The 57,671-nt window shown below is 72.5% G+C and carries 45 protein-coding genes, 1 tRNA gene, 1 rRNA gene and 1 other RNA gene; 36 read left to right on the plus strand and 12 right to left on the minus strand.

Annotation, left to right across the window (positions count from 1 at the left end; genetic code table 11):
- The first annotated feature begins 32 nt into the window (after positions 1–32).
- The 5 genes from rrf to BMY19_RS16920 all read left to right on the plus strand — a co-directional run bounded on the left by rrf (position 33) and on the right by BMY19_RS16920 (position 7,532).
- Positions 33–148, plus strand: a 5S ribosomal RNA gene (gene rrf / locus BMY19_RS16900).
- 112 nt (positions 149–260) lie between these two features.
- Positions 261–337, plus strand: a tRNA-Met gene (locus BMY19_RS16905).
- Positions 338–772: 435 nt separating this feature from the next.
- The gene (locus BMY19_RS16910; protein ID WP_100252373.1) at positions 773–2,731 is read left to right on the plus strand and encodes an autotransporter assembly complex protein TamA; all 1,959 of its coding nucleotides are present in this window, start codon (positions 773–775) and stop codon (positions 2,729–2,731) included.
- On the plus strand, positions 2,732–7,084 hold the full coding sequence (locus BMY19_RS16915; RefSeq protein ID WP_100252374.1) for a translocation/assembly module TamB domain-containing protein: 4,353 nt from the start codon (positions 2,732–2,734) through the stop codon (positions 7,082–7,084).
- Between the two features lie 130 nt (positions 7,085–7,214).
- A complete protein-coding gene (locus tag BMY19_RS16920; RefSeq protein ID WP_020094097.1) occupies positions 7,215–7,532 on the plus strand; it encodes an HPr family phosphocarrier protein in 318 nt (105 codons plus the stop codon).
- A gap of 3 nt (positions 7,533–7,535) precedes the next feature.
- Here the strand turns inward: BMY19_RS16920 and nth are convergent, their stop codons facing one another.
- The 4 genes from nth to BMY19_RS16940 all read right to left on the minus strand — a co-directional run bounded on the left by nth (position 7,536) and on the right by BMY19_RS16940 (position 12,011).
- A complete protein-coding gene (nth, locus tag BMY19_RS16925; protein ID WP_244534939.1) occupies positions 7,536–8,156 on the minus strand; it encodes an endonuclease III domain-containing protein in 621 nt (206 codons plus the stop codon).
- A gap of 172 nt (positions 8,157–8,328) precedes the next feature.
- On the minus strand, positions 8,329–9,216 hold the full coding sequence (locus BMY19_RS16930; RefSeq protein WP_100252376.1) for a GNAT family N-acetyltransferase: 888 nt from the start codon (positions 9,214–9,216) through the stop codon (positions 8,329–8,331).
- Positions 9,217–9,320: 104 nt separating this feature from the next.
- Positions 9,321–10,427, minus strand: a complete 1,107-nt coding sequence (locus tag BMY19_RS16935; protein WP_100252377.1) for a CobW family GTP-binding protein — start codon at positions 10,425–10,427, stop codon at positions 9,321–9,323.
- Positions 10,428–10,493: 66 nt separating this feature from the next.
- The gene (locus tag BMY19_RS16940) at positions 10,494–12,011 is read right to left on the minus strand and encodes a D-alanyl-D-alanine carboxypeptidase family protein (protein ID WP_091979202.1); all 1,518 of its coding nucleotides are present in this window, start codon (positions 12,009–12,011) and stop codon (positions 10,494–10,496) included.
- Between the two features lie 270 nt (positions 12,012–12,281).
- Between BMY19_RS16940 and queE the strand changes: the two genes are divergently transcribed.
- Positions 12,282–12,914, plus strand: coding sequence for a 7-carboxy-7-deazaguanine synthase (gene queE, locus BMY19_RS16945; RefSeq protein ID WP_020094102.1), 633 nt, complete (start codon positions 12,282–12,284; stop codon positions 12,912–12,914).
- A gap of 282 nt (positions 12,915–13,196) precedes the next feature.
- Here queE and BMY19_RS16950 read toward each other — a convergent pair whose 3' ends face one another.
- Positions 13,197–14,108, minus strand: coding sequence for a DUF6925 family protein (locus BMY19_RS16950; RefSeq protein ID WP_100252378.1), 912 nt, complete (start codon positions 14,106–14,108; stop codon positions 13,197–13,199).
- 175 nt (positions 14,109–14,283) lie between these two features.
- Between BMY19_RS16950 and rfbC the strand changes: the two genes are divergently transcribed.
- The 4 genes from rfbC to rfbA all read left to right on the plus strand — a co-directional run bounded on the left by rfbC (position 14,284) and on the right by rfbA (position 17,779).
- Complete coding sequence (gene rfbC, locus BMY19_RS16955) at positions 14,284–14,835, plus strand: dTDP-4-dehydrorhamnose 3,5-epimerase (RefSeq protein ID WP_100252379.1); 552 nt, start codon at positions 14,284–14,286, stop codon at positions 14,833–14,835.
- A gap of 93 nt (positions 14,836–14,928) precedes the next feature.
- On the plus strand, positions 14,929–15,978 hold the full coding sequence (gene rfbB, locus BMY19_RS16960) for a dTDP-glucose 4,6-dehydratase (RefSeq protein ID WP_100252380.1): 1,050 nt from the start codon (positions 14,929–14,931) through the stop codon (positions 15,976–15,978).
- Positions 15,978–16,883, plus strand: a complete 906-nt coding sequence (gene rfbD / locus BMY19_RS16965) for a dTDP-4-dehydrorhamnose reductase (protein WP_100252381.1) — start codon at positions 15,978–15,980, stop codon at positions 16,881–16,883. The genes rfbB and rfbD overlap by 1 nt, the downstream gene beginning before the upstream one ends.
- Positions 16,880–17,779: a glucose-1-phosphate thymidylyltransferase RfbA gene (gene rfbA / locus BMY19_RS16970; protein WP_100252382.1), complete on the plus strand. Its 900-nt coding sequence runs from the start codon at positions 16,880–16,882 to the stop codon at positions 17,777–17,779. Before rfbD ends, rfbA begins: the two co-directional genes overlap by 4 nt.
- A 42-nt stretch (positions 17,780–17,821) precedes the next feature.
- Here rfbA and BMY19_RS16975 read toward each other — a convergent pair whose 3' ends face one another.
- A complete protein-coding gene (locus BMY19_RS16975; protein ID WP_100252383.1) occupies positions 17,822–18,088 on the minus strand; it encodes a hypothetical protein in 267 nt (88 codons plus the stop codon).
- 169 nt (positions 18,089–18,257) lie between these two features.
- Between BMY19_RS16975 and BMY19_RS16980 the strand changes: the two genes are divergently transcribed.
- From BMY19_RS16980 to BMY19_RS16995, 4 genes are read left to right on the plus strand one after another with little or no spacing between them, the layout of a single operon-like run.
- A complete protein-coding gene (locus BMY19_RS16980) occupies positions 18,258–19,355 on the plus strand; it encodes an OpgC family protein (RefSeq protein WP_042672499.1) in 1,098 nt (365 codons plus the stop codon).
- Positions 19,316–20,188, plus strand: a complete 873-nt coding sequence (locus tag BMY19_RS16985; protein WP_020094110.1) for an SGNH/GDSL hydrolase family protein — start codon at positions 19,316–19,318, stop codon at positions 20,186–20,188. Before BMY19_RS16980 ends, BMY19_RS16985 begins: the two co-directional genes overlap by 40 nt.
- A gap of 56 nt (positions 20,189–20,244) precedes the next feature.
- Positions 20,245–21,585: a lipopolysaccharide biosynthesis protein gene (locus BMY19_RS16990; protein WP_100252384.1), complete on the plus strand. Its 1,341-nt coding sequence runs from the start codon at positions 20,245–20,247 to the stop codon at positions 21,583–21,585.
- Complete coding sequence (locus BMY19_RS16995) at positions 21,582–22,721, plus strand: GNAT family N-acetyltransferase (protein ID WP_100252385.1); 1,140 nt, start codon at positions 21,582–21,584, stop codon at positions 22,719–22,721. Before BMY19_RS16990 ends, BMY19_RS16995 begins: the two co-directional genes overlap by 4 nt.
- Positions 22,722–23,027: 306 nt before the next feature.
- Here the strand turns inward: BMY19_RS16995 and BMY19_RS17000 are convergent, their stop codons facing one another.
- A complete protein-coding gene (locus BMY19_RS17000; RefSeq protein ID WP_020094113.1) occupies positions 23,028–23,312 on the minus strand; it encodes a hypothetical protein in 285 nt (94 codons plus the stop codon).
- 169 nt (positions 23,313–23,481) lie between these two features.
- Here BMY19_RS17000 and BMY19_RS17005 point away from each other — a divergent pair, with 169 nt between their 5' ends.
- Positions 23,482–23,736, plus strand: coding sequence for a hypothetical protein (locus BMY19_RS17005; protein WP_026605077.1), 255 nt, complete (start codon positions 23,482–23,484; stop codon positions 23,734–23,736).
- 10 nt (positions 23,737–23,746) lie between these two features.
- On the opposite strand, the gene BMY19_RS17010 is transcribed toward BMY19_RS17005, so the two are convergent.
- From BMY19_RS17010 to BMY19_RS17020, 3 genes are all read right to left on the minus strand, one after another.
- The gene (locus BMY19_RS17010) at positions 23,747–26,041 is read right to left on the minus strand and encodes a PAS domain-containing sensor histidine kinase (protein WP_234082780.1); all 2,295 of its coding nucleotides are present in this window, start codon (positions 26,039–26,041) and stop codon (positions 23,747–23,749) included.
- A gap of 253 nt (positions 26,042–26,294) precedes the next feature.
- Positions 26,295–28,919 carry an aminopeptidase N gene (gene pepN / locus BMY19_RS17015; RefSeq protein ID WP_100252386.1) on the minus strand — a complete coding sequence of 875 codons (2,625 nt, stop codon included), beginning with the start codon at positions 28,917–28,919 and terminating at the stop codon, positions 26,295–26,297.
- 105 nt (positions 28,920–29,024) lie between these two features.
- Positions 29,025–30,152 carry an acyltransferase family protein gene (locus tag BMY19_RS17020; protein WP_244534940.1) on the minus strand — a complete coding sequence of 376 codons (1,128 nt, stop codon included), beginning with the start codon at positions 30,150–30,152 and terminating at the stop codon, positions 29,025–29,027.
- 419 nt (positions 30,153–30,571) lie between these two features.
- Between BMY19_RS17020 and BMY19_RS17025 the strand changes: the two genes are divergently transcribed.
- The 9 genes from BMY19_RS17025 (at position 30,572) to murD (ending at position 40,937) form a co-directional block, all read left to right on the plus strand.
- Positions 30,572–31,012 carry a VOC family protein gene (locus BMY19_RS17025; protein WP_056534063.1) on the plus strand — a complete coding sequence of 147 codons (441 nt, stop codon included), beginning with the start codon at positions 30,572–30,574 and terminating at the stop codon, positions 31,010–31,012.
- A 51-nt stretch (positions 31,013–31,063) separates the two neighbouring features.
- Positions 31,064–31,462, plus strand: an RNA gene (rnpB, locus tag BMY19_RS17030) — RNase P RNA component class A.
- A gap of 427 nt (positions 31,463–31,889) precedes the next feature.
- Complete coding sequence (gene rsmH / locus BMY19_RS17035; RefSeq protein WP_100252388.1) at positions 31,890–32,954, plus strand: 16S rRNA (cytosine(1402)-N(4))-methyltransferase RsmH; 1,065 nt, start codon at positions 31,890–31,892, stop codon at positions 32,952–32,954.
- On the plus strand, positions 32,951–33,364 hold the full coding sequence (locus tag BMY19_RS17040; RefSeq protein WP_012319332.1) for a cell division protein FtsL: 414 nt from the start codon (positions 32,951–32,953) through the stop codon (positions 33,362–33,364). The genes rsmH and BMY19_RS17040 overlap by 4 nt, the downstream gene beginning before the upstream one ends.
- 6 nt (positions 33,365–33,370) lie before the next feature.
- On the plus strand, positions 33,371–35,263 hold the full coding sequence (locus BMY19_RS17045; protein ID WP_020094120.1) for a peptidoglycan D,D-transpeptidase FtsI family protein: 1,893 nt from the start codon (positions 33,371–33,373) through the stop codon (positions 35,261–35,263).
- Positions 35,264–35,287: 24 nt separating this feature from the next.
- Positions 35,288–36,745: a UDP-N-acetylmuramoyl-L-alanyl-D-glutamate--2,6-diaminopimelate ligase gene (locus BMY19_RS17050; protein ID WP_100252389.1), complete on the plus strand. Its 1,458-nt coding sequence runs from the start codon at positions 35,288–35,290 to the stop codon at positions 36,743–36,745.
- A 19-nt stretch (positions 36,746–36,764) separates the two neighbouring features.
- Complete coding sequence (locus tag BMY19_RS17055; protein WP_091927101.1) at positions 36,765–38,213, plus strand: UDP-N-acetylmuramoylalanyl-D-glutamyl-2,6-diaminopimelate--D-alanyl-D-alanine ligase; 1,449 nt, start codon at positions 36,765–36,767, stop codon at positions 38,211–38,213.
- A gap of 68 nt (positions 38,214–38,281) precedes the next feature.
- Positions 38,282–39,367 (plus strand): phospho-N-acetylmuramoyl-pentapeptide-transferase, encoded by a 1,086-nt coding sequence (gene mraY / locus BMY19_RS17060; protein ID WP_012319328.1) that lies wholly within the window; start codon positions 38,282–38,284, stop codon positions 39,365–39,367.
- Positions 39,368–39,572: 205 nt separating this feature from the next.
- Positions 39,573–40,937 carry a UDP-N-acetylmuramoyl-L-alanine--D-glutamate ligase gene (gene murD / locus BMY19_RS17065; RefSeq protein ID WP_100252390.1) on the plus strand — a complete coding sequence of 455 codons (1,365 nt, stop codon included), beginning with the start codon at positions 39,573–39,575 and terminating at the stop codon, positions 40,935–40,937.
- Between the two features lie 44 nt (positions 40,938–40,981).
- Here the strand turns inward: murD and BMY19_RS17070 are convergent, their stop codons facing one another.
- Positions 40,982–42,457 (minus strand): methyl-accepting chemotaxis protein, encoded by a 1,476-nt coding sequence (locus BMY19_RS17070; protein WP_020094125.1) that lies wholly within the window; start codon positions 42,455–42,457, stop codon positions 40,982–40,984.
- 295 nt (positions 42,458–42,752) lie between these two features.
- Between BMY19_RS17070 and BMY19_RS17075 the strand changes: the two genes are divergently transcribed.
- The 12 genes from BMY19_RS17075 to BMY19_RS17130 all read left to right on the plus strand — a co-directional run bounded on the left by BMY19_RS17075 (position 42,753) and on the right by BMY19_RS17130 (position 57,402).
- Positions 42,753–43,919 carry an FtsW/RodA/SpoVE family cell cycle protein gene (locus BMY19_RS17075; RefSeq protein WP_020094126.1) on the plus strand — a complete coding sequence of 389 codons (1,167 nt, stop codon included), beginning with the start codon at positions 42,753–42,755 and terminating at the stop codon, positions 43,917–43,919.
- The gene (gene murG, locus BMY19_RS17080) at positions 43,916–45,025 is read left to right on the plus strand and encodes an undecaprenyldiphospho-muramoylpentapeptide beta-N-acetylglucosaminyltransferase (RefSeq protein WP_100252391.1); all 1,110 of its coding nucleotides are present in this window, start codon (positions 43,916–43,918) and stop codon (positions 45,023–45,025) included. Before BMY19_RS17075 ends, murG begins: the two co-directional genes overlap by 4 nt.
- A gap of 50 nt (positions 45,026–45,075) precedes the next feature.
- Positions 45,076–46,482 carry a UDP-N-acetylmuramate--L-alanine ligase gene (gene murC, locus BMY19_RS17085; RefSeq protein WP_100252392.1) on the plus strand — a complete coding sequence of 469 codons (1,407 nt, stop codon included), beginning with the start codon at positions 45,076–45,078 and terminating at the stop codon, positions 46,480–46,482.
- Between the two features lie 199 nt (positions 46,483–46,681).
- Positions 46,682–47,608, plus strand: coding sequence for a UDP-N-acetylmuramate dehydrogenase (gene murB / locus BMY19_RS17090; protein ID WP_091681106.1), 927 nt, complete (start codon positions 46,682–46,684; stop codon positions 47,606–47,608).
- A 67-nt stretch (positions 47,609–47,675) separates the two neighbouring features.
- The gene (locus BMY19_RS17095; RefSeq protein ID WP_020094130.1) at positions 47,676–48,599 is read left to right on the plus strand and encodes a D-alanine--D-alanine ligase; all 924 of its coding nucleotides are present in this window, start codon (positions 47,676–47,678) and stop codon (positions 48,597–48,599) included.
- A complete protein-coding gene (locus BMY19_RS17100; RefSeq protein ID WP_100252393.1) occupies positions 48,566–49,519 on the plus strand; it encodes a cell division protein FtsQ/DivIB in 954 nt (317 codons plus the stop codon). Before BMY19_RS17095 ends, BMY19_RS17100 begins: the two co-directional genes overlap by 34 nt.
- Positions 49,520–49,571: 52 nt before the next feature.
- Positions 49,572–50,894: a cell division protein FtsA gene (gene ftsA / locus BMY19_RS17105; protein ID WP_012319319.1), complete on the plus strand. Its 1,323-nt coding sequence runs from the start codon at positions 49,572–49,574 to the stop codon at positions 50,892–50,894.
- Positions 50,895–50,985: 91 nt separating this feature from the next.
- Complete coding sequence (gene ftsZ, locus BMY19_RS17110; RefSeq protein WP_100252394.1) at positions 50,986–52,776, plus strand: cell division protein FtsZ; 1,791 nt, start codon at positions 50,986–50,988, stop codon at positions 52,774–52,776.
- Between the two features lie 436 nt (positions 52,777–53,212).
- Positions 53,213–54,160 carry a UDP-3-O-acyl-N-acetylglucosamine deacetylase gene (lpxC, locus tag BMY19_RS17115; protein ID WP_100252395.1) on the plus strand — a complete coding sequence of 316 codons (948 nt, stop codon included), beginning with the start codon at positions 53,213–53,215 and terminating at the stop codon, positions 54,158–54,160.
- A gap of 187 nt (positions 54,161–54,347) precedes the next feature.
- Positions 54,348–55,229 (plus strand): outer membrane protein assembly factor BamD, encoded by an 882-nt coding sequence (locus tag BMY19_RS17120; protein WP_091979221.1) that lies wholly within the window; start codon positions 54,348–54,350, stop codon positions 55,227–55,229.
- Positions 55,230–55,412: 183 nt separating this feature from the next.
- The gene (gene recN, locus BMY19_RS17125; protein ID WP_020094135.1) at positions 55,413–57,086 is read left to right on the plus strand and encodes a DNA repair protein RecN; all 1,674 of its coding nucleotides are present in this window, start codon (positions 55,413–55,415) and stop codon (positions 57,084–57,086) included.
- A 115-nt stretch (positions 57,087–57,201) separates the two neighbouring features.
- Entirely contained in the window at positions 57,202–57,402 is a 201-nt protein-coding gene (locus BMY19_RS17130) for a hypothetical protein (protein WP_020094136.1), read from the plus strand.
- A 15-nt stretch (positions 57,403–57,417) separates the two neighbouring features.
- Here the strand turns inward: BMY19_RS17130 and BMY19_RS17135 are convergent, their stop codons facing one another.
- Positions 57,418–57,663, minus strand: coding sequence for a hypothetical protein (locus BMY19_RS17135; protein ID WP_020094137.1), 246 nt, complete (start codon positions 57,661–57,663; stop codon positions 57,418–57,420).
- Positions 57,664–57,671: the final 8 nt, after the last annotated feature.

Here is a 57,671-nt window from a genome sequence, read left to right on the forward strand (position 1 = left end):
CGCCCAGTGCCAAACAAATTGCGATGCGCCGGTCTGGTGGCCTGAGCGGCGTGCCCAGAACCCGATCCCATCTCGAACTCGGCCGTTAAACACGCCAGCGCCTATGGTACTGTGTCTCAAGACACGGGAGAGTCGGTCGCCGCCAGACCCGCCCATCGCAATACACACACCTTCCCTCGACACGAACACCGATCCGGCCCCCGGACACGGCGCACGCTCGTCAGAGCCCGCGTCGACCCGGACCAGCCGTACAGACTTGGCGCGGGGTGGAGCAGCCCGGTAGCTCGTCAGGCTCATAACCTGAAGGTCACAGGTTCAAATCCTGTCCCCGCAACCAAATCCGACACACAGAACCCGCCGCGCTCAACAGCGCGGCGGGTTCTGCGTTGTGGCAGTAAGTCGCGTGGACCCGCTCGTGGCGCGGACACGCTCCGTGACAGGGCCTGCCCTCCGCGAGGGGAGGGGAGTCCGAGCACCGCGCCGCCCCGGGTTCGCGGTCTGTGCCGCCTGCATCACGCGCGTCGAAGCCCGTCGTCGACCAGCCTCATCGCGAGCGGCCGAACCGGTTCCCGGGCGCGGTCCCCGGGCCGCGACCTTGGCGGTGTTGGCCTCGCAGGCACCTAGCCTTAAGATGCGGTGGGGTACGTCGTGATACGGCGTAAGGGGGGAGCGGCAATGATCTCACAGGCAGGCGGCACGGCCGACCTCGATCGGAGCTGAAGAGCGCGGTTTGCGCGTCTCCGCTCCCTCTCATCGTGCGGCCCGCCCGGTGATGCGTCGCGCATCGCCGCCGAGGCTAACCGCCCTGGCCCTGGCCCTGCTGGTCGCCGCGGGGAGCCAACCCGCGCGCGCTTTCGACCTGTTCGGCCTGTTCGGCAGCGAGCCGGAGCCGCCGCCACCGAGCGCCACGGCGCTTCCGTACACGCTGCGGATCACCGGCACGGACGATTCCGATGTGCTGCGAGCCCTGCAGGACACGTCCACCCTCTATCGCCTGCGGCAGGAGCCCCCGCCCGACGGCGAGGGCCTGCTGCGCCGGGCCGAGACCGACCGCGCCAAGCTCGCCGACGTCCTGTCTGGCTACGGCTACTATCAGGGAACGGTCACGATCCGGATCGACGGCGCGCCGGTGCCGGGCCAGGCGGCGTCGGCGGTCGGTGCCGCGGAGGCGTGGCGCAACCGCGGCCTCGTCCCGGTGCGGATCGCGGTCGATCTCGGGCCCCTCTACCAGCTGCGCCGGATCACCGTGCGCGATCCGGCGGGCAACCCGTTCCCGGAGTCCGAGTTGCCCGCGCGGGTCACCCGCGTCGACGACGACGATCCCGCGCGCTCGGCCACGGTGCTGGCGCGGGAAGCGCAGATCGTCGACCAGTTCCGCGCGCAGGGCCATCCCTTCGCCAAGGTGATCGCGCGCGACCCCGTGGTGGACGATTCCGCCCACGTCATGGACGTGACCTTCACGGTGGCGCCGGGCCCGGTGGCCGGACTCGGCCCGGTCACGGTCAGCGGCGCGCCCGGCATCGACCCGGCGACCATCCGGTCCTTCATCTACGCCGAGCCGGGCGACCCGTACTCGCCCCAGGCGGTGGCGGCGATCCGCCGGTCGGTGGCGCGGATCGAGGGGATCGGCGGCGTGCGGGTCCGCGAGGGCACGACCCTCGACGCCGACGGGAACCTGCCGCTGTTCGTCGCGGTCACCGAGCGCGAGCGCAACCTCGTGGGCGTCTCGGCGCGCTACTCCACCGTCGACGGGCCGGGCGTGCGGGCCTACTACGCCAACCGCAACCTGTTCGGTGGCGGCGAGTCCTTCAGGGTGGACGCCGACATCTACTACCTGGGTCTCGGGAACGACCCGTTCGCCAACCAGCGCAAGCTCGCGGGGATCGGCACGAACGGCCTCGGCGGCCGCCTCTCTGCGACCTACGTCCAGCCGGCCCTGTGGGGGACGCGCAACGACTTTCTCGCCAACGCCTTCATCACCCGAGAGGTGCAGCAGAGCTACCTCGTGGATGGCGGGGGCGTCTCGGGGGCGATCCGCCACCGGTTCTCGGACACGTTCTCGGCGCAGATCGGGCTCGACGCGCAGGCGGGCCGGTCGAAGGACGCCCTCGGCACGGTCAATTACCGGCTGATCGGCGTGCCCGCCTCGGTCACCTACGATTCCACCGACAGCCTCCTCGACCCGACCCGGGGCGTCCGGGCCATCGCGTCGCTGGCGGTCTATCCCGGCGCGATCTCCTCGCCCGGCATCGTCGTGGCCAAGGCGCAGGGCTCCACCTACTACGCCCTCGACGACGAGGCCCGCATGATCCTCGCCGGCCGCGTCGGCTTCGGCTCGGTCTCGGGCGCGCCGCTGGGGGAGATCCCCGACAATTTCAGGTTCTTCGCCGGCGGCGGCGGCTCGGTCCGCGGCTACCCGTACCGGACCCTCGGGCCGATCGGCCCCTTCAACCTGCCGATCGGCGGCCGCAGCCTGCTGGAGGCCTCGCTCGAGGCGCGCATCAAGGTCACCGACACGATCGGCGTGGTGCCGTTCTTCGACGCGGGCACCGCCTTCGCCTCGGCGACGCCGGATTTCGACGAGAAGATCCGCAAATCCGTGGGCATCGGCCTGCGCTACTACACCGGCATCGGGCCGATCCGCGCGGACGTCGCCTTCCCGCTCGACCCCTACAAGGGCGGACACGTGCGTCCCGCCGTCCTGTATCTCAGCCTGGGGCAGGCGTTCTGAATGGTGTTCCGAACCGGACTCACGCCGCGCACCGCGCGTCCGACCGCCCGTCCCGGCCGGTGGAGCCTGGCGCTCGTCCTGGTCTGCCTCGCCCTGCTGCCCTGGACCCTCGCGACGACGCGCGCCGACGAGGGCGACAAGTCCGTCCTCGGCGGCCTCCTGTCCCGCGCCCTGTCGACGCCCTCGTCGCGGGTGGCGATCGGCGCCATCGACGGCGCCCTGTCCTCGGACGCGACCATCCGGGACGTGGCGATCAGCGACCGCGACGGCGTCTGGCTGAAGCTCGACCGGGCCCGCATCGTCTGGCGGCGGCTGGCCCTCCTGTCGGGACGGCTGGAGGTCGACAGCCTCGAGATCGGGCATCTCGACGTGCTGCGCCGCCCGATCCCCGGACCGCCGCCGCCCGAGGCCAAGCCCGACGGGCGGCTCCTCCCGGACCTGCCGGTCAAGGTCGAGATCAAGGGGTTCAAGCTGGCCGAGCTGACGCTGGGCGAGGCGGTGGCCGGGCAGCCGGCGCGGCTGTCGGCGGAGGGCCGGGCGAAGCTCGGCGCCGCCAGCGAGGGGCTCGACCTGCAGGCGAGGGCGCAGCGCCTCGACGCGCCGGGCCGCTTCCTGCTGTCGCTGCTGTTCGTGCCGAACGGCGAGCGGCTGGAACTCAAGGCGAACCTGGTCGAGCCGGCGGGCGGCCTGCTCTCGAAGGCCGCCAACCTGCCCGGCACCCCGCCGATCGACTTCGAGCTCGACGGGACCGGGACACTGGATGCCTGGGGGGCCAAGCTCGACTTCACGGCCGGTCCCGACATCGGCGCCAGGGGCGGGGCGAAGATCTCCCGCATCGGGGCCGAGCGGCGCCTCGCCCTCGACCTCGCGGCCCGGATCGAGGGGCTGATGCCCGGTCCGGCGGCGGCGGTCTTCGCCGGCACCACCAACCTCGACGGCGGCCTCGCCTTCGCGGATAGCGGCGCCTTCCGGATCGACCGGCTGGAGCTGACCTCCCGCACGGCGCGCCTGACGGCCGGCGGCAGCCTCACCCGCGACGGGGTCGCCGACCTGACGCTGCAGGCGCGCGCCCTGCCGACGGAGGGCGACGTCACCCGGGCCGGCGAGGCCGAGATCGGCAAGCTCGTCTTCGACGGCAGCCTCAAGGGACCGCTGGCGGCGCCCACCGTCCGGGGTCGTCTCGACGCGGCCGCCCTGCGCAGCCGCGATTCCAGCCTGGACCGGATCGAGGCCAGCCTCGGCATCGACCCGCAGAGCGAGCCGTCGGCGCAGCGTTTCGCTATCGCGGCGGACGGCCGGGTCGACGGCCTGAAGCTCGCCGACCCGGCCCTGCGCCGGGCGATCGGCAGCCGGGCCACCGTGACGCTCCGGGCCTCGGCCGGCGCCGACGGCGTTCTCGATATCGCGGCGCTCAAGCTCGATTCCGACACGGCGCGGGCCGCCTATGCCGGCCGGGTCGGCCAGAACACCCTGACCGGCACCGTGGACGCGGCGCTGCCGGACCTCTCCGTCTTCTCGGGCCTCGCGGGCCAGGGTCTCGCGGGCAGCCTCGACGCCAAGGCGCGGCTCAGCGGCGATCCGGCGCGCAAGGCCGTCGCCGCCGACCTCGCCGTGACGACGAGCGGCGTCGTCACCGGGATCCGGGCGGCCGACCGCACCCTCGGCCGCGCGCCGAGCCTCCAGGGGCGCGTCTCCCAGACCTTCGACGGGTACGGCTTCGACCATCTGCGCCTCGAAGGCTCCGGCGTCACCGCGACCCTGCAGGGCGAGGCGACGGCGACCCGCGCGGACGTCACCGGCAGGATCGACCTCAAGAGCCTCGCGGATCTCGACGGGCGCCTCACCGGCAGGGCGGGCGTCGACGCGCGCCTGACCGGATCCCTCGAGCATCCGGACGTGACCGCGACCCTGACGGCGCCCTCCGCCACGGCGGCCGGCAAGCCGATCCGGGACCTGCGCGTCGAGGCGGTCCTGCGGGACGCCCTCCTCGCGCCGGACGGCACGGTCCGGCTCGGCGGCGATGTCGGCGGCAAGCCGCTAACCGGCGGCGCGCACCTCGCGCGCGTCGGCGGGGACTGGGTCCTCGACCGGCTCGGCCTCGATCTCGGCTCGGTCTCCGTCGCCGGCCAGGCGACGGTCGCGGCCGACACGTGGCTGTCGGCCGGCGCGCTCACCGTGCGGGCCGGCGACCTGACGGACATCGCGCCCCTGGTCCCGGAACCGGTCGCGGGCCGCCTCGACGCCGCGCTGACCCTCGCCCGCGACGGCGGGCGCCAGGACGTGACCGTCCGCGCCACCGGGGCCGGTCTCCGCTACGGCGAGACCGCCCTCGCGCGGCTCGACGCGGACCTCTCGGGACGAGACCTGCGCGCCCACCCGGTCCTCGACGGGCGCGTCGAGGCCGACCGGCTCGTGGCCGCCGGCCAGCAGGTCGACACGATCCGGCTCCTCGCGAACGGCACGCCCGCCTTCAGCGACGTGAGCCTCACCGCTCGGGCGCGCGGCTTCACGCTCGACGGTGCCGCGCGGGTCGTCCCGGCCGCGGACACGCGGATCGAGATCCAGCGCCTGTCGGCGGCCCGCGGCAACGACCGCTTCGCCCTCACCGGGCCGGCGGCGATCACCCTCCGGGACGGCGGCGCGGTGATCGACGGCCTGTCGATCGCGGCGGGCTCCGGCCGCGTCACGGTCGCGGGCCGCGCCGGGCGGGATCTCGACCTCAAGGTGGCGATCCGGTCGCTGCCCCTGTCGCTCGCCCGGATCGCCGCACCGAGCCTCGCCCTCTCGGGGACCCTGGACGGGGAGGCGGATCTCCGCGGCCCCGCGACGCGGCCGGAGGGGCGCTACGCGGTCAGCGTCGCCAAGCTCGTCGCCCCGCAGACGCGGCAGGCCGGCTTGCCGGCGATCGACGCGACCGCCAAGGGCACGCTGTCGGACGGGCAGGCGAGCCTGGACGGGCGGGTCACGGCCGGGCGCGGCGTCGCCCTGACGGTCTCCGGGTCGCTGCCCGTGGAGGCCGGGGGTCCGCTGGACCTGCGCGCGCGCGGGACACTCGACGCCGCCCTCGCCAATTCCCTCCTGAGCGTCGGCGGCCAGAGCGTCACCGGCAAGATCGCCATCGACGGCGGCGTCACCGGCACGCTCGCGGCGCCGCGGGCCCAGGGCGCGGCGGTGCTGAGCGGCGGGAGCTTCACCGATCCGCTGAACGGGCTCCGCTTCACCGGGATCGAGGGTCGCGTCACCGGCCGCGGCGACAGCGTCGTGGTCGAGCGCCTGACCGCGACCGCCCGCAACGGCGGTCAGGTCTCCGTCACCGGCCGCGTCTCCCTCGCGCCCGACTTCCCGGGCAATTTCCACGTCGTCGCCGACAAGGCCGAGCTCGTCTCGAGCCCTCTGATGACGGCCGTGTCGAGCGTCGACATCACGCTTGCGGGGCCGCTGGCGCGGACGCCGCGGATCGCCGGCCGGGTGAACGTCGTGTCGATCGACGTCGCGGTTCCGGACCGGCTGCCGGCCACCATCCGGCCGCTGCCGGGCGTCCGCCACGTCAACACGCCGCCGGCCCTGAAGGCGCGCCTGGCGCAGCGGGCGGAGCGGAAGGCCGCGACCCGGTCCGGGCGACGGGGCGGGAAGCCGGCAGTCCCGTTCGACGCCACCCTCGACGTGACGATCGACGCGCCGAGCCGCATCTTCGTGCGCGGGCGCGGCATCGACGCGGAACTCGGCGGTGCGCTGCGCGTCACCGGCACCTCCGCGTCGCCCAACGCCAACGGCGCGTTCTCGCTGCGGCGCGGACAGTTCGAGCTCGTCGGCCAGCGCCTGGATTTCAGCCGCGGCCGGCTGACCTTCGCCGGCAGCCTGACCACGCCGGAGCTCGATTTCGTCGCCGAGACCAAGGCCACCGACGTGACCGCCCGCATCGCGGTCTCGGGCTTCGCGGACGCGCCGCAATTCTCCCTGACCTCGGATCCGGTCCTGCCGCAGGACGAGATCCTGTCGCGGATCCTGTTCAAGAAAGCGTCGGCCGGCCTGTCGCCGTTCCAGGCGCTGCAGCTCGCCCAGGCCGTCGCCCAGCTCTCGGGGGGCGCCGCCGGTCCGGACGTGTTCGAGCAGGCGCGCAAGAGCCTCGGCCTCGACAGCCTCGACGTCTCCACCGGCGCGAGCGGCGGGCCGGCGATCGGCGCCTCGCGCTACATCTCGGATCGGGTCAGCGTCGGCGTGAAGGCCGGAGCGAAGCCCGCCGACACCGCCGTCGGGGTCGACTTCGACGTCACCCGCCGGATCAAGCTGAAGGGCGAGGCCGGGACCGACGGCCGCACCAGCCTCGGCGTCGGCGCCGAGTACGAGTGGTAGCCGGCACGGTCACACAGCCGCCCGTTCCACCGCGCCCGCGGGGCTGCGGGATCGACACGCCCGGTCAATGGTTTAGGTTCGGGACGAGCGGCCGCCAGGGCCGCCGATCGGGCGGGAAACACCACGGGCGATGGACGAGCTTTTCGAGACCGATGACGATCCGCCGGTTCCGGAGGGCGGCCTTATCCGCAAGCTCCCGATCATCAACAGGCGGGGCCTCCACGCCCGCGCCTCCGCGAAGTTCGTGCAGACCGTGGAGCGCTACGACGCCGCCGTGACGGTCACCCGGGCCGGCGAGACGGTCGGCGGGCGCTCGATCATGGGCCTGCTGACGCTCGGCGCCGCCATGGGCACACGCATCGCCGTCACCGCCGTCGGCCCGGACGCGGAGAGCTGCCTCGACGCCATCGAGGCCCTGCTGGCCAACCGCTTCGGCGAGGACGAGTAGCGTCTAGGCCGTCGCCTTGCCCGGCCACGCGCACAGGTCGGAGACCGGGCACCGGGGGCAGGCGGGCTTCCGGGCCGTGCAGGTGTCGCGCCCGTGCCGGAACAGCCAGACATGGGCGTTGTCCTTGAACGCGTCCGGCACGATTCGGGCGAGGCCGTCGGCCACCGCGTCGACCGTCGCGCCCGGGGCGAGGGGGATCCGGTTCGCGATCCGGAAGATGTGGGTGTCGACCGCGATCACCGGCTCGTGGAAGGCGAAGTTCGCCGTGACCTCGGCGCTCTTGCGGCCGATCCCCGGCAGGCGGCGCATCTCCGCGGCGCTGCGCGGGACGGCGCCGCCGTGCTCCGCGAGCAGGACCGCCGACAGCCTGACGATGTTGCGCGCCTTGGAGGGCCCGAGCCCGACCGGCCGGACGATCTCGGCGATCCGGGCCTCCCCCAGGGCCGCCATGGCGGCGGGATCGCGGGCCTCGGCGAACAGCGCGTCCGCGATCCGCGAGACGGTCGGGCCGGTGGACTGGGCCGAGAGCAGCACGGTCACGAGCAGGCGGAACGGGTCGGTGCGGTCGAATCCGACCTTCGGATCCGGGTCCCGCTCGGCGAGGCGCGCGAGGATGGCGGCCACCCGGTCGGCCTCGCCCGCCCCGCGCGAGCGCGGCACAGTCCGTGCGGCCGCCTTCCGGCGCGGAGCGGGTCGAACGCCGTGGGGCAGGTCGCGGGTCATGTCGGCCAGCTAGGGTTCGCCGCCCCCGTCGACAGGCGCCCCGGACGCGGCGGATTGACCGCTCACCGACCACTCAGGCCCGGGCGCGGCGCCAGGGCACCGCGTTGGCGCCGGCGCACAGGTGGAGCGTCCCGGCGACCACCGCGCCGGCCCGACGGCGGAACTCGACCCGCAGCGCGCCGCGGCGGGCGAACAGCCGGGTGACCACACGCACCAGCGACGCCTCGGCCGGGTCGGCGATGATCGGCCGCGCGGCCGTGCGGGCGTCGAGGGCGAGGAAGGTCTCGACCGCGTCGCGGACCGCTTCCGGCTCGGTGACGGCGAGCATCTCGGTCTCCGCGGGCTCCCAGCCCTCGGGACGCACGCCGAGCAGGTTCCCGGCCGGGATCGGCCGGGAACGCGCCGGGCGGCTGGCCGCCAGGACGGGGCGCCGCGGCTCCGGATCCGGGGCGGGTGCGGACTGGCCGACGAGTCGGAGCGGGCGGCGCAGCGCCCCGAGCCGCTCCCGCAGCGCCCGGTCGACGGCCTCCGCGGCCGCGCGCTCCACGAGGGCGGCCGCGTCGGGCTCGGCGGGCTGCCAGGGCCGGGCGCGGCGGCCCCAGACCGGATGCGGCATCGCCAGCGGGACCACGCCGCGCAGAGTCTCGTGGCCGTCGCGCGCGTCGCGGCTCCAGGCGAGGGCGACGGCGACGGGACGACCGGCCGGGCGGTGCTGGGCGAGCGGGAGGAGGTGGTCCGGGTCGCGCAGCGGGTCGGTCACCGCGTTGCGCACCAGCATGGCCCGCCACGCGGCGACGGAGGCCGCGTCGACGGCACCGGGTCGCCGCAGATCGACCCGCCAGGTCCCGGTCTCGGCGCCGTCCTCGGCGCCGTCCTCGGCACCGGCTCCGGCTTCCGGATCCGCCGCGCGGTCCGGCCGCTCGGTGAGCCCGCCCTGTATCACGGTGAAGCGTCGCGCCATCCGCGTGTCCTGCCTCTCGACGACCCGTCCCGATCCGGGACGATCCGGCGCCTCCGGGGCGCCCTTCGCGTCGAGGGCTTCAAGGACGGTGCCGACTGCCGGCGTCAGGGGCCGGGGATCGCCAGGGGATTGTCGGTCAGGGCGGCGGCATCCGGCGCGTCGACCCGGGGGCGGCCGAGGAAGGCGTCCCAGAGCTGGCGCACGAAGGCCGGATCGAGGTCGCGCAGGATCAGGACGAGGCGCGAGGTGTGGTCGGGATCCGGCCAGGCCGGCAGGGTGACCGGCGCGTGGAACACGTGCTGGACGCCGTGGACGACGAGGGGCCGCTCGGGATCGTCGGCGAGGGCGACGAGGCCCTTGAGCCGGAGCAGCTTCGGCCCGTGGCCGGAGCGCAGGAGATCCATGAACATCTCGAAGGCGGGGCGCGGCACGGGCGCCGCGCTGGTCAGGCAGATCGCCCGGATCGACGCGTCGTGGCGGTTCACGTCGGCGTGGCGGTGATGCGCCTGCTCCAGCGCCGCGTCGCCGAGCCACGCGCGCACGTCGGCGGTCTTGCCGTCGAGGCCGAACAGGCCGCCGAGGAGCGTGTCCGCGGGGGCGTCGGGCGCGACGATCGGGGCGGCCGGGTTGAGCGCCGCGAGGCGCGCGCGGATCCCCGAGAGGTCGCCCGCGAGGTCGGCCTTGGTCAGCACGATCCGGTCGGCGACCGCGGCCTGCCGCAGGGCCTCCGGATGGGCGTCGAGGGTCGCGGCGCCGGTGGCCGCGTCCACCACCGTCACCACGGCCTGGAGACGGTATCGCAGCACCAGATAGGGATGGTAGATCAGCGCGTGCAGGATCGGCGCCGGATCGGCGAGGCCCGTCGTCTCGATCACGACTCGCCGGAACGGCCGGATCCGGCCGTTGTCGCGCTTGCGCAGCAGATCCTCGAGGGTCGCGATCAGGTCGCCCCGCACCGTGCAGCACAGGCAGCCGGCCCCGAGCAGGATCATGTCCTCGTCGACGGTCTCGATCAGCAGGTGGTCCAGGCCGATCTCGCCGAACTCGTTGACGATCACCACCGTGTCGGCGAGCGCGGGATCGCGCAGCAGCCGGTTCAGCAGAGTGGTCTTCCCGGCTCCGAGGAAGCCGGTGAGCACGGTCAGCGGGATGGGCTCCGGGCGGCGCGGGTCCGAAGCGGGGGCGGAAGACTCTGACAGAGGCGGCGACATGGGCGACGAAGTGGGGTGTGGCGGCCTCCGCGGCAACGCGGCGGCCGCACGGATACCCGCGCGGGCCTACTCGTCGGCCGCCGCCTTCTTGGCGGCCGGCTTCCTGGCCGGGGCCTTGGCCGCCGCCTTGTGGGACGTCGTATCGGCCTTGGCGGGCGACGGCTTGTGGGCGGCCGCCTTCGGAGCCGGCTTGCTCAGGCCCTTCCCGGGCTTGGCCTCCGGCATCCCGGGCGTGACGTCCGACGTGTAGGCGCTGGCGTTCCGCGGCACGCCGTGGCCTGGCTTCGCGGCGACCTTGGGAGCGGATTTGGCGGCCGCCTTCGCGGCCTCGGCCCGCTCCAGGCGCGCCGCGCGCGCCTGCTTGGCCGCCTCGAGGGCCGCCGCGCGCTTGGCCTTGGCGGCCTCGAGCTTGGCGGCGCGGGTGTTGGCGGCGGCGGCCTTCTGCTCGGCCTCCTGCGCCTCGAGGATCTGCTGGCCCTCGGCCGGGTTGCGACCGACCCAGACGGCGATCGGCTGGAGCGGCGCCCGCGGCGGCAGGGACCGCGCCCGGAGGGCCGGGTTGGAGAACGCGGCGAGCGCCAGCGCCGGCGAGTTCGCCGCCGAGCCGCCGATCAGCTGCGCGGCCGAACCGGGGGCGCTCAGCGCGCCGGGACCGTCCTCGATGGCCGGGGGCTTCTTGCCGCCGCACACGAAGGGACGCATGTCCGGCGGCGCCGGGATCGCGGAGGCCGGCAGCGCGTCGAGGGTCGGGCTGGTCCAGCCGGCGCTCTGGCCGAAGGCGTAGTCGAACAGGTCGGCGGTCTTCACGTCGCGCTCGCGCGGGGTCGGCTGCCCCATCACGATGGTGACGATCCGCCGGCCGTTGCGCGTGGCGGTCGCCACGACGTTGAAGCCGCCCGAGCAGATGAAGCCAGTCTTCATCCCGTCCGTGCCGGGATAGCGCCCGAGCAGCCCGTTGTGGTTCGCCATCACGGCGCGGCCGAACTGGATCGCCGAGATCGAGAACAGGTCGTGGGAATCCGGGAAGTCGCGGATCAGCGCCCGGGCGAGGACCGCCATGTCGCGGGCGGAGGTCCACTGGCGCGGGTCGGGCAGGCCGTTCGGGTTGAACCAGCGGCTGTCGTGCATGCCGATCCGCTGCCCGGTCTCGTTCATCAGCGCGGCGAAGTTCTCGACGGATCCCCCGAGCGACTCGCCGATCGCGTAGGCGACGTCGTTCGCCGACTTGACCATGATGATCTTCAGGGCGTTGTCGAGGGTGAGCTGCGTCCCCGGCTTGAAGCCCATCTTCGAGGGCGGCTCGGCGGCGGCGGCAGCCGAGATGGTGATCATCGAGTCGAGCGAGACCTTGCCCTGGCGGACGAGGTCCAGGGCGACGTAGGTCGTCATCAGCTTCGTGATCGAGGCCGGGTACCAGGGATCGGTCGGCGCCTGCGCGTAGATGACCTTGCCGGAATCCACGTCGGCCACGAGGATCGGCACCGTCACGGCGTTCGCGGCGCCGATCCCGACCAGGCCCGCCCCGAGCAGACCCGTCAGCGCCGCAAGCCCGACGGTGAGGCGTCGGTAGAGAGAAGAGGACATTCGAGCCCGACTCGTCAGAGGATCGCCTGGATCGACGCCCTGGGGGCGTCGGATTTCCGGCCGGCCAGCCGGAGAGCGGCGCAACCCGGACGGCCGAAAGGCGATCGCCGGACTGCATCTCGGCATGAACGAGCCTACCGTGGCAAGAGCAAGGCGAGATCACATCGCGGGTCTGCACGGCGCGGTTGTCGGTGGCCCGCGAGGGCGGCACGGCTTATGTGCAGGCCGGGCGCGCAAGCCGGATCGCGCGCGACGGTGACTGGGACGGTTGTGGCTTACGCGGTCAAGGAGATCTTCCACACGCTCCAGGGCGAGGGCGCGCAGGCGGGCCGTGCCGCCGTGTTCTGCCGGTTCGCCGGATGCAACCTCTGGTCCGGGCGCGAGGCCGATCGCGCCGCCGCGGCCTGCCGGTTCTGCGACACCGATTTCGTCGGGATGGACGGGGAGGGCGGCGGGCGCTTCGCGGACGCGGCCTCCCTCGCCGACGCGATCGCCGCCACCTGGGCGGGCGGCGCCGCGAACCGCTACGTTGTCTTCACCGGCGGCGAGCCGCTGCTCCAGCTCGACACGCCGCTGATCGAGGCCGTCCACGCGGCCGGGTTCGAGATCGCCATCGAGACCAACGGCACGCTGCCGGCGCCCCCGGGGATCGACTGGATCTGCGTCAGCCCCAAGGGGAGCAACGCCCTCGCACAGGTCTCCGGCCACGAGCTGAAGCTCGTCTACCCGCAGGCGGATGCCGATCCCGCGGCCTTCGTGGATCTCGCCTTCCAGCACCGCTTCCTCCAGCCCATGGACGGCCCCGACCGGGTCGCCAGCACCGAGGCGGCGATCGCCTATTGCCGCCGGGACGCCCGCTGGCGGCTCTCTCTGCAGACCCACAAGATGATCGGCATTCCCTGAGAGGCCTGGATTCGGTCCCGGGATTGGGTTCGGACGAAGTGATCGCCAAGCCGGTGCCGCACGAGGCGCCGGTCCCCTCTCCCGTGCGGGAGAGGGACAGGGTGAGGGATCAGGGCCATCCGGACGAGTCGCGGCCTGTCGGCAACCCGAGAGCGCGCCTGATCCTGAAGCTTCTCGTCCCTCACCCCGACCCTCTCCCGCACGGGAGAGGGGGTTACGGCGCGGTTGTCTCGACCGGGATCGCCGTCTCTCCGAACCGTCAGGACGCGATCGGGGACGGCACTACCTGACGATAGCCCCCTGCTGGGCGCGCGCCGCGCGGATCGCCGAGCGCGCGAACCGTCCGCCCGCGCGCGGCGGATCGGGATCCTGGCCGTCCAGCACGGCGCGGCGCAGGGCCACCAGCGCGGGATCGCCCCATCGGTCGAGGACGCGTCCGAACGCGGCGTGGCGCCCGGCATCGAACGGGACCGGTCGCCCGGCCCCGTCCCGCGCGGGATGGGCCGGATGCAGCGTCCCGCAGGGTATCCAACCCGGCGGGATCGGCGCGGTGGCCGCGTGCGTGCGTGCGAGTCGCAGGAGTTGCGGCAGCAGGTGGCACCGCGGCCCGGGCCCCGCGGCCGCCCGATCGGCCTCCGGCGCGAAGACCTCGACGCGACCGATGCGGGTGATGACGATCTGGTCCAGACCCGAGATGACAGCGGACGGCATCGCCGCGGCGCCGGCGGCGAGGAGCGGTCGGCCCGCCAGCGCCCGCAAGCGGACGATCCGCGCGGGGTCGGCGGTCCGGAGGCAGGCATCCGCGGCGCGCAGACCGAGGCCGAGATCGAACAGGCGCGCGGCGCGGTCCTCCGGCCGGATCGCCGCCCCGTCGGGACCCAGTTCGGTCAGAACGGTGCGCCGGCCCATCGCGCAGGCGGCCTCGGGAAGGCAGAGCGCGACCGCCTGGCTCCAGCCGTCGGCGAAGCCGGTCTCGTAGGCGAACGGCCTGAGATCCGGATGCGCCCGGACCGCGAGCGCGCCGCGGGCCGTGCGGAGCCCGATCGCGTCGTCCTCGAGGGGCCGTGCCGGCTCGTCGGGTTCCCGCGCGAACACGGCGGCGGCTCCGTAGCCGCCGAGGCTCCACGTGCAGGCCGGATCGGCCAGCTGGGCACGCAGCAGGCCGTTCACCGCGGGTCCGGCTCCGCCCGTCATCGGCTCCCCTCGTGCACGCCACCGCAGCCCGCACGCCTTGACACGGACGGCGAATGACCGGAAGTCGCGGTGCATCACCGAGGTTGTGGTCGGCGAGGCGGGTGCGCGACCCGGAACGACCGACGCGGAGACGTCCGCTGGACCTCGCGACGGGATCCGCAAGAAGGGCGCTGGCATGGACGTCATCGAGACCGAGATCCCGGACGTGAAGCGCATCGTCCTGAAGCGCTTCGGCGACGCGCGGGGCTGGTTCTCGGAGACCTTCCGGGCCGACACCCTGGCGCGGGCCGGCATCACCACGCCGTTCGTGCAGGACAACCAGTCCTTCTCGGCCCCGCAGGGGACGGTCCGCGGCCTGCACTTCCAGATCGCCCCCCGCGCGCAGGCCAAGCTGATCCGCGTGCTGCAGGGCGCGATCCTCGACGTCGCGGTCGACATCCGCAGCGACTCGCCGACCTTCGGGAAGTACGTCGCCGTCACGCTCGACGCCGAGAACGGCGAGCAGCTCTACATCCCGCACGGCTTCGCGCACGGCTTCTGCACCCTGACCCCCGACGTCATGGTCGCCTACAAGGTCGACGACTACTACAGCCCCGAGCACGACCGCGCGCTGTTCTGGAACGATCCGGCGATCGGGATCCCGTGGCCGGTCTCCGGCGAGGCGGCGATCCTGTCCGACAAGGATCGCCGGGCGCCGAAGCTCGCCGATCTCGGCCGCGTCTTCTGAAGAGCGCGGCCCGGCCGCAATTTTGTCACGACGGCCGGTCTTAGGCTGCCCCGGCTTTCTCAGTTCTCGATCGATCCGAAGAGGTAATCCGCCATGCGCATCCTGGTGACCGGAGGCTGCGGCTTCATCGGCTCGGCGCTGGTGCTGCACCTCGTCAACGATCTCGGCCACGACGTCTGCACCCTCGACGCGATGACCTACGCGGCCAACCCGGTCTCGCTGGCGCCGCTCGCCGACAACCCGCGCCATCGCCTGGTCGAGGCCGATATCTGCGACCGCGTTGCCGTGCAGAAGGCCTACGCGGACTTCAAGCCCGAGGCGGTGATGCACCTGGCCGCCGAGAGCCACGTCGACCGCTCGATCACCGACCCGGGCGCCTTCGTGCGCACCAACGTGATCGGCACGCAGACCATGCTGGACGGCGCCCGCGGCCATTACGAGACGCTGCCGGAGGCCGAGAGGAAGACCTTCCGCTTCCTCCACGTCTCCACCGACGAGGTCTACGGCTCGCTGCCGCCGGACGCGTTCTTCACGGAGGAGAGCTGCTACGATCCGCGCTCGCCCTACTCGGCCTCGAAGGCGGCCTCCGACCACCTCGCCCGCGCGTGGCACGAGACCTACGGCCTGCCGGTCCTGGTGACCAACTGCTCGAACAATTACGGGCCGCGTCACTTCCCCGAGAAGCTGATCCCGCTGATGATCCTCAACGCCCTCGAGGGCAAGAAGCTGCCCGTCTACGGCGACGGCCTGAACGAGCGCGACTGGATCCACGTGGAGGACCACGCCAAGGGCCTCGTGGCCGTGCTGGAGCGCGGCCGGATCGGCGAGACCTACCTGCTCGGCGGCCGCGCGGTGCGCAACAACCTCGCGGTGGTCAAGGCGCTGTGCGCGGCCTTCGACCGGCTGCGCCCGCAGGGCGCGCCGCACGATCAGCTGATCAGCTTCGTGGCCGACCGCCCGGGCCATGACCGGCGCTACGCGATCGACTGCACCAAGGCCGAGACCGAGCTCGGCTGGCGCCCGCAGAAGACCTTCGAGCAGGCGCTGGAGGAGACCGTGGCGTGGTACCTCGGCAACGAGGGCTGGTGGCGCCCGATCCGCGAGGGCCGCTACAAGGGCGAGCGCCTGGGGCTCAACGGCTGATGGACGTCCTCGTCCTCGGCGGCGCCGGCCAGGTCGGCACCGAGCTGCAGGCCCTGGCTTGGCCGGACGGCGTCACCGTCCACGCGCCGGGCCGCGCGGATCTCGACATCACCGACGCGGACGCCGTCGCGGCGGCGCTCGCGGCCCGCGACTACCGGGCGGTGATCAACACCGCCGCCTACACGGCGGTCGACAAGGCCGAGTCCGACGTGGTCGCGGCGTGGCGCCTCAACGCGCTGGCCCCGGCGATCCTGGCGGCCGCGACCGCCGCCAAGCGAATCCCGCTGGTGCACGTCTCGACCGACTACGTCTTCGCCGGGACCAAGCCCGACGGGGCCTACGCGCCCGACGCGCCGATCGACCCGCAGAGCGTCTACGGTGCCAGCAAGGCCGCCGGCGAGCTGGCGGTGCGCACCGGCAACCCGCGCCACGCCATCGTGCGGACCGCCTGGGTGGTGAGCCCGCACCGGGGCAACTTCGTCAAGACGATGCTGCGGCTCGCGGCCGAGCGCGACGCCCTGACCGTGGTGAACGACCAGCACGGGTGCCCGACCTCGGCCGCCGACCTCGCCGCGGCCCTCGCGACGATCGCGCAGGCCATGGCCGCGGATCCGGAGGCGCCGACCGGCACGTTCCACTGCGTGAACCGGGGCGACACGACGTGGTGCGGCTTCGCCGAAGCGATCGTGGCAGGCTCGGCCCGGCGCGGCGGGCGCTCCGTGCCGGTCAAGGGCATCCCGACCTCCGCCTACCCGACACCGGCCCGGCGGCCGGCCAATTCGCGCCTGTCCACCGACAGCCTCAACGAGGCCTACGGCATCGCGCCGCGGCCCTGGCAGGCGGCGCTCGACGACATCCTGGACCGGCTCGTCGGGCCGGTCTCAGAGGGAGTTTCCAAGCCATGAAGGGCATCGTTCTGGCCGGCGGATCCGGCACGCGCCTGCACCCGGCCACGCTGTCGATCAACAAGCAGCTCCTGCCGGTCTACGACAAGCCGATGATCTACTACCCGGTCTCGGTACTGATGCTGGCCGGCATCCGCGAGATCCTGATCATCTCGTCGCCGGAGCACCTCGACAACTACAAGCGCCTGTTCGGCACCGGCGAGCAGTTCGGCCTCAAGTTCTCCTACGCCCTGCAGCCGCGGCCGGAGGGCCTCGCCCAGGCCTTCGTGATCGGGCGCGACTTCGTCGGCGACGACGACGTGGCGCTGATCCTCGGCGACAACCTGTTCTTCGGCGCCGGCATGGGCGAGCTCCTGGAGCGCGCGTCGAGCCGCGAGCAGGGCGCGACCGTCTTCGCCTACCACGTCGACAACCCCCAGGCCTACGGCGTCGTCAACCTCGACAAGTCGGGGCGGCCGACGAAGATCGTCGAGAAGCCGCAGAACCCGGAATCGACCTGGGCGGTGACCGGCCTGTACTTCTACGACAACCAGGTGCTCGACATCGCCGCCGACGTGAAGCCCTCGGCCCGGGGCGAGCTGGAGATCACCAGCGTCAACGAGGCCTACCTGCAGCGCGGCCAGCTGCACGTGGAACGCATGTCGCGCGGCTACGCGTGGCTCGACACCGGGACCCACGACAGCCTGCTGGAGGCGAGCGAGTTCGTCCGCACCCTGCAGAACCGGCAGGGCCTGCAGGTGGCGTGTCTCGAGGAGATCGCCTACCTGCAGAAGTTCATCACCCGCGACCAGCTCGTGGCCCGCGGCGAGATGTTCGCCAAGACCGCCTACGGGCAGAACCTGCTGCGCCTCTCCCGCGAGAGCGAGGACGACCTGCGCCTGCGCCGCGGCAAGTAGCGTCGCCGGCGGCGCGGGGTCGCCGCCCCTTCGCCGCCCCCCTTAACGGGGGGCGCAGCCGATGCAGATGCCGCGCATGAGCTTGTCGTTCTTCGCCTCGCGCGGCGTCCGCACGCGCCGGTCGTCCGGCGTCTCGGCACCGGCGCCGCGGCTCGGCGGCATGACGCGGCCGACCGACGAGGTGTTGGGGGCGGTCGCCGTGGAGGCGGGGCCGCCGCCGGTGCCGGTCTGGGCCTGAGCCAGCGCGGGGCCGGTCGCCAGGACCGGCAGGAGGAGCGCGAGGCCGAGGGCGGTGAGGGGGCGGGTCATGGGTGCGGAACTCCGTGCCGGGCCATAACGCGGGTGTGACCGTCCGGTTCGATCGGGCCGCGCGATCCCCACCTTTGTTCGCCTTTGCAGAAGCGATGCGGCGCCGTATCAGGGGCCGCGTTCCCGCCGCCGCCATCCTGATGCGTCGAAACTCGGAGCCGCCGCGACGATGCGGGACCCCAACGCGATCGACTTCTGGCGCGGCTTCGCCCTGATCACGATCTTCATCAACCACATCCCGGGCAACACCTTCGAGCGCTACACCTTCTCGCAGTACGGCATCTCGGACGCGGCCGAGCTGTTCGTGTTCCTGGCGGGCTGGTCGATCGGGATCGCCACCCGCGGGCGCGACGGCAACCCGGAGCCGCCGGGCCGGAGCGTGGTGCGGCTCCTCGCCCGCACCGTCGAGGTCTACCGGGCGCAGCTGACCGTGATGCTGCTGGCGCTCGCGATCATCGCGGGGGCGGCGCTGCTGCTCGACAACCCGCTGATCCTCGAGTGGCACAATGCCGGCAATTTCTTCGCGGACCCGATCCAGTCGGTCTGCGGGATGGCGCTGCTGACCTACCAGCTCGGCTACTTCAACATCCTGCCGCTCTACGTGCTGCTGATCGGCATCGCGCCCGTCTTCGTCCTGGTCGGCCGCTTCAGCCTGCTCGGAGCCCTGGGCCTGTCCGTGAGCGTCTATCTCGCGAGCCTCGTCTTCGGGTGGAACGTCCCGTCCTGGCCGGGCGAGGGCGACTGGTTCTTCGATCCGCTCTGCTGGCAGCTCCTGCTCGTCCTGGGCTTCGTCCTGCAGGGCTGGAACCTCCGCTCCGACGCCCTGCGCCGCTGGTCGCGGCGCCTGATCCCGGCGGGCGTCGTGATCGTTCTCCTCGGGATCGTGCTCGCCGTGACGGAGATCCGCCCGGATCCGATGCTCGTTCCGGAGCCGCGCCTGCTGTTCACGTTCGAGAAGACTTACCTGACCCCGGCGCGACTGGTTCATTTCCTGGGGGTATTGTTAGCGTTTGCACCGCTTTACGCGGTGCTCGCCCCCCGAATCGGCCGCGTCGTCGGTTATCTGAGTCAGATGGGCCGGAATTCACTGGCTGTCTTCTCGATGGGCTCGATCCTGAGCCTGATCGGACAGCTCGTGCGTTTCCAGACGGGCGGCGGCGCGCTGATCGATATGCTGGTCGCCGGCTCGGGCCTGGTCGGGCTGGGGTTTACGGCATGGTTCGTCGAATGGCGCAGCCGCAGCAGATCGTCGCGACCCCGCGCATGACGCGGGCCCGGCTCGCCGCGGCGCTGGCCGTGCTCCTGCTGTCGGGCCCCGCCGGCGGCGCGGCCGCGGCCGAGCAGGCCGCCGGCCCCGTGGCGGACGATCCGGCCCTGTCGCAGGAATGCCGGGTCCCGGGGGCGCAGCTCTACAGCGTCGCCCAGCTCGGCGCCGTCAAGGCCGCGCTGGCGGAGAACCGTCCGCTCAAGATCCTGGCGATCGGCGGCAGCGCGGCGCCGGGCGCCTCGGCCTCCTACCCGGCCAAGCTCGAGGCAGCGCTGGAACACGCCCTGCCGAAGGTCGACGTCGTGATCGACCACCGCGGCCTGCCGGGCGAGATCGCCTCCGGGGCCGCCGAGCGCCTGCGCACCATGGTGGCCGAGGCCGAGCCCGACCTCGTCGTCTGGCAGGTCGGCACCCACGACGCCATCGCCCGCGTCGACGTGGACGCCTTCGCGAGCGCGCTGGCCGAGGCCGTGGGCTGGATGCGGTCCCACGGGATCGACGTGGTGCTGGTCGACCCGATCTACACGGCCAGCATGGCGGCCGACGTCGACTACAACCGGATCGTCGAGGCCGTCCGGAGCGTCGCCACCCAGCAGGGCGTGCCGCTGGTCCGGCGCTACGAGGCCCTGCAGTACCTGTCGCGCCGCAGCGACAAGGGCGAGGGTCACATGCTCGGCCGCCAGTTCCGGCTCAACGACCTCGGCCTGCGCTGCATGGCCGAGCACGTGGCGCTGACGATCGCCACCTCGCTGATGCGGACGGAGGCGCCCAAGGAGCCCAAGGCGGCCCCGGCCCAGCCGCCCTTAACCGAGCCGCAACGCGCCCCGGGCTAGACCGGACGGCCAGAGATCGGCCTCCCGCCGAGTTCGGGACCGGCGCGGAGCGCGTAGTGTCAGCCACGGCCCTCCCTGTCCTCGCGCTCCGGCACCTCCGGGCGCTGCGCAGCGGCCCGCAGCGGGCGGCCCTGACGGTCTTCGCGATCCGCGTGGGGTCGGCCGGCTTCGCCTACGGCGCCCAGGTGCTCGCGGCGCGGCTGATGGGCTGGGACGCCTACGGGATCTTCGCGTCGGTCTGGGTCTGGACCGCGATGCTGGGCCACACCCTGACCCTCGGCCTCTCGCAGGGCGCCTGCCGGTTCGTGCCGGGCGACCAGGCGCAGGGCGACCTCGACCTCGCGCGCGGCTACATCCGGGCCGGCGCCCTCGTGACAGGCGGGGCGGCGCTCGCCGTCGCCTGCCTCGGCGCGGCGCTGCTCGCGCTCGAGCCGGACCTGTTCGCCCCCGCCTACTGGGCACCGATCCTGGTCGCGCTCTGCGTGATGCCGCTCTTCGCGCTCCAGGACTACCTCGAGGGTGTGGCGCGCAGCCAGAACTGGGTCGGGCTCGCCATCGCGCCGCCCTACCTGCTGCGCCAGACCCTGATGATGGCCTGCATGGTCGCGGCGATCCTGCTCGGCGCGCCGCCCCGGGCCGAGGTCGCGATGGCCTGCATGCTGGTCGCCGCCGCGGTCGCGACCGCCCTGCAGGCCGCCCTCCTCGCCGCGCGGCTCCGGCGGGAGCTGCCGGCCGGGCCGCACCGCTACCGGTGGCGCACGTGGCTCGGCACGGGCCTGCCGATCGCCGCGATCGACCTCGCCAATGCCGGCTTCACCTTCGTCGACGTGATCGTCCTCGGCGCCCTGGTGAGCCCGGCCGAGGTCGGGATCTACTTCGCGGCGACCCGCATCCAGCAATTCGTGGTGTTCGTGCACTACGCGGTCAGCGCGGCGACGCTCCAGCGCTACAGCGCCGCCCAGGCGCAGGCCAACCGCTTCCTCCTCGCCGAGCTGGTCCGGCGCCAGGGCCGCCTGACGGCGGCCGCGACGCTCGTGGTCGGCGGCGCGATCCTGGCCGTCAGCCCCCTGCTGCTGGCCATGTTCGGGCCGGGTTTCGGCGACAGCGTGCCGATCCTGTGCATCCTGATCGCCGGCAGCGTCGGGGCGAGCCTGTTCGGCCCGGGCGAGGATCTGCTGACCATGCTGGGCGGGGAGCGGCTCTGCGCCGGCATCACGGCGGGGAGTCTCCTCGCCGCCGCCGGCCTGTGCCTCGCCCTGGTCCCGGCGCTCGGGACGCTCGGCGCGGCCGTGGCGGTCGCGGTGGCGAGCGTGGGCCGGGCCGCCCTGCTCGCGCGCGCCGCGGGGCGGATCCACGGGCTTCCGACCCCGGTCTGGGCCGCCGGAGCGGTCCGATGATCGCCGCGAGCCCCCTGCGCGCGCCGTCCGGAGCCGTCGTCACCCTCGGCGACGCGCCGGAGCCGGAGGCCTGGGACGCGCTGGTCGCGGCGGGCGCCGCGGCGCACCCGCACTTCTCCCGGCACGTCATCGAGGCCCATCGGACCGCCGGGCTGCTGCCGGCGGCCCTCCGCTACGTCACGGTCCGCGCGGGCGACCGTCTCGTCGGGCTGCTCCCGTACCGTGGGGCCCGGGACCTGACGGGCCTCGGCGGCCGGGTCCTGCGGCCCTTCCTCTCGCCCTACGTGACCGCCACGGCCCCCGTGGTCGCCGACGGTCCGGACCGGGCCGCGCACGCGCTGGCCCTGGTGGCCGGCCTCGAGGCCGCCTCCGGCGGATGCCCCTGGCGCTGGCCGCTGCTGCCGACCGGGGAGGGCGCCGTGCCGGAGATGCTCGCGGCGATGCGCGCGCGCGGCTGGGCCATCGGCACGGTGGCGGGCTTCGACCGCCCGGTCATGGACCGGCGCGCCGACCACGCGGCGTTCCTCGCCGACCATCCCGGCCGGGCGCGCTTCAAGGACCTGCGCCGCCGGGCGCGCCGCCTGTCGGAGACCGGAACCGTCGCCCACGCGTGCGCCACGGGCGGATCGGACCTCGCCCGCCTCGTCGCGGCCTTCCTCGACCTGGAGCGCGCCGGCTGGAAGGGGCAGGCCGGCACCGCCATGGCCTGCCGGCCCGAGGGCGCCGCGCTGGCCAGGGCGCTGTTCACCGCGGTTCCGGGCCCGGTCGCCGTCCGGGCCGACGCGCTGACCCTCGACGGCCGGCCTGTCGCCGTCAGCCTCGCCCTGGTCAGCGGCGGCACCGCGACCCTGCTGAAGACCGCCTACGACGAGGATCTGCGCGGCCACGCCCCGGGCCTGCTGCTCGAGGCCGAGATCGTGCGGGCCTGCCACGAGACCGGCTTCGCCGACCGGCTCGACTCGGCGACGCTGGAAGGATCGGCGCTGGAAGGTCTCTACCGCGACCGGGTTCCGGTCGCCGAGATCATCGCGGTCCCGCCCGGTCGACAGGTGATCTCGCTGGAGCGGCGCCTCCGGCTCGCCCGGTTCGAGCGGGACGCGCGCGCGGCCGCGAAGCGGGCCCTGCGGCGGCGCTAGGGCCGGTTCAGCGCGTTCCGCACGCGGCGCTGGTCCCCTCTCCCGTGCGGGAGAGGGACAGGGTGAGGGATCGGGTCTGTCCGAACGAAGCGCAGTCTGGCCGAGCGGCAATGGCGCGCTCGACCGAGAGCCTCTTGTCCCTCACCCCAACCCTCTCCCGCACGGGAGAGGGGGCGATGGCGCGGCTGTCGCGTTCGGAGCCGCCGCCCTATCAAACCGTTCCAGAGCGATCGGGACAGGTTCTCGCGCCTCAACCCCATCCTCTCGCGGCGGGTCCACGGCGCCCTGAAACCGCGGTGCGGCCCGCTACCGGCCCCGGTACAGACCGTCGCCCTGCACCCGATCGTAGACGCCGTGCCCGGTCCGGGCACGATAGGCGCGGCCGGCGATCGCGCCGGGGGTCGGCGGCGTGCCGGGCTGCGCGAAGCTCGTCTCGGGCCGGTAGGCCGGCCCCCAGCCGATCTCCTCGTCGCCCGCGGGATCCTTGCCCGGGAAACCCGTGACGTAGCCCGTGCTCTGCGCGAGCGCGGGCCCGGCGGCGAGCCCGAGCAGGAGCGCCAGCGTGCAGCGGTACGTTGTCCTGGATCGCATCGGCCGTATTCTCCAGTCCGGTCCGCCGGGCGGACCACCTGCGGGGCAAACCCGGATCGGGAACGGAGGGTTTTCCGGCGTGTACTCATGCCGCGGGCGAGACGGCGGGCGGGCTGTTGGGAATTCCGGCCGGCCGCGGGGGCGGGCGATGATCGCGGAGGCGGGCGTCATGGACGACTGGAAGGCGGGGCTCCGGGCGGAAATGCGGGCCATCGACATCGCCACGGGCGAGGCGGCCTCGGCGCAGCTGCCGGACCTGCTGCGACGCCTGAGCCGGCATCAGGCCGGTCTCGGCGGCAACCCGGTCCTGTCGCTGTACCGGCGCTGGCGCATCCGGCGCCTGGCACGCGCCGTGGCGGACGCGCGCTGGCACGCGGAACAGGGCCGCCTCGCACGCCGCGGCGGGCTCGACCCGCGTCCGTGAACGGTCCCGCTCAGGCGGCGGAACGGCCCGCCCGCGGCGCCTCGCGCCTGACAATCGTGGAATCGGCCGTCGCGGAAGGGGCCGAGCCGGCCGGAACGCCGGCCTCGCGCTCGGCCGGCGTGGCCGGCAGGCGGACGAGCACGATGGTGCCCACCGTCTCCTCGGAGCGGATCCGGAGCGAGCCGCCGTGGAGCTCGACCATCGAGCGGGTGATGGCGAGGCCCAGGCCCGAACCCTTGTGGCACCGGGTCATCTGCCGCTCGACCTGCGTGAAGGGCCGGCCGAGGCGGGCGAGGTCGGAGGTCGGGATGCCGATGCCGTTGTCCTCGATATAGAGGTGGGTGCACGCGCCGGCGCGGCGGCCCCGGACGGCGACGCGGCCGCCGGCGGGCGTGAACTTCACGGCGTTCTGCACGAGGTTGGCGAGGATCTGCCGGATCGCCTGCGGATCGGCCAGCAGCTCGAGGCCGGGCACGACGTCGACGCTGACGGTGATCGCCTTCTCGCGGGCGGCCGCCTCGACGGGCGCGAGGGCCGCGCTGATCGCGGTCTCGGCGGAGATCGCCCTGGGGCTCAGGCGCACGCGCCGGGCCTCCAGCCGGGCCATGTCGAGGATGTCGTCGATCATGGACAGCAGGTGCGAACCGCTCTCGCGGATGTCGCGGCAATACTCGGTGTAGCGCGGGGTGCCGAGCGGCCCGAGAACCGCGTTCTCCATCACGTCGGCGAAGCCGATGATGGCGTTGAGCGGGGTGCGCAGCTCGTGGCTCATATTGGCCAGGAACTCCGCCTTGGCCTGGTTGGCCGCCTCGGCGGCCGCCTTCTGGTCGAGGTAGCGCTCGGCGAGATCCGCGAGCTGCTGGGTCTGGAGTTCGAGGGTGCGGCGGGACCGTTTGAGGTCCTTGACGGTCTCGATCAGCTCGCGCTCGGAGGCGAGGAGCTGCTCCTGGTTGCGCTTCAGGCTGGTGATGTCGGTCCCGACCGACACGTAGCCCCCGTCCTTCGTGCGCCGCTCGCTGATCTGCAGCCAGCGGCCGTCGGCGAGTTCCGCCTCGAAGGTGCGGGCGGCCATGTCGGTCAGCGCCATCCCGGCCTCGGGCGATTCCCGCCGGACCTGGGGCAGCACGCCGCGGCCCATCACGTCCGTGTAGCTCCGGCCTGCCTGCGCATCCTCGGGGCTCAGGGCGTGGAGGTGGCGGAATTTCGAATTGCACAGGACCAGGCGGTTGCCGGTATCCCAGAGCACGAAGGCCTCCGAGATCGCCTCGACGGCGTCGCGCAGGCGCATGTCGGCCGCGGCGTTGGTCTCCTCCAGGGCCCGCTGCTCGCTGATGTCGTTGGCGATGCCGACGAGGTGGCGGCCGCCGTCGGCGGCGTCCGCCACGACCTCGGCGCGGGCGCGCAGCCAGACGTAGGCCCCGTCGGCGCCGCGCATGCGGAAGGCGTGATCGATATGCGTCTGGTTGGCCGCGAGCCCCCGGGCGAGGCTGTACAGGTCGCCGTCGTCGGGATGGACCAGGCCGTTGACGTCCCCGAACGAGAGGTACTCGTGCTGCCGCCTGTAGCCGAGCAGCGTGTACATCGAATCGGACCAGTAGATCCGGCCGCGCGCGATGTCCCAGTCCCACAACCCGCAGGCGCCCCGGCGCAGGGCGGTCTCCAGGCGGCCGCGGATCTGCTCGCGGGCCCGGTCGGCGCGGGCGGCCTGGCGGGTCTGCAGGCCGTAGGCGAGCCCGACTCCGACGATCACGATGGCGGCGGCGGCGATCAGGACGATCTGGTCGCGGGTCCGGGCGCTCCAGCCACGCAGCAGCGGCTCGATGGGCTGGAGCACCGCCACCTGTCCCGCGCCGCCGGGCAGGCTGTGCACCGCGGCGAGCACGCTCTCGCCGCCGGGAAGCTCGAGGGCCATCGCGCCGGCGCGCTCGCCGAGGCCGGAGAGCGGCTCGCTCTCGCCGAGCACCGCCGAGAGGGTCGTGCGGTCGGCCGGCAGCGGCGGATGGGCGGCGACGATGCGGGTGTCGGGGCGGACCACCAGCAGGCGGCGGCCGGGATGCCGCTCGCTCTCGGGCATCAGGGCGCGCAGGTCCTCCGCCACAGTGCCGGCCGGATCCACCGCCCGCGCGGCCAGACGGGCGAAGCCTTCGACCTCGGCCTTCGCGCCCGCCAGGATCTCGGCACGCTGTCCCTGGATATGGAGGGTGGCGAGCCCGACGAGGCAGGCCAGAAACACCGCGAGCGTTCCCGGCACGGCGTAGCGCAGCCAGCGCTCGGCCTGGCCGAGCCGCGGATCCCGGCTCCGCATGGGCCACGAGATCGTGAGACTCGAATCCGCACGCGCGGAGAAGGAAGCGGAAGCCGCCTCCGGCATGGCCGAACCTCGCCCGTGGGAACTGTGATCCGGTGTGGGCACCCGGCCCCCGAAGGCCCCCCGAATCTGACTGAATACAATCACTTCGGGGGGCAGTTTGTCCACGGATTTTTTACCATAAGGGCTTGACGGAACCCAGGTGTTGCCTGTGAGCCCGAGAATCGATTTCTACCGCAGATTCAGACGGTTAGCCGCCTCCGAGGGTGCGCGCGAGGATGTCGGCGGTGTCCCGGGAAAGCCCCGGGATCGCCTTGATCCCATTCAGCATTTCGACCGCTTTGGCGCCGCGTGATTTTTCCAGCCGGCGCCAGGATCCGAAGGCCGTGAGGAGCCGTGCGGCCACCTGTGGGTTGGTCGAATCGAGCGCCGCGACCGTCTCGGTCACGCGGGCGAATCCCGCCCCGTCCGGTCGGGCGAACTGGGTCGGGTTGCCGAACGCGAAGCTCCCGATCAGCGCCCGCACGCGGTTCGGGTTGGTCATGGTGAAGGCCGGGTGTTCCTGCAGCCGCGCGATCCGGTCGAGGGTGCCGGGCTCCGGGATCTGGGCCTGGAGGGCGAACCACTTGTCGAGGACCAGGGGCTCGTCGGCGTAGCGGGCCGCGAACTCCGCGAAGGCGGCCTCGCGGGTCTCCCCCGGGATCAGCGCCAGCGTGCCGAGGGCGGCGAGCCGGTCAGTCATGTTGGTGGCCTCGGCGAGCCGCGCGGCGGCGCGGGCGGCGCCCTCCCGGGGATCGCCGGCGGCGACCAGGTCGAGGGCCGCGTTGCGGAGCGACCGGCGCCCCGCCGAGGCGGCGTCGGGGCTGTAGGGCTCACCGGCCACCGGCGCGAGCGCCGCGTCGATCGATTCGAGCCGCGGCCGCAGGGCCTGGCCCAGACGCGCCCGCAGGTTGAATCGCGCCCGGTGGATCGCGTCGGGATCCACGTCGGCCGGCACCGCGTCGGCGGCCTCGCCCTCGCTCGGCAGCGCCAGGACCAGGGCCGCGAAGGCCGGGTCGGCCAGGGCCTCGTCTTCGAGGAACTGGCCGAGTGCCGCGGCGAACGCCTCCGTCCGATCGGCGTCTGGCTCGAGGATCAGCCGCAAAGCGACGTCCTGCGCGGCCTGCCAGCGGTTGAACGGGTCGCTGTCCTGCGCGAGGAGCCGCATCCGCTCCGCGTCGGTCAGGGCGAGGTCGAGCCGCACCGGGGCGGAGAAGTCGCGCAGGAGCGAGGGGACCGGCTCCTCGGCGACCGCGTCGAACACGACCTCGGCCTCGGGGCGGTCGAGCACGTAGACGCCGTCCCGCACGTTCGGGCAGGTCGCGCCCGCCAGCGGCCCGGACGCCCCGACGAGACCGAGGGCCACGGGGATCACCAGGGGCGGCCCATCGGGCTCCGCGCCGCCGCCGGGCAGGCTCTGGGCGAGCCGGAGGGTGTAGCGGGCGGCGGCCGGATCGTACGCGGCCGCGACGGCGAGGCGGGGCGTGCCGGGACGCTCGTACCAGCGGGCGAAGGCGCCGAGATCGCGCCCGGTCACCGCCGCGAAGGCTGCCAGGAAGTCCTCGACGGTGGCGGCGCGGCCGTCATTGTCGGCGTAGTACCGGTCCATGCCGGCCCGGAAGGCCTCGGGACCGATCAGCGTCCGCAGCATCCGGACGATCTCGGCGCCCTTGTCGTAGACGGTCGCCGTGTAGAAGTTGTTGATCTCCGCGTAGGCCCGCGGCCGCACCGGGTGACGCAGCGGCCCGGCATCCTCGGGGAACTGGCGCGCCCGGAGGGAGCGCACCTCGGCGATGCGGTGCACCGGCCGGGAGCGCATGTCGGAGGAGAATTCCTGGTCGCGGAAGACCGTGAGACCCTCCTTCAGACAGAGCTGGAACCAGTCCCGGCACGTGACGCGGTTGCCGGACCAGTTGTGGAAGTACTCGTGCGCGATGATCGCCTCGATCGCCGCGTAGTCGCCGTCGGTCGCGGTCTCGGGACTCGCCAGGACGTATTTGTCGTTGAAGATGTTGAGGCCCTTGTTCTCCATGGCGCCCATGTTGAAGTCGGACACCGCGACGACGTTGAACACGTCGAGGTCGTAGGCGCGGCCGAAGGCGGTCTCGTCCCAGGCCATGGAGCGGATGACGGCGTCGAGGGCGTAGCCTGCCCGGTCCTCCTTGCCGGGCTCGACGTAGACCGCGCAGGTGACGGGGCGGCCCTCCATCGTGGTGAAGCGCGTCTCGACCTTCCCGAGCCGGCCGCCCACGAGGGCGAACAGGTAGGCGGGCTTCGGGTGGGGATCGTGCCAGATCGCGAAGTGGCGGTCCGGCCCGGCCGCGCCGGTCTCGACGGGATTGCCATTGCCGAGCAGGACCGGCGCCTCGGCCCGGTCGGCCTCGATGCGCGTGGTGTAAACTGACAGCACGTCCGGCCGATCGAGGAAGTAGGTGATCCGGCGGAAGCCGTCCGCTTCGCACTGGGTGCAGTAGACGCCGTTCGACCGGTAGAGGCCCATCAGCTTGGTGTTGGCGGTCGGATCCACCTCCGTGACGAGACGCAGCACGAAGGGCCGCTGCGGCGGATCGCGGAGGATCAGTCCGGACGGCGTCGCCGCGTAGGCGTCGGGCGCCAGCGGCGCGCCGTCGAGCGCGACCGATACCAGCCGGAGATCGTCGCCGTCGAGGGTGAGCGGCGCCGCCGGCACGCCGGCCGGGTTCGGCCGCAGCGTCAGCGTCGCGTCGATGCGGGTCGCGTGCGGGTCGAGACGGATGTCGAGGTCGACGCGATCGATCAGGTAGTCGCTGGGCCGGTATTCCTCGAGGCGGATCAGCGGCGGCGTCTCGGTGCGCATTCGGCTCACTCCGGGTGCGGGGCGGGCCCGTTCTGGTCCCTCGGAGCGCGCGGCGCAACGATCGGAGCCGTCGAAACGGCCGGCGTGGCGCGGTCCTCGCCCGGCTCAGAGCCCCGGGGCGGGGCGGCCCTCCGCGCGGAGCGGCCGCTCGAGGCCGACCCTGTCGAGCGTGGCGGACAGGCGGGCGCGGACGAACGGCTCGGCCCAGCGCATCACGGCGTAGCTCAGCAGGAGCATGGCGCAGCACGCGGCCACGAGCGCCGCGTAGGGCGGAACCCCGCCGCCGACGAGGCGGTGGATCAGGGCGGCACCGTTGACGTTGTGCAGGAGGTAGAGCGGGTAGGTCATCAGTCCGATCCGTCGGGCCAGCGCGCAGCCCCGCTCGCCGAGCCGCACGCGGAGCCACGCGTTGCCGCGCACGCTGGCCACGATCATCAGGACGCAGCCCGCGAAGACGAGGCGCGGGAGGAGCGGATCCTCGCTGCGGCCCATCTGGAACAGGAACGACCCGGCCGCGTCACCGATCTCGACGAGCGCCCCGACGGCGCAGACGGCGATCACGCAGAGCCGACCGGCCGTCGGCCCCTTGACGAGCGACAACCACAGGAAGACGCCGAGCGCGAAGAAGCAGCCGTGGCGCAGGAGCGTCAGCTCGGCCACGCGGTTCGCCGCCAGGGCGGGGAGGTTCGGCACGGCCAAGGTCGCGACCCAGAAGAGGGTGCTCACACCGCCGACCACGGCGCAGACCGGGCCGATGCTCCGGAATCGCCCGAGCCGCAGCAGCGCGAAGACGAGTGCGTAGAAGGCGATCTCCACGCCGAGGGTCCAGTAGACGCCGTCCAGCCACGGCTCGACCGGAACGAACAGGACGCAGTCGAGATAGGCCCGCAGCACGTGCCGACCGGACCCCATGCGGCCGATGGCGAGCGAGACCAGGGCGGTGAGCGTGGCGCAGATCCAGACCGCCGGCACGAGGCGCAGGATGCGGCTGCGCAGGAAGGCGCGCGCGGTCGCGTGCTCGGCCGAGTAGGCGATCACGAAGCCCGAGATGACGAAGAACAGCTCGACCCCGATCCATCCGAACCACGTCCAGGCGAACAGGCCGGGGTAAGCTGCGGCGGAGTCGAAGGCGCGCCCGGCCGTCGAGAGGGGCGCCTGCCACGCGTAGGCGCCGAGATGAAAGATCATGACCAGCATTGCGGCTAGGAATCGTGCCGCATCGAGACCGATCATCTGTGCATCATGCCTGCCGCCCTCGGATCCCTGCGTCCTCATCACGGCCCCCGACGTTCGAAACCGCTCTCATCATCCCACCGAGTAAGACGAATCCGTCGCAGCCGGGCTACATCTTGCTGGGTAAGACGCGCCCATACTTTCGGCCGAAGGGTCTCTCCTCCGGCGGATCGGGAGTTCGCGGCGGGGCCGACGGGACGCACGCGGCGCGAGGCCCGCCGCCGGGCCGACGATGCCGGGGGCTGCCGAAACGCCCGCCCGGTCGGCTCGACGGGGTCCGACCGCGCGAACGCCCGGGCCCGATTGTCCCGAGTCTGTATCGGACGGCCTTCTCACCGCCGGAGCGGCCGCTAGCTAGCGGGGCGAGTCAGCCGGAGCGGGCCGGTGGCCCGTCTTCGAAGAGAACAGGACAGGATCCGATGGAATTTCTGCACACCATGGTCCGGGTCGCCGACCTCGACCGGGCGCTCGCCTTCTACGTCGACACGTTCGGCCTGAAGGAGGTGCGCCGCGTCGAGAACGAGAAGGGCCGCTTCACCCTCGTCTTCCTCGCCGCGCCCGGCGATGTCGAGCGGGCCTCGGCGACCAAGTCGCCCCTGATCGAGCTCACCTACAACTGGGATCCGGAAACCTACTCGGGCGGGCGCAATTTCGGCCATCTCGCTTATCAGGTCGACGACATCTACGGCTTCTGCGCCAAATTGCAGGAGAAGGGCGTCACCATCAACCGGCCGCCGCGCGACGGCTACATGGCCTTCGTGAAGTCGCCGGACGGCATCTCCATCGAGATCCTCCAGAAGGGCGGCGCCAAGGAGCCGCAGGAGCCGTGGAAGTCGATGGAGAACACCGGCACCTGGTAGCGGGCCCGCGCCCTTGACCCGGACGGCCCCGCGGGCGCATCTGCCCGCGGATCAGCCGGCCGGGCGGCCGCTCCGGACGCGCGAGCGTTCGGGGAGGAAAGTCCGGGCTCCATGGAGAGACGGTGCCGGATAACCTCCGGCGGGGGCGACCCCAGGGACAGTGCCACAGAGAGCAGACCGCCCCGGATCCGTCCGGGGTCAGGGTGAAAGGGTGCGGTAAGAGCGCACCGCGGACGCGGCAACGCGGACGGCACGGCAAACCCCACCGGGAGCAAGACCGAATAGGGGCGGCGCGCCCTTCTCGAGAAGGGCAGGCCGGCTCTCCAGGCCAGTCGCCCGGGTTGGTTGCTCGAGGCGATCGGCGACGATCGTCCCAGAGGAATGGCTGCCACGCCGGCGCGCGCGAGCGCTCCGGCCCTACAGAACCCGGCTTACAGGCCGGCTGATCCACTTCCCGATAAGACTTGCACCTGCAAGGCTTTATCGCCCCGCCGGCGTTCCCGCGCGGGCGGCCGGCGCGCCGAAGATTCCGCGGCGGCAAAAACCTTCGGTTAACCTTGCCGGGTTCAGATCGGTCCGCGCGGCAGTGCCAAGCTTGTGCGTTGACGATCCTCCGAGGCCCATGATACCCGGCATCCTCCCGTCAACGGCGTGTATCGGATCGCCGGGCGCACCCTGCCATCGCGCAGGTCCCGTCCGTGCGCGGCGTCTTGCGCGCTCCGCATCCGGTGCCGTTCCCGTCACGCGCGCCGCGCTCGCGCGGCCCGGCACAGGGCACCATGAGACGCACGAGCCGCATCCGCGCCCGGGTTTCCGGGACGCGCCGACAATCCGCCCATCCGCGCGCGCCACGGCGCGCCGGCGCGTCGAGGCGGCCATGAGCCGGCGCCGCTCCTCCCCCGAGAGTTCGGCCCGCCACGGCGGCGGCGATGCGGCGGCTGAGCCGCACGTCCCCGTCCTCCTCGCGGAAGTCGTCGACGCGCTCGGCACCGCGGGCGGGATCGCGGTCGACGGCACGTTCGGTGCCGGCGGCTACACCCGCGCGCTCCTCGCGGCGGATCCGGCCCTGCAGGTCGTCGCGATCGATCGTGACCCCACGGCCATCGCGGGCGGACAGGCGCTCGTCGCGGAGTCCGGCGGGCGCCTGCGCCTCCTCTCCGGCCGCTTCGGCGACCTCGACAGCCTCCTCGCGGAGGCCGGCATCGCGCAGGTCGACCGGGTCGTCCTCGATATCGGCGTCTCGTCGATGCAGCTCGACGCGCCGGAGCGGGGCTTCTCGTTCCGCAGCGACGGCCCCCTCGACATGCGCATGGCCTGCGACGGGCCGAGCGCCGCCGACCTCGTGAACGAGGCCGACGAGACCGTTCTGGCCGACATCATCTACCATTTCGGCGAGGAGCGGCGCTCGCGCGCGGTCGCCCGGACCATCCTCGAGGCGCGGCGCCGCGGGCGGATCGAGACCACCGCGCAGCTGGCCGAACTCGTCGCCGGCGTGGTCCGGACCGAGCCCGGCAGCCACATCCACCCGGCGACGCGGACCTTCCAGGGCCTGCGGATCGCCGTGAACGACGAGCTCGGCGAGCTGGTCCGTGCCCTGCACGCGGCCGAGCGCGTGCTCAGGCCCGGCGGCCGGCTCGCCGTCGTGACGTTCCACTCGCTCGAGGACCGCATCGTCAAGCAGTTCTTCGCGGCGCGCAGCGGCCGCTCCGCGCAGGGCTCCCGCCACCTGCCCGGGGGCCCGGTCGAGACCGTCCGCAGCTTCCGCCCCGTCACGAAGGGCCCGGTCTTGCCGGGCGAGGCCGAGACCGCCCGCAACCCGCGCGCGCGCTCGGCCAAGCTCCGGGCCGCGGAGCGCACCGAATCCGACGTTCCCGAGCCGCTGGCCGCGCTGACCGCGCTGGCGAGCCTGCCCGACGCGGCCCGCGGAGGCCATCGCCGATGATCCGCCTCCTGAACCTGCTGGCGGTGGCCGGCCTCGTCGCCTCGGCGATCTACGCCTACTCGATCAAGTACGACACGCTCTACCAGGGCGGTCAGGTCTCGAAGCTCCAGACCGCCCTGCACAAGGAGCGGCAGGCGATCGCCGTGCTGCGCGCCGAGTGGCAGCTCCTGACGCGGCCCGACCGGCTCCAGGCGGCCGTCGACAAGCATCTCGCCCTGGAGCCGATCGGCACCAGCCACTTGGCGCGCCTCTCGGATCTGCCCGCCCGGCCGGAGCGCGGCGACGAGATCGGCCGTCTGCTCGCCGCCACGGCGACGCCCAAGGACAAGGGCGCGATCGAGCCGCGCACGACCGGCTCGATCACCCGCACCGTCACCACGACCCGCACCCCGACGACGGCTTCGAGGTAAACCCCCGTGTCCGATCACGCCGACGAGACCCTAGACCCGGCGGTCGAGCCCGCCGTGTCGGACCACGAGGCGGCGCTGCTCGAAGCCGCCGCGCTGGCGCATGCCGCCGGCGCGCCGCGCCCCTTGGAGGAGGAGGCGCGCGAGCCCGAGCCGCGCGCCGACCGCGCCAAGGCGCTCCTGCGCAGCATGTTCCGGCTAGCGATCGAGCGCTCCCACCTGCGGGTCGCGATGGTCGGGCTGGTCTTCGTCGGCGTGTTCGGGACGATCTCGGCCAAGCTCCTGATGATGGCGATCTTCGGGGAGCCGCCCAGCCAGGAACACCGGGTCGCGGCCGCGTCCTCGACCGCCTTCCGGCCCGACATCATCGACCGCAACGGCGAGATCCTGGCCACCGACATCCGCACGGTCTCGGTCTTCGCCGAGCCGGGCAACATCTACGACAAGGACGAGGCGGTCGAGCTGCTCACCGCCGTCCTGCCGGAACTCAACGCCTCCGAGCTGCGCGCCAAGCTCACGCAGCGCAAGGACAAGAAGGGCGCGGGCTTCGTCTGGGTGAAGCGCGAGCTGACCCCGAAGCAGCAGGCCGAGGTCCACCGGCTCGGCATCCCCGGCATCGGCTTCCTACCCGACCACAAGCGGGTCTACCCGAACGGCGTCGCGGCCGCCCACATCCTGGGCGCGACGAACCTCGACGGCATCGGCATCGCCGGTATGGAGAAGTACATCGACTCCACCGGGCTGCAGGCCCTCAACAGCTTCGGGCTGATCAACAAGCAGGCCGACCTGAAGCCGGTGCAGCTCTCGCTCGACCTGCGCGCGCAGTTCGCCGTGCGCGACGAGCTGGCCTGGGGCATCGACCACTTCAAGGCCAAGGCCGGCGCCTCGATGATCCTCGACGTGAAGACCGGCGAGGTCATCGCGCTCGTCTCCATGCCGGATTTCGACCCGAACGATCCCAAGGACGCGCTCTCGCCCGACCGCATCAACCGGATGAATGTCGGCGTCTACGAGATGGGCTCGACCTTCAAGGCGATGACGCTCGCCATGGCGCTCGATTCCGGCAAGTACAACGTCAACTCGACCTTCGACACCCGGGGCGGCGTGCTGAACTGGGGCCGGCAGAAGATCCACGAGTACCACGGCACGAACCGCGTCATCACCATGCCGGAGGTGTTCACCCACTCCTCTAACATCGGCTCCGCCAAGATGGCGCTCGGCGTCGGCGTCCCCGGCCACAAGGCCTTCCTGAAGAAGATGGGCCTGCTCGACCGGCTGCGCACCGAGCTGCCGGAGAGCGCGGCGCCGATCGTCCCGTCCCGCTGGACCGAGATCAACACCATCACCATCGCGTTCGGCCACGGCATCGCGGTGGCGCCGATCCAGGCCGCGGCCGCGGTGGCGGCCATCGCCAACGGCGGCGACCTGATGACGCCGACCTTCCTCAAGACGACGCCCGAGGCGGCGCGGGCGCGGGCCACGCACGTCCTCTCGGGCCAGACCTCCGAGGCGATGCGCTACATCATGCGGCTCAACGCCGCCGAGGGCTCGGCCAAGAAGGCGGCGGTCCCGTACTACTTCGTGGGCGGCAAGACCGGCACCGCCGAGAAGGTCATCGGCGGCCGCTACATCCACAACCGCCTGTTCACGACCTTCATGGCGGCGGCGCCGATGAACGATCCGAAGTACCTGTTCGTCACGATCATGGACGAGCCGCAGGGCCTGCCGGAATCGGGCGGCTACGCCACGGCGGCCTGGAATTCCGGCGTGGTCACCGGCAAGGTGATCGAGCGCGTCGCGCCGATCCTCGGCCTGCCGCCGCAATTCGAGCCGCCGGTGAGGCCGTTCCCGCAGATGGTCAAGCTCAACGCCTACCACGTCAACCAGCTGGGCGGCCCGTGAGATCGGATCGATGAGGGTGCAGCGATGAGCGCGCGGCTCGCCGACCTCTTCCCCGAGGCTGCTGGCCCCGCCGCGGACCTGACCGTCTCGGACCTCACGGCCGACAGCCGGCAGGTCGCGACCGGCACGGTGTTCGTCGCCGTTCCCGGCACGAAGGCCGACGGCCGACGTTTCGCCGCGCAGGCCGCGCAGCGCGGCGCCGCCGCTGTCGCCGGGGAGGGGACCCGTCCCGCCGACCTGCCCGACGCGGTCGCCTGGATCCCGGTCGCCGACGCGCGCCGGTCGCTCGCCCTCGCGGCGGCCCGCCTCGCGGGCCCGCAGCCCGAGACCGTGGTGGCGGTCACCGGCACCGCCGGGAAGAGCTCGGTGGCCGACTTCGTCCGCCAGATCCTGGCGCGCCTCGGCCGCGACTCCGCGAGCCTCGGCACCGTCGGCATCGTCACCAATCGCGGCGCGCAGTACGGCTCCCTCACGACCCCGGACCCCGTGACGCTGCATCGGACGCTGGCGCAACTCGCAGCGGACGGCGTCACCGACCTCGCCATGGAGGCGTCCTCCCACGGGATCGAGCAGCGCCGGCTCGACGGCGTGCGCCTCGACGCGGCGGGCTTCACCAATCTCGGCCGGGACCATCTCGACTATCACGCGAGCCTCGAGGAGTACCTCGCGGCCAAGCTGCGGCTGTTCACCGACCTGCTGCCGCCGGGCCGCCCGGCCATCGTCAATGCCGACGGCGCCTACGCCGAGCGCGTCATCGCCGCCGCCGAGGCCGCCGGCCGGCCGGTCCGCACGGTCGGGCGGGGCGGCCGGGACCTGCGGGTCGAGGCGGTCCGCACGGAGGGGTTCGCGCAGGTCGCCCGGATCCTGTTCGCGGGCCGGACCCGGGAGCTGCGCCTGCCGCTCGTCGGCGAGTTCCAGGTCGAGAATGCCCTGGTGGCGGCCGGCCTCGCACTGGCTACCCCGGCGGGGGCGGCCGATCCCGACGGCGTCCTGGCGGCCCTCGACCATCTCACCGGCGTCCCCGGCCGCATGGAGCGGATCGGCGAGGCACGGGGCGGCCTCTGCCTCGTCGACTACGCCCACAAGCCCGAGGCCCTGGAGAGCGTGCTCGCCGCGCTCCGCCCCTTCGCTTCGGGCCGGCTGATCGTGGTGTTCGGCTGCGGCGGCGACCGCGACCGGGGCAAGCGGCCGCTGATGGGCGCCATCGCGCAGCGGCTCGCCGACGTCGTCATCGTCACGGACGACAACCCGCGCACCGAGGACGCGGCCGCCATCCGCCGGGCCATCCTGGACGCGGCGCCGGGCGCCGAGGAGATCGGCGACCGGTCGGAGGCGATTCACAGCGCCGTCGACCGGCTCGGGCCGGGCGACGTGCTGGTCGTGGCCGGCAAGGGTCATGAAACCGGCCAGATCGTGGGAGATCGCACGCTGCCGTTCTCGGACCACGCGGTCCTGCGCGCCGCGATCGCCGCGGCGGCCTGAGGACGACGGGGGACCGACGATGACCGCACTCTGGACGCGGGAGGAGCTGGAATCCGCGACGGGCGGCCGGTTGGCCGGCGCCGGGCGCGCGATCGGCGGCGCCTCGATCGACACCCGCACGCTCCAGCCCGGCGACCTGTTCTTCGCGATCCGCGGCGACACCCGCGACGGCCACGACTTCGTTCCCGACGCCCTGGGGCGCGGCGCCGGCGCCGCCGTGGTGAGCGCCGCGCGCGCCGAGGCGCTCGCGGTCCACGGCCCCGTCCTGGCGGTGCCCGAGGGGGGCGCCGACCCGGTTCTCACCGCAATGGTGCGCCTCGGTGCCGCCGCCCGGGACCGGACGCGCGCGCAGGTCGTGGCGGTCACGGGCTCGGTCGGCAAAACCGGGACCAAGGAGGCCCTGCGCCACGTCCTGTCCGAGCAGGGCGAGACCCACGCCTCGGCGGCCTCCTACAACAACCACTGGGGCGTGCCCCTGACCCTGACGCGGATGCCGCGCTCCGCGCGCTACGGCGTGTTCGAGATCGGCATGAACCACGGCGCCGAGATCGTGCCGCTGACCGCGCAGGTCCGGCCGGACATCGCGCTGATCACCACGATCGCGCCCGCCCATATCGAGCATTTCGCCTCGCTGGCCGCGATCGCGGACGCGAAGGGCGAGATCTTCTCCGGGCTCCAGCCCGGCGGCGTCGCCATCCTGAACCGCGACGCCCCGCATTTCGACCGCCTGGCCGCCCACGCCCAGGCCTCCCGGGCGGGCCGGGTGGTGACCTTCGGCGAGCACGCGGATGCCGACGTCCGCGCCCTGAGAATCGTGCTGCGGCCCGACCTGTCGGTGATCGACGCGGTGGTGATGGGCCAGCCCGTCACTTACAAGCTCGGCACCGCCGGCCGGCACGCGGCGCTGAACTCGCTGGGCGTCATGGCGGTGGTCCACAGCCTCGGGGCCGACCTCGCCCGCGCGGCCCTGTCGCTGGGCGGCCTGACGCCGCCGGCGGGACGCGGCGAGCGCACCGCCCTCGAGATCGGCGGCGGCACCGCCTACCTCGTGGACGAGAGCTACAACGCCAATCCCGTCGCCGTCCGCGCGGCGCTGGCGACCCTGGCGGGGATCGAGACCGGGCCCCGCGGCCGCCGGATCGCGGTGCTGGGCGACATGCTCGAGCTCGGCGCCGCCGCGCCCGACCTGCATCGCGGCCTGGCGGAGGCGATCGAGGCGGCCCGGGTCGACCTCGTCTTCACGGCCGGTCCGCTGATGCGCCACCTGTTCGAGGCCCTGCCGGTGAGCCGCCGCGGCGCGGTGGCCGACACCGCGGCCGACCTGCTCGAGCCGCTCGCCCGGACCCTGCGGTCCGGCGACGCCGTCATGGTGAAGGGATCGAACGGCAGCCGCATGGGCCGGATTGTCGAGGCGCTGAAAGCCCGCTACGCGGTCGATCCGACCCGGCGGACCCAGGCCGTCCCGTGACCGGCACGCCTGCGCGTGCGGCGCCGTCCCCCGAAACCTGAGCCTGAACAAGGGGGCCGAGCGCCCGGATGCTGTACCTTCTCTCGGACCTGAGCAGCAGCTTCACGCCGCTCAACGTGTTCCGCTACATCACCTTCCGCACCGGCGGCGCGCTGTTCACGGCGGGCCTGTTCGTGTTCTGGTTCGGGCCCTGGATCATCTCGCTGCTGCGGATCCGCCAGGGCAAGGGCCAGCCGATCCGCGAGGACGGGCCGCAGACCCATCTGCTGACCAAGCGCGGCACGCCGACCATGGGCGGCCTGATGATCCTGGCCGGCGCCGTCGTGGCGATCCTGCTCTGGGCCAACCCGCGCAACCACTACGTCTGGGTGACGCTGACCGTCACCCTCGGCTTCGGCGCGATCGGCTTCTACGACGACTACCTCAAGGTCACGAAGCAGTCGCACAAGGGCTTCTCGGGCAAGTTCCGCCTCGCCCTCGAGGCGGTGATCGCCATGGCGGCCTGCGTGACCATCGCGGTCTACTCGCCCGCCGCGCTGCAGAACCAGCTCGCCTTCCCGGTGTTCAAGGACGCGCTGCTGAACCTCGGCTGGTTCTACCCGCTGTTCGGCGCCTTCGTGATCGTCGGGGCGGGCAATTCCGTGAACATGACCGACGGCCTCGACGGCCTCGCGATCGTGCCGGTGATGATCGCCTGCGGCACGTTCGGCTTCATCGCGTACCTCGTCGGCAACTCGTTCACCGCCAGCTACCTGCAGGTGAACTACGTCCGCGACACGGGCGAGCTCGCCGTCGTCTGCGGCGCGGTCATCGGCGCCGGACTCGGCTTCCTCTGGTTCAACGCGCCGCCGGCCCAGATCTTCATGGGCGATACCGGCTCCCTGGCGCTGGGCGGCCTGCTGGGCTCCATCGCGGTGGCGACGAAGCACGAGATCGTCCTGGCGATCGTCGGCGGCCTGTTCGTGCTGGAGATGATGTCGGTGATCATCCAGGTCGCGTCGTTCAAGCTCACGGGCAAGCGCGTGTTCCGCATGGCGCCGATCCACCACCATTTCGAGCAGAAGGGCTGGAAGGAGCCGCAGGTCGTGATCCGCTTCTGGATCATCGCGGTGATCCTGGCGATGGCCGGCCTGGCGACGCTGAAGCTGCGCTGAGAAATCGTGCTAGAGGGGCGGCCTGAGAGGTCGATCCGATCCTCGCCCTCGTCCTGAGGCGCGGCCGCGGAAGGGAGCCTCGAAGGAGGCTCCCGGCCGGCCGCGCGATCCCGGGAGCCAGCCTTCGGGGTCGCCGAGGCGGGGCGCCCGGGACGAGGGTCCGGTTCGGGTCGGCCGGGTCCGGCCGCCGCATCCAGAGTTCCGCATGACACCCGTCACCGTCTTCCAGGACAAGACCGTCGCCCTGTTCGGGCTCGGCGGCTCGGGGCTCGCCACGGCGCTGGCGCTGAAGGCGGGTGGCGCGGCCGTGCAGGCCTGGGACGACAATGCCGACAGCCTCGCCCGCGCGCGGGAGGCCGGCATCGAGACGCGGGACCTGCGCGCGGCCGACTGGTCCGCGTTCGCCGCCTTCGTGCTGAGCCCGGGCGTGCCGCTGACCCATCCCGAGCCGCACTGGAGCGTCCGGCTCGCCCGGGATGCCGGCGTCGAGATCATCGGCGACATCGAGCTGTTCTGCCGGGAGCGGCGGGCGCAGGCGCCGGGGGCGCCGTTCGTGGCGATCACCGGGACCAACGGCAAATCGACCACCACGGCGCTGATCGCCCACGTGCTCGCGCAGGGGGGCCGCGACGTGCAGATGGGCGGCAACATCGGCACCGCGATCCTGTCGCTGGAGCCGCCGGCCGCCGACCGCGTCCACGTGATCGAGATGTCGTCGTTCCAGATCGACCTGACGCCGAGCCTCGACCCGAGCGTCGGCGTGCTGATGAACATCACGCCGGACCATCTCGACCGGCACGGCACGATGGAGCAGTACGCGGCCATCAAGGAGCGTCTGATCCAGGGCGCCGGCCTCGCGGTGGTCGGCGTCGACGACGCCCCGAGCCGCGCCATCGCGGACCGCCGCGGCGCCGACCTCGTGCGTGTCCACGTGCCCCACGGCGACGTGCTGTGCGCCGACGCGCTGACGGTGCGCGACGGGATCGTCCGGGAGCCGGACGGGACGGCCCTCGCCGACGTCAACGGGATCGGCTCGCTCCGGGGGGCGCATAACTGGCAGAACGCCGCGGTGGCGGTGGCCGTCGCGCGGGCCCTCGACCTGTCGCCGGAGCAGATCCAGGCCGGCCTGACCTCGTTCCCGGGCCTGCCGCACCGGATGGAGGAGGTCGGGCGGCGCGGCCACGTGCTGTTCGTCAACGATTCCAAGGCGACGAACGCGGATTCCACCGAGAAGGCCCTCACCGCCTTCCGGGACATCCACTGGATCCTCGGCGGCAAGGCCAAGGAGGGCGGGATCTTCCCGCTGGTGCCGTATTTCGAGCGGGTCGCGCACGCCTACCTGATCGGCGCGGCGTCGGACGCCTTCGCGGCGACCCTGGAGGGCGCCGTGCCCTACACGCGCTGCGAGACCCTCGAGAACGCCGTCCCGAAGGCCGCCGAGAACGCCGCCGCCTCGGGCGCACCGGAGCCGGTGGTGCTCCTGTCGCCGGCCTGCGCGTCCTACGACCAGTTCCGGAACTTCGAGATCCGCGGCAACCGCTTCCGCGAGCTGGTTCAGGCGCTGCCCTGAGGCAGCGCCACTTCAGCGCGCCAGAACCTCAGCGCGCCAGAACCTCAGCGCGCCAGAACCTTGGCGGCGTCGCGGGTGGTGTCGACCGCATGCGAGACGTTGGCCACCGACTGGACGATCGCCCCGATGTTGCCTGTGATCTCCGTGACGGCCCCCGCGGCGCTCTGCATGCTCTCGGCCAGATCCCGGGTCACGGCACTCTGCTCCTCGATGGCGGCCGCGGTGGCCACCACGGTCTCGCGCATCACCGAGACCGAGGACCCGATCGAGCTGAGAGCCTGCACGACCTCCTGCGAGACGCGCTGCACGCTGGCGATCTCGCCGTTGATCTGACCGGTGGCGCGCGCCGCCTGGTCGGCCAGCGCCTTAACCTCGGAGGCGACGACCGCGAAGCCGCGGCCCGCCGCGCCCGCGCGGGCGGCCTCGATGGTGGCGTTCAGCGCCAGCAAGTTGATCTGGCCGGCGATGTCCTGGATCAGGCCGACGATGCCGGTCATGGCGGTGGCGGTCTCGGCCAGCCGCTTGGTGTGGCCGTCCGCGTCCTGAACGCAGGCATAGGCGGTGTCGGTGGCGCTCTGGGAGCGCACGATGCTCTGGGACATCTCCGCCACCGAGGCCGCCAGCTCCTCGGCGGCGGCCGCCACGGTCTGGACGTTCCCGGAGGTCGAGTCCGCCGCCGACGAGGCCAGCGAGGCCGCCGTGGTCGAGTGCGTCACCGCCTGCTCGATCTCGCCGAAGTTCTGATCGATCAGGGTCCGCAGGTTGGCGAACAGCCGGACCTGGTCGCTGATGTCGGTGGCGAATTTCACCACCTTGTAGGGCCGGCCGGCGGCGTCGAGGATCGGGTTGTAGGAGGCCTGGATCCAGACTTCGCGCCCGTCCTTGCCGATCCGCCGGAACTGGGCCGCCTGATAGGTGCCGTTCCGCAGGGCCGCCCAGAAGGCCCGGTAGGCCTCGCTCTCCCGGTAGGCGGGCTCCACGAACAGGCTGTGATGCTGCCCGAGCACCTCGGCGCGGCTGTAGCCCATCGCGGCGAGGAAATTGTCGTTCACCGCGATCACCGTGCCGTCGAGGTCGAAGGCGATGACCGCCTGCACCTTATCGATCGCGGCGATCTGCCCGGCGCGGTCGGCCTCCTCGGTGCGCTGCTGCGTGATGTCGGTGGCGAACTTCACCACCTTGTAGGGCCGGCCGCGGACGTCGAGCATCGGGTTGTAGGAGGCCTGGATCCAGATCGACCGGCCGCCCCGGCCGACCCGCTGGAACTGGCCCGACTCGAAGGTGCCGGAGCGCAGGCGTTCCCAGAAGGCCCGGTAGTCCGGCGCGTCCCGCTGGGCCGGCTCCATGAACATGCTGTGGTGCTGGCCGACGATCTCCGGCAGCGTGTACCCGACGACGTCGAGGAAATTCCGGTTCGCCGACAGGATCCGCCCCGCCAGGTCGAACTCGATCACGCCCTGAACCCGGTCGAGGGCCGCGAGCTTGGCATGCGCTTCACGGACGTTCAGGGCAGAGAACATGGCGCGTCGGCTTCCGCTGGGCGGATCGGGCGCGGCGCACCGCGACCCGCCGGGTCGATACATCCGAAAGTTGCAATGGGAAGATTAACATAGAGTGTCTTTTTACTAGTATTGCGCCGTCCTAATACAGCATCTCAGGGGCCGCCGGCTGCGTGGCCGGCGCGTTCTGACGTGCCCCGACGCGCCCCGACGCGCCCCGACCTGTCGGTCATAAGGCTCCGTTTACCATTCCTGCCGAGGATCCCGGCCGACCCGCGCGGATCGGCATCCGCGCGGCCTGGAGTCGTTGCCCGGCATGATGTCACGCGCGGAACGCACCCCCCTGACGGACTGGTGGTGGACGGTGGACCGCGGCCTGCTCGCGGCGCTGTTCGCGCTGATGGTCGCGGGCCTCGTCTTCCTGATGGGCGGCGGCCCGCCCGTGGCCGAGCGGATCGGCCTGCCGACCTTCTACTTCCTCAACCGGCAGGCGATGTACCTCGCGCCGACCATCCTGCTGATCTGCGCGGTCTCGTTCCTGTCGCTGCGCGGCATCCGGCGGCTCGCGCTCGTCACCTGGATCCTTGGCGTCATCCTGTGCCTGCTCGCCGGCAAGTTCGGGCCCGAGATCAAGGGCGCGCATCGCTGGATCCAGTTCGGCTCCTTCGGCCTGCAGCCCTCGGAGTTCGTGAAGCCGGCCTTCGTGGTCGTCGCCGCCTGGGCCTTCTCGGAGGGCGCCCAGCGCCGCGACATGCCGGGCGGCATCCTGGCGCTGCTGCTCCTGCCGATCACCATCGTGCCGCTGCTGCTCCAGCCCGATTTCGGCCAGACCATGCTGATTACCATGGTGTGGTGCGCGCTGTTCTTCGTGGCCGGCCTCCACCTGATCTGGGTGGCCGTCCTCGGCGTGCTGGGCCTCGGAGGTGTGTTCGCTGCCTACCTGTTCTTCCACCACGTGCGCGAGCGCTTCAACAAGTTCCTCGACCGGGATTCCGGCGGCGGCTTCCAGGATTTCTGGTCGCGCGAATCGTTCCGCTCGGGCGGCTGGTTCGGCACCGGGCCGGGGGAGGGCGTGGCCAAGCGCCACCTGCCGGACGCGCATACCGACTTCATCTTCTCGGTCACCGGCGAGGAGTTCGGCGTGATCGTCTGCCTCTGCCTCGTGGCGCTGTTCGCCTTCATCGTCCTGCGCGGCCTCAAGCTGGCGCGGCGCACCGACGACACCTTCTCGCGGCTGGCGATCACCGGCCTGACCACACTGTTCGGCCTGCAAGCCTGCATCAACATGGCGGTAAACACCCAGCTGATGCCCGCCAAGGGCATGACGCTGCCGTTCGTCTCCTACGGCGGCTCCTCGCTGATCTCGCTGGCGCTCGGCACCGGCTTCCTCGTCGCCCTGACCCGCAAGCGCCCCCGCACCGTCATGCTCAGCCAGAAGCCCCCCGGCACCGCGCCCGCCACCGTTGCCGGGGTGATGCGGTGACCGTCTTCACCCCCACGATCCTGCTCTGCGCGGGCGGAACCGGCGGCCACCTGTTCCCGGCCGAGAGCCTCGCCCACGCCCTGCGGGCACGCGGCATCCGCGTGGCGCTCGCCACCGACGCCCGGGTCGATTCCATCGCGTCCGAGTTCCCGGCCTCGGAGGTCGTCACCATCGCGTCGGCGACGCCGTCCGGCCGCTCGCCGCTGAAGCGGGCCGGCGCCGTGCTGACCCTCGGCCGGGGCTTCGGCGTCGCCGCGAAGGAGATCCGCCGGATCAACCCGGCCGCCGTCGTGGGCTTCGGCGGCTACCCGACCGTCCCACCGGTGCTCGCCGGCCAGATCCTGCGCGTGCCGACGATCCTGCACGAACAGAACGCCGTGATGGGCCGGGCCAACGCCTTCCTGGCGCGGGGCGCCCGAACCATCGCCACCGGCTTCAAGGTCGTGCGCGGCGTGCCCGACAAGGCCAAGGCCCTGCGGATCCACACCGGCAATCCGCTCCGCCCGGCGGTGATCGAGGCGGCCAAGGTCCCGTATCCCGCTTTCGGCGAGGGCGACGCCCTGCGGCTCCTGGTCTTCGGCGGCAGCCAGGGCGCCCGGGTCATGGGCGAGGTCGTGCCGGAGGCGATCGCCCGCCTGCCCGACGCGCTGCGCGCCCGCCTGCACCTCGTCCAGCAGGTCCGCCCCGAGGACCTGACGGCCGTTCAGAACCGCTACCTCGCCATGGGGCTCGCCGGGATCGAGGCGGCGCCGTTCTTCAAGGACCTGCCCGCCCGCATGGCCGCGAGCCACCTCGTGGTCTCGCGCTCGGGCGCCTCGACGGTCTCCGAGCTCGCGGCGATCGGCCGCCCGTCGATCCTCGTGCCGCTGCCGGGCTCCCTCGACCAGGACCAGGCCGCCAACGCCGCGACCCTCGACGCCATCGGCGCGGCGCTGGCGGTGAAGCAGCCGGATTTCACGCCCGAACGGCTCGCCGCGGAGCTGACCGCCTGCTTCGAGACGCCGGCAAAATTGACCGCGGCGGCCGATGCGGCCAGAAGCGCGGGCATCCACGACGCCGCCGAGCGGCTGGCCGAGGTCGTCGTCGAGACGGCCGCCCGCACCTGATTTCTTGAGGGATTCCGCACCGGCGGTCCCGCCACCAGACGGTTCGACCCATGAAGCTGCCCGACAAGCTCGGCCCCATCCACTTCATCGGCATCGGCGGCATCGGCATGTCCGGCATCGCCGAAGTGATGCACAACCTCGGCTACACGGTGCAGGGCTCGGACGCCTCCGACAACGCCAATGTCCGCCGTCTCGCCGAGAAGGGCATGCGCACCTTCGTGGGCCACGATGCCAAGAACGTCGAGGAGGCCGCCCTCGTCGTCGTCTCGACCGCGATCCGGCGCGACAACCCCGAGTTGCAGGCCGCCCGCGAGCGACGCCTGCCCGTGGTGCGACGGGCCGAGATGCTGGCGGAGCTGATGCGCTTCAAGTCCTGCGTGGCGATCGCCGGCACGCACGGCAAGACCACGACCACGTCGCTCGTCGCCACGCTGCTCGACGCCGGCAACCTCGACCCGACCGTGATCAACGGCGGCATCATCAACGCCTACGGCACCAACGCCCGCATGGGGGCGGGCGAGTGGATGGTGGTGGAGGCCGACGAGTCCGACGGCACCTTCCTGAAGCTGCCGGCCGACGTCGCGATCGTCACCAACATCGATCCCGAGCATCTCGACCATTTCGGCTCGTTCGACGCGATCAAGGACGCGTTCCGGCGCTTCATCGACAACATCCCGTTCTACGGCTTCGCGGTGATGTGCATCGACCACCCGGTGGTCCAGGATCTCGTCGGCCATATCGAGGACCGGCGGATCATCACCTACGGCGAGAACCCGCAGGCCGACGTGCGCCTGATCGACGTGGACCTGCGCGGCGGCCAGAGCCGCTTCCGGGTGATGATCCGCGACCGTCGGCCCGGCTACCGGATGGAGATGGAGGATCTCGTCCTCCCGATGCCCGGCAAGCACAACGCCCTCAACGCCACCGCGGCGCTCGCCGTCGCGCACGAGCTCGGCGTGAAGCCGGACGCGATCCGCCAGGCGCTCGCGGGCTTCGGCGGCGTGAAGCGGCGCTTCACCCGCACCGGCGAGTGGAACGGCGCGACGATCTTCGACGATTACGGGCACCATCCGGTGGAGATCAAGGCGGTGCTCAAGGCCGCCCGCGCCTCGACCGAGCACGGCGTCGTCGCGGTCGTGCAGCCGCACCGCTACACCCGGCTGCAGTCGCTGTTCGACGATTTCTGCACCTGCTTCAACGATGCCGACACGGTCATCGTCGCGCCGGTCTACGCGGCCGGCGAGCAACCGATCGAGGGCTTCGACCGCGACAGCCTCGTGGCCGGCCTGCGCTCCCGCGGTCACCGCGACGCCCGGGCCCTGGAGCGGCCGGAGGAACTCGCGGGTATCATCGCGGACCTCGCCAAGCCCGGCGACTACGTGGTGTGCCTCGGCGCCGGCACGATCACCCAGTGGGCCTACGCCCTGCCGGACGAACTCGCCGCGCGGGGAAGGTAGGCGCGGTGCGCGCGCCCGCCCCGGGAGGCCTCTCGGGTTGGCGGCACCCTCGACCGCCCACACCGGGCTGCGCTCCGAGGATGAACCCGGCGGTGACTCTCCGGACCCCGGCCTCGCAGCGTCCGCTGCCACCCCGATGCGACGACACCAGGATCGCCGCATCCCTCTCCCCGCGGGCGGGGCGAGGGGAGACACACAGATGACCGCCTCTCTGCACGATCGCATCCGGGCCGCCGCGCCCGACCTCCGCGGGCGCCTGCTCGCCGACCAGCCGCTCGCCGACCTCACTTGGTTCCGGGTCGGCGGACCGGCCGAGGTGCTGTTCACCCCGGCCGACGAGGAGGATCTCGCCCGCCTCCTCGCCGCTCTCGATCCGGACGTGCCGGTCACGGTGATCGGGCTCGGCTCGAACCTGATCGTGCGGGACGGCGGCGTGCCGGGCGTGGTCGTGCGCCTCGGCGGCAAGGCCTTCGGCAGCATCGCGGTCGACGGCGACGCGCTGACCGTCGGCACCGCGGTCCCGGACATGCGCCTCGCCAAGGCGGCCGCCGAGGCCGGGCTCGACGGGCTCGCCTTCTACCGGGGCATCCCCGGCTCGATCGGCGGGGCGCTGCGCATGAACGCGGGTGCGCATGGTGGCGAGACCACCGACGTGCTGGTCGAGGCCCGCGGCATCGACCGCGGGGGCGCGCTGCGCACCTTCAGCCACGCCGACATGGGCTTCTCCTACCGGCACTCAGACGCCCCGGAGGACGTGATCTTCACGCGCGCCGTCTTCCGCGGGCGGCCCGGCGACCGGGTCGCCATCGAGGCCGAGATGGAGCGGGTCACCGCCGCCCGCGAGGCCGCGCAGCCGATCCGCGAGCGGACCGGCGGCTCGACCTTCGCCAACCCGGACGGCGGCAAGGCGTGGCAGCTCGTCGACGCCGCCGGCTGCCGCGGATTGAGGCGGGGCGGCGCCCAGGTCAGCGAGATGCACTGCAACTTCCTGATCAATACCGGTACTGCGAGCGCGGCCGATATCGAGGGGCTCGGCGAGGAGGTCCGCCGCCGCGTCCGGGAGACCAGCGGGGTCGCATTGCGCTGGGAGATCCGGCGCATCGGCCAGCCCGCCGGCACGACGTGAGAGCGGTGTTCCGGACGGACCGGTGCGCTCAGATCCTGATTGAAGCCGACCTATTCGAGGTGCCCTGATGTCCAAGCACGTCGCCGTCCTGCTGGGCGGCACCTCCGCCGAGCGCGAGGTCTCCCTCAGTTCCGGCAAGGCCTGCGCCGACGCGCTCGAAGGGGAGGGCTACCGGGTCACCCGGGTCGATGTCGGCCCTGACATCGCCGCGGTGCTGACGGCGCTCCGGCCGGACGTGGCCTTCAACGCGCTCCACGGGCCGGACGGCGAGGACGGCACCATCCAGGGCCTGCTGGAGATCCTCAAGATCCCCTACACCCATTCCGGCGTCCTCGCGTCGGCGCTCGCCATGAACAAGGAGCGGGCCAAGACCGTCATGCGCGCCGCCGGCGTCGACGTGCCCGAGGGCCGGATCGTTAACCGTCGTGAGGCCGCCAGGACACACCCCCTGCCGCCACCCTACGTCGTGAAACCGATCGCGGAAGGCTCATCGGTGGGTGTGATCATCGTGCGCGACGGCCGCTCGCACCCGCCCCAGATCCTCGCCTCCGAGGAGTGGACGTTCGGCGAGCAAGTCCTTGCAGAACCTTACATTGCTGGCCGCGAACTCACCTGCGGCGTGATGGGCGACAAGGCCCTCGGGGTGATCGAGGTGAAGGCCGCCACGGGCGATTGGTACGATTACGACGCCAAGTACGCCCCGGGGGGCTCGGTGCACGTGCTCCCGGCCGAACTTAAACCAAATGTTTACCAGCGTGTCCAAGAACTGTCGTTAACGGCGCATCAAGCACTGGGCTGTCGGGGCGTCAGCCGTGCCGACCTTCGCTACGACGACACACCGGGTGGAACCGGTCTGCTCGTGGTGCTGGAGGTCAACACGCAACCCGGCATGACCCAGACGAGCCTTGTGCCGGAGATGGCGGCCCATGCGGGCCTGAGTTTCGGTGAGCTCGTCCGATGGATGGTGGAGGACGCTTCCCTGAATCGCTGAGCGGCGACGCCGCCGGCCGGAGCGGTCCCGCGCGCCTCGCCGGCGCGATCCTGGGCCGGCTCACCGGCCGCGGCACGTCCCGGTCGCTCTCGGTTCGTCGGGCCCGCCCGAGTCAGCGCCTGAGCGAGCGCCTGCCCCACGGCGCCGGGATCGTGGCGGTCTCCGTCTCCGCCGCCGCCGTGGCGCTCGCCGGTTTCGTGGCGAGCGGCCGCTACGACGCGTTCGTGGCCGAGCAGGGCCGCCCCCTCGACATCGCCGCGCGCGTCGCCGGCTTCGGCGTCGAGCGCGTCACCATCTCGGGCATCTCCCGCATGTACGAGCGCGAGGTCCTGGCGGCCGCCGGGATCGACTGGCGCTCCTCGGTTCCCTTCCTCGACGTCAACGACGTGCGCGGGCGGCTGCTCCGCGTGCCGCTGATCGCGCAGGCCTCGGTCCGGAAGATCTACCCCAACGAGATCGCCATCACCCAGGTGGAGCGCGAGCCCGCGGCCCTCTGGCAGAAGAACGGCGAGATCAGCGTGATCGCCGCCGACGGCACCGTCATCGACGCCATGCGCGACGACCGCTACGCCAGCCTGCCCCTGGTGGTCGGCGAGGACGCCAACACCAAGCTTCCGGAATACCTCGCCCTCATCGCCGCCGCGGGGCCGCTCGCCGAGCGGATCAAGGCCGGCACCTACGTGTCGGGCCGGCGCTGGACCCTCAAGTTCGACGGCATCGACGTGCGCCTGCCCGAGGTCGATCCGGCCGCGGCGCTCGCCCGCCTCGTCCGGTTCGAGCGCGAGGCCCACCTGCTCGAGAAGGACGTCATCGCGGTGGACCTGCGCATGCCGGACCGCCTGGTGGTGCGCCTGACCGAGGAGGCCGCCGCCGCCCGCGCGGAAGCCCAGAAGGCGAAGAAGAAGGGCGCGGCCAGCTGATGCCCTTCCTGTCGATCTCCGCCCGTCCCGCATCCCGCGCCCGGTAGCGTCAATGCACAGCCAACACGGCCTCACGCCGCGCTTGAAGCCGCTCTCCGCCCGGCGCTCGACCACCCTCTCGGTGCTCGACATCGGCACGAGCAAGGTGGTCTGCCTCATCGCCGAGCTGCAGCCCGCCGAAGCGCTCACGACGCTCCGCGGCCGCACGCACCTCGCGCGCATCATCGGCATCGGCCACCAGCGCTCCCTGGGCCTGAAGGGCGGCGCCATCGTCGATCTCGCCGCGGCCGAGAGCGCGATCCGGCAGGCGGTCCACGCCGCCGAGCGGATGGCCAAGGTCGAGGTCCAGTCGGTCATCGTCAACATGTCGGGCGGCCGGCTCGCCTCGCAGCATTTCCAGGCGCGGGTGAACGTCCGCTCGGGCACCGTCACGGGCAGCGACGTCGAGCGGGTGCTCGAGACCGCCAGCGCCCACGGCGTCAGCCCCGGCCGGGCCGTGCTGCACGCGCTGCCCACCGGCTACGCCCTCGACGGGCAGGGCGCCGTCATCGACCCGTCGGGCATGATCGGCGAGGCGCTCAGCGTCGACCTGCACGTGGTGACCAGCGAGCTCGCGGCCGCCCGCAACGTCATGCTGGCGGTGGAGCACTGCCACCTCGGCGTCGAGGCGGTGATCGCCACGCCCTACGCAGCCGGCCTCTCGGCGCTGGTCGACGACGAGGCCGAGATGGGCGTCTGCGTCGTCGACATGGGCGGCGGCACCACCAGCGTCGGCGTGTTCTCCGGCGGCCACCTCGTTCACGTGGACGCCCTGGCGGTCGGCGGCCACCACGTCACCATGGACATCGCCCGCGGCCTCTCCACCCGCATGGCGGCGGCCGAGCGGCTGAAGACCCTCTACGGCTCGGCCCTCTCCACTCCCTCCGACGACCGCGACATGATCGCCGTGCACGGCGTCGGCGAGGACGAGGGCGAGGCGCCGGCCCACATCCCGCGCTCGCAGCTCGTGCGGATCATCAAGCCGCGCGTCGAGGAGGTGGTCGAGCTGGTGCGGGACCGCCTGCGCGACGCGGGCTTCGCCGCCCAGGCCGGGCGGCGCGTCGTCCTCACCGGCGGCGCCAGCCAGCTCGTCGGTCTGCCCGAGGTCGCCCGCCGCGTCCTCCAGGGTCAGGTGCGGATCGGACGGCCCCTCGGCATCCGGGGCCTGCCGGAAGCCGCCAAGGGTCCGGCCTTCTCGGCGGCGGTCGGCCTGCTCGTCTACCCGCAGGTCGCCCATGCCGAGCATTTCGAGCCGCGGGGGCACGGCGCCTTCGCGGCGACCGGGACCGACAACTACCTGAACCGGGTCGGCCGCTGGCTCCGGGACAGCTTCTAGGTTTCACGCCCGCCCGCTCGCGCGGGGGGATCGAAGGGATCCGGCGCCCAGGCGTCGCACGGACAGCACAGTTAGCGAGAGGCTCGACACCATGGCCATCACCCTCCAGGCGCCGGACATCCGGGAACTGAAGCCCCGCATCACCGTCTTCGGCGTCGGCGGCGCCGGCGGCAACGCCGTCAACAACATGATCGAGTCGGGCCTCCTCGGCTGCGAGTTCGTCGTGGCCAACACCGACGCGCAGGCGCTCACCTCCTCGAAGGCCGAGCGGGTGATCCAGATGGGCCTGGGCGTCACCCAGGGCCTCGGCGCCGGATCGCACCCGGAGGTCGGCTCGGCCGCCGCCGACGAGGTGATCGACGAGATCCGCGACCAGCTCTCCGGCGCCCACATGTGCTTCATCACCGCCGGCATGGGCGGCGGCACCGGCACCGGCGCCGCGCCGGTCATCGCCCGCGCCGCCCGCGACATGGGCATCCTGACGGTCGGGGTCGTGACCAAGCCGTTCCAGTTCGAGGGCATGCGCCGCATGCGGACCGCCGAGTCCGGCATCCAGGAGCTGCAGGCCGCGGTCGACACCCTGATCGTGATCCCGAACCAGAACCTGTTCCGGGTCGCCAACGAGAAGACCACCTTCGCGGACGCCTTCGCGATGGCCGACCAGGTGCTCTACTCGGGCGTCGCCTGCATCACCGACCTGATGGTGAAGGAAGGCCTCATCAACCTCGACTTCGCCGACGTCCGGGCGATCATGCGCGGCATGGGCAAGGCCATGATGGGCACCGGCGAGGCGTCCGGCGAGAAGCGCGCCAACCGCGCCGCCGAGGCCGCCATCGCCAACCCGCTGCTCGACGACGTCTCGATGAAGGGCGCCCGCGGCCTGCTGATCTCGATCACCGGCGGCTCCGACCTGACCCTCTACGAGCTCGACGAGGCCGCCACCCGCATCCGCGAGGAGGTCGACCAGGACGCCAACATCATCCTGGGCGCCACCTTCGACGAGAGCCTCGACGGCATCATCCGCGTGTCGGTGGTCGCCACCGGCATCGAGCCGGCGCTGATCTCGGCGAACTCGCCCAACAACCCGGCCATCGCCGAGACCGAGCAGCGCATCGCCGAGGTTGCCGAGCGCCTGCGCGCCGAGGCCCGCTCGCGCGCCGCCTCGCCGGTGCCGAGCATCCGCACCGAGTCGGTCGCCCCGGCGCCGATGCCCGCCCCAGCCCCCGCGCCGCTCGCGGCCCCCGAGATGCGCCCCGAGTCGCGGATCGAGAGCCGCATCGAGGCCGCTGCGCCGATGACCCGCGACGACGTCGTGCTCGCCCCGGTCCAGGCGCGCGCCGCGGCGCCGTTCGTCCCGGCCCCCGCGCCACAGCGCGTCGAGGCGGCGCCCGCCGTCGAGGCCGGCCCGTTCGTGCCGCCGCGTCCGGCCGCCCCGACGGGCACGCCGCTCGCCCGCGCCCCGCGAATGCCGCAGATCCACGAGCTGCCGCCGATCGCCCAGACGCAGATCATGGCGAACCGCGCTGCCGAGGAGGCCGCCCCGGAATCCAAGCGGACCTCGCTGCTGCGCCGGCTCGCGACGGTGGGCTTCGGCGGCCGCCGCGAGGACATGGACGGCGCCCCGGCGGCCCGGCCGGCCTCGCCCGCCGCCCCGCAGCCGCATATGGCCCAGTCGCACATGGCCCAGTCGCACATGGCGCAGCCCCACATGGCCCAGCCCCACGTGCCGCCGGCCCCGCGCGCTCCGGCCGCCCCCGCGGTCCCGCAGTACCGCCCGGCCCAGGGCAACCTCGACGGTCAGGGACGGGCCGCGCCCCAGCCGCGGATGATGGACGACGATCAGCTCGAGATCCCGGCCTTCCTCCGCCGTCAGGCGAACTGACCGGGCCGCGTCTCCGGCACGGCCCGGGGCTGGCGGGAAACCGCCGGCCCCTTCGCGCTGCAGCAAAGCAACTCATGGTTGTTGCGGTGAGATATAGGGCTCGACGAGGCTGTGCGCCGCGGCTCTCGAGCCGCGGCGCATGGTGCATCCGCGCCACAGAACGGCCGCGGGTTAGTCACGCATTAACCAACCTTTAAGCCTTTGGTGGAGCAGCGCTTTGTGGTTACGAACCGCTAAGCGTGTCTGTAACAGACCGTAAGAATCCGTGATTTGGCTGCCCTGTGCGGCGCAGCTATAGAAACCATGTGATCGAGACGACACGCAGCAGGACACAACCTGATCGCGTGGGCTAGGGCATCAAGCAGCGGACGGATCAGTCAGTTTCTCCTCACCCCCAGTCGGGGTGGCGGAAATGATCGCGCCCGGGGGCTAAGGAATGCGAACGCATAAACAGACGACCCTCAAAGGGCCGGCGACTCTCTCGGGGATCGGAGTTCACTCCGGCAACCCCGCCGAGATCACCATCCGACCCGCTCCGGCCAATCACGGCATCGCCTTCCTCCGCACCGGCACCACCCACGGCAACGACCGCCTGATCAAGGCGCATCACGCCCTCGTCTCCGCCACCGAACTCTGCACCGTCCTGGGTGACGTCGAGACCGGCGCGGTCGCCACCGTCGAGCACCTGATGTCCGCCCTGTACGGGCTGGGCGTCGACAACGCTCTGGTCGAGATCGACGGCCCCGAGATGCCGATCCTCGACGGGTCCGCGCTCCCCTTCGTCCAGGCGATCGACCAGACCGGCATCGCCACCTGCGACACGCCGCGGCGCTGGCTCAAGATCCTCCGCCACGTCCGCATCGAGACCGGGACATCCTTCGCGGAACTGCGCCCGATCGACCGCGGCTTCCGCCTCGACGTCGAGATCGACTTCGAGAGCCCGGTGATCGGCCGTTCCCGCAAGGCGATGGACCTGTCGCCCGCGACCTACCGCCGCGAGATCGCCGGCGCCCGCACCTTCGGGATGATGCGGGACGTGGAGCGCTACTGGAAGGCGGGCTTCGCCCTCGGCGCCTCCCTGGAGAACACCGTGGCGGTCGGCGAGACCGCGGTGGTCAATCCCGAGGGCCTGCGCTTCCAGGACGAGTTCGTCCGCCACAAGATCCTCGACGCCATCGGCGACCTCGCCCTGGCCGGCCTGCCGATCCAGGGGGCCTACCGCTCCTATTGCGGCGGCCACCGGATGAATGTCGGGGTGCTGTCGGCCCTGTTCGCCGACCGTGCGAACTACACCATCGTCGAGGCGCAGGGCTCGCGCCGCGAGACCGTGCTGTCCGAACTCGGCGCCGGCCTGGGCCTCGCCGCCTTCGCGGGCGACCTGTAGCCCCTGTGACCGACGGGCCACAGCCCCCAACCGATCCTGACTGCCGCAGCCTTGCCGCTTTCGTGCCCGAATCGAACGGCACGGTTTAACGGTCCGTGAACGGCGGGCACGGCCCGGGGCGGGCCGGATCCACCCACGCGATGGCATGACGGCGCGCAACGGCGCCGGTTCCGGGAAAGAGCGCCAGATGCCTGTCACCATTCGTCATCGCCGGGCAGCGGCCTTCGCGGCGCCCCTCGTGGCCGTCCTCGGCCTGGGCCTCGGCGGCTGCGACTTCGACCCGACGAGCATCTTCGCCGAGAAGTACAAGCCCGAGGTCGTGCCGGACGTTCCGGCCGACAAGCTGTACAGCGACGGCCTCGCCAAGCTCGAGGACAGCGACTACGAGGGCGCGGTCAAGAAGTTCGACAGCCTGGACAAGCAGTACCAGTACTCCGATTGGTCCCGGAAGGCGCTGCTGATGACGGCCTACGCCAATTACGAGGGCCAGAAGTACGACGACGCGATCAGCGCCTCGAAGCGCTACCTGCAGCGCCATCCGGCCAGCAAGGATGCGGCCTACGCGCAGTACCTGATGGCGATGTCGAACTATAAGCAGATCCCGGACGTCACCCGCGATCAGGAGCGCTCCGAGAAGGCCCTCGTCGCGCTGCAGGAGCTGGTGCAGAAGTACCCGACCTCCGAATACGCCGCGGACGCGAAGGCGAAGATCCAGATCACCCGCGATCAGCTCGCCGGCAAGGAGATGGAGATCGGCCGCTTCTACCTCGAGAAGCGCAATTTCCCGGCGGCGATCAACCGCTTCCGCGACGTGGTCGCCAAGTATCAGACCACCCGGCACGCCGAGGAGGCGCTCGAGCGCCTGACCGAGGCCTACTGGGCGCTCGGCATCACCCAGGAGGCGCAGAACGCCGCCGCGGTGCTCGGCCACAACTTCCCGGAGAGCCCCTGGTACAAGGACGCCCACGCGCTGCTGGCGCAGGGCGGTCTCGAGCCCCGCGAGGAGAAGAGCTCGTTCCTCTCGAAGATCTACCGGACCGTCACGGGCAAGACCGCCTCGGCCCAGTAAGCCGCCGCGCCCGCGCGGGGACCGCCCACGAAACGTCGAGGCCCGGAGCCGCCGCTCCGGGCCTTTCCCATTGCGGCGCCCGGCGCGTTGCACCGACCGCGCGGTGCGACGCATTTTTGGGGTGAATCCGCGCCGCGGCGGCCTTATGTCTGCGGTCCCATCCTGAGGAATCCCCGTCGCCGCATGCTGGCGCAGCTCGCGATCCGCGACATCGTCCTGATCGACAGGCTCGAACTGAATTTCCGATCGGGACTCAGCGTCCTGACCGGGGAGACGGGCGCGGGCAAATCGATCCTGCTCGACGCCTTCGCCCTGGCGCTCGGCGGCCGCGGCGACGGCCGCCTCGTCCGCCACGGCGAGGCGCAGGGCGCGGTCACGGCCGTGTTCGACCTGCCCCTCGATCATCCGGCGCGCCGGATCGCGGCCGAGGCCGAGATCGACACCGAGGGCGACCTGATCCTGCGCCGGACCCAGATGGCGGACGGCCGGACCCGCGCCTTCGTCAACGACCAGCCGGTGGGCGTTCAGGTCCTGCGGGCGATCGGCGCGGCTCTCGTGGAGATCCACGGTCAGCACGATGACCGGGCGCTGGCCGACCCCGCCTCGCACCGGGCGATCCTCGATGCCTTCGGCGGCCTCCAGACCCAGCTCGCGAAGGTCGCCGCCGCGTCGCGGACCGTGCGGCATGCCCGCACCGAACTCGCCGAGCACCGCGCCCGCGTGGAGGCGGCCCGCAAGGAATCCGACTTCCTGCGCCACGCCGTGGAGGAGCTCGCCGCACTGGCGCCGCTCGCCGGTGAGGAGGCCCAGCTCGCCGAGCGCCGCACGATCATGCAGCAATCCGAGAAGGTCGCGCGCGAGCTCAACGAGGCGCTCGAGGCCGTCGGCGGCCCCCATTCCGGCGTGCCGCACCTCTCGGCCGCCCTGCGCAAGCTGGAGCGACGCGCGGCGCAGCTACCGGCCCTGGTGGACCCGTGCGTGAACGTCCTCGACGCCGCGATGGTCGCCCTCGACGAAGCCCGCGCGGTCCTCGAGGCGGCGGTGGCCGAGACGGAGTTCGATCCCCGCGACCTGGAGCGCGTCGAGGAGCGGCTCTTCGCCCTGCGCGCCGCGTCCCGCAAGTACGACGTCCCGGCCGACGACCTCGCCGCCCTGGCGGAGCGCTACGCCGGCGACGTGGCGGCGATCGATGCCGGCGAGGCGGCGCTGGCCGGGCTGGAGCAGGCGCTCGCGACGGCGGAGGCCGCCTACGCCGAGGCGGCCGAGAAGCTCAGCGCCGGGCGGCGCCGGGCGGCCAAGCAGCTCGACGCGGCCGTGAAGGCCGAGCTGCCGCCGCTCAAGCTGGAGCGCGCCCGCTTCATCACCGAGATCGCCACGGACCCGGATTCCCGCGACCCGGCCGGCACCGACCGGGTCGAGTTCTGGGCCCAGACCAATCCCGGGACCAAGCCCGGCCCGATGATGAAGGTCGCCTCGGGCGGCGAGCTGTCGCGCTTCATGCTGGCGCTGAAGGTCGTGCTGGCCGACAAGGGCTCGGCCCCGACGCTCATCTTCGACGAGATCGATACCGGCGTGGGCGGCGCGGTGGCGGATGCCATCGGGATGCGGCTCGCCCGGCTGGCGGCGACCGTGCAGGTGGTCGCGGTCACCCACGCGCCCCAGGTCGCCGCGCGGGCGGAGACGCATTTCCTGATCGCCAAGGCCCCCGTGAAAGGGGCCGGCCGCGTCGCCACGCGGGTCGCGAGCCTGCCGGTCGCCGAGCGCCGCGAGGAGATCGCCCGGATGCTGGCGGGCGCCACCGTCACCGACGAGGCCCGGGCGGCGGCCGCGCGACTCCTCCAGGGCGCCGACGCGTGAACCGGCGTCAACCTTAACCGTTGGTTGAAGGTAACAATTCGTTAACTATTCATCGTGAGAATGCTGCCATCCCGGTACCGCGGCAGGGTTGGGCGGTCGAAGGGCGGGAGGAGCCATGAAGCCGTCAGTCGTCGACTCCGATGGGTCTCTGCCCGCGGGACAGCCCCTGAAGCGGGCGGTCGACACCCGCCAGCTCGGTCTCACGCTCCGCACGGTCTACGAGGGCAGCGTCGACACGCAGCCGATCACCGACACGCATGTCGAGCTGCTCCTGCGCCTGCGCCAGAAGGAGCGGGAGCTGCGCCGGGCGGTCTGACCCGGGACGGCGGCCTCACCAGCGGCGCGCCCCCGGCCGGCGACGGTACTCGGCCGCACGAATCAGCGTCAGCACGCGGTCGAGACTCACCAGCAGCTCCGCCTCCTCGACGCGCGCCGCGGAGGCCGCGTCCGGGTCGGGGCTGAATTTCTGCCGGGCCTGCGCCAGCGCGAGCGCCCGCTCCACGGCCTCCCGCTCGGCGTGCAGGGCCAGCCAGGCCGGATCGGATTCCGTCGCCGCATCCACCTCGTCGCCGCCCACGATCCGCG

This window comes from Methylobacterium sp. UNC300MFChir4.1 (genome assembly GCF_900110155.1).
Taxonomy (GTDB): Bacteria; Pseudomonadota; Alphaproteobacteria; order Rhizobiales; family Beijerinckiaceae; genus Methylobacterium.

Bases quoted from the DNA above. Each gene is read 5' to 3' on its own strand.
- ftsZ (WP_100252394.1), top strand. From the start codon at position 50,986: ATGGCCATCACCCTCCAGGCGCCGGACATCCGGGAACTGAAGCCCCGC.
- BMY19_RS17020 (WP_244534940.1), bottom strand. From the start codon at position 30,152: ATGATCGGTCTCGATGCGGCACGATTCCTAGCCGCAATGCTGGTCATG.
- BMY19_RS16985 (WP_020094110.1), top strand. From the start codon at position 19,316: ATGGCGCAGCCGCAGCAGATCGTCGCGACCCCGCGCATGACGCGGGCC.
- rfbA (WP_100252382.1), top strand. From the start codon at position 16,880: ATGAAGGGCATCGTTCTGGCCGGCGGATCCGGCACGCGCCTGCACCCG.
- BMY19_RS16930 (WP_100252376.1), bottom strand. From the start codon at position 9,216: ATGGCGCGACGCTTCACCGTGATACAGGGCGGGCTCACCGAGCGGCCG.
- BMY19_RS17095 (WP_020094130.1), top strand. From the start codon at position 47,676: ATGTCCAAGCACGTCGCCGTCCTGCTGGGCGGCACCTCCGCCGAGCGC.
- BMY19_RS17005 (WP_026605077.1), top strand. From the start codon at position 23,482: ATGGACGACTGGAAGGCGGGGCTCCGGGCGGAAATGCGGGCCATCGAC.
- BMY19_RS17050 (WP_100252389.1), top strand. From the start codon at position 35,288: ATGAGCGCGCGGCTCGCCGACCTCTTCCCCGAGGCTGCTGGCCCCGCC.
- BMY19_RS16950 (WP_100252378.1), bottom strand. From the start codon at position 14,108: ATGACGGGCGGAGCCGGACCCGCGGTGAACGGCCTGCTGCGTGCCCAG.
- BMY19_RS17025 (WP_056534063.1), top strand. From the start codon at position 30,572: ATGGAATTTCTGCACACCATGGTCCGGGTCGCCGACCTCGACCGGGCG.
- BMY19_RS16915 (WP_100252374.1), top strand. From the start codon at position 2,732: ATGGTGTTCCGAACCGGACTCACGCCGCGCACCGCGCGTCCGACCGCC.
- rfbC (WP_100252379.1), top strand. From the start codon at position 14,284: ATGGACGTCATCGAGACCGAGATCCCGGACGTGAAGCGCATCGTCCTG.
- rfbB (WP_100252380.1), top strand. From the start codon at position 14,929: ATGCGCATCCTGGTGACCGGAGGCTGCGGCTTCATCGGCTCGGCGCTG.
- murB (WP_091681106.1), top strand. From the start codon at position 46,682: ATGACCGCCTCTCTGCACGATCGCATCCGGGCCGCCGCGCCCGACCTC.
- BMY19_RS17130 (WP_020094136.1), top strand. From the start codon at position 57,202: ATGAAGCCGTCAGTCGTCGACTCCGATGGGTCTCTGCCCGCGGGACAG.
- BMY19_RS17120 (WP_091979221.1), top strand. From the start codon at position 54,348: ATGCCTGTCACCATTCGTCATCGCCGGGCAGCGGCCTTCGCGGCGCCC.
- BMY19_RS16935 (WP_100252377.1), bottom strand. From the start codon at position 10,427: ATGTCGCCGCCTCTGTCAGAGTCTTCCGCCCCCGCTTCGGACCCGCGC.
- mraY (WP_012319328.1), top strand. From the start codon at position 38,282: ATGCTGTACCTTCTCTCGGACCTGAGCAGCAGCTTCACGCCGCTCAAC.
- BMY19_RS16975 (WP_100252383.1), bottom strand. From the start codon at position 18,088: ATGACCCGCCCCCTCACCGCCCTCGGCCTCGCGCTCCTCCTGCCGGTC.
- BMY19_RS17070 (WP_020094125.1), bottom strand. From the start codon at position 42,457: ATGTTCTCTGCCCTGAACGTCCGTGAAGCGCATGCCAAGCTCGCGGCC.
- BMY19_RS17055 (WP_091927101.1), top strand. From the start codon at position 36,765: ATGACCGCACTCTGGACGCGGGAGGAGCTGGAATCCGCGACGGGCGGC.
- BMY19_RS17100 (WP_100252393.1), top strand. From the start codon at position 48,566: ATGGATGGTGGAGGACGCTTCCCTGAATCGCTGAGCGGCGACGCCGCC.
- BMY19_RS16980 (WP_042672499.1), top strand. From the start codon at position 18,258: ATGCGGGACCCCAACGCGATCGACTTCTGGCGCGGCTTCGCCCTGATC.
- BMY19_RS17040 (WP_012319332.1), top strand. From the start codon at position 32,951: ATGATCCGCCTCCTGAACCTGCTGGCGGTGGCCGGCCTCGTCGCCTCG.
- murD (WP_100252390.1), top strand. From the start codon at position 39,573: ATGACACCCGTCACCGTCTTCCAGGACAAGACCGTCGCCCTGTTCGGG.
- rsmH (WP_100252388.1), top strand. From the start codon at position 31,890: ATGAGCCGGCGCCGCTCCTCCCCCGAGAGTTCGGCCCGCCACGGCGGC.
- BMY19_RS17000 (WP_020094113.1), bottom strand. From the start codon at position 23,312: ATGCGATCCAGGACAACGTACCGCTGCACGCTGGCGCTCCTGCTCGGG.
- BMY19_RS16920 (WP_020094097.1), top strand. From the start codon at position 7,215: ATGGACGAGCTTTTCGAGACCGATGACGATCCGCCGGTTCCGGAGGGC.
- BMY19_RS16940 (WP_091979202.1), bottom strand. From the start codon at position 12,011: ATGTCCTCTTCTCTCTACCGACGCCTCACCGTCGGGCTTGCGGCGCTG.
- murC (WP_100252392.1), top strand. From the start codon at position 45,076: ATGAAGCTGCCCGACAAGCTCGGCCCCATCCACTTCATCGGCATCGGC.
- BMY19_RS16995 (WP_100252385.1), top strand. From the start codon at position 21,582: ATGATCGCCGCGAGCCCCCTGCGCGCGCCGTCCGGAGCCGTCGTCACC.
- ftsA (WP_012319319.1), top strand. From the start codon at position 49,572: ATGCACAGCCAACACGGCCTCACGCCGCGCTTGAAGCCGCTCTCCGCC.
- BMY19_RS17010 (WP_234082780.1), bottom strand. From the start codon at position 26,041: ATGCGGAGCCGGGATCCGCGGCTCGGCCAGGCCGAGCGCTGGCTGCGC.
- pepN (WP_100252386.1), bottom strand. From the start codon at position 28,919: ATGCGCACCGAGACGCCGCCGCTGATCCGCCTCGAGGAATACCGGCCC.
- lpxC (WP_100252395.1), top strand. From the start codon at position 53,213: ATGCGAACGCATAAACAGACGACCCTCAAAGGGCCGGCGACTCTCTCG.
- BMY19_RS17075 (WP_020094126.1), top strand. From the start codon at position 42,753: ATGATGTCACGCGCGGAACGCACCCCCCTGACGGACTGGTGGTGGACG.
- recN (WP_020094135.1), top strand. From the start codon at position 55,413: ATGCTGGCGCAGCTCGCGATCCGCGACATCGTCCTGATCGACAGGCTC.
- rfbD (WP_100252381.1), top strand. From the start codon at position 15,978: ATGGACGTCCTCGTCCTCGGCGGCGCCGGCCAGGTCGGCACCGAGCTG.
- BMY19_RS16910 (WP_100252373.1), top strand. From the start codon at position 773: ATGCGTCGCGCATCGCCGCCGAGGCTAACCGCCCTGGCCCTGGCCCTG.